This is a genomic window from Vibrio sp. NC2 (assembly GCF_025195005.1).
GTDB classification, from domain to species: Bacteria; Pseudomonadota; Gammaproteobacteria; order Enterobacterales; family Vibrionaceae; genus Vibrio; species Vibrio splendidus.
In genome coordinates, this window is the sequence record NZ_JANVFC010000007.1 from 115,344 (window position 1) to 173,014 (window position 57,671).

General features: G+C 44.4%; 49 protein-coding genes (2 of these 49 cut by a window edge). 29 read left to right on the forward strand and 20 right to left on the reverse strand.

What is annotated here, in order from left to right; genetic code table 11:
• From NX845_RS11755 to dbpA, 9 genes are all read left to right on the forward strand, one after another.
• A protein-coding gene (locus NX845_RS11755; protein WP_311319411.1) for an Ig-like domain-containing protein crosses the window boundary here: on the forward strand, positions 1–4,724 show its 3' end. It extends 8,095 nt beyond the left edge of the window; only the last 4,724 of its 12,819 coding nucleotides appear in the window; the start codon falls outside the window, past its left edge; the stop codon is at positions 4,722–4,724.
• Between the two features lie 33 nt (positions 4,725–4,757).
• The gene (locus NX845_RS11760) at positions 4,758–6,917 is read left to right on the forward strand and encodes a type I secretion system permease/ATPase (RefSeq protein WP_017096080.1); all 2,160 of its coding nucleotides are present in this window, start codon (positions 4,758–4,760) and stop codon (positions 6,915–6,917) included.
• On the forward strand, positions 6,910–8,235 hold the full coding sequence (locus NX845_RS11765; protein ID WP_017096081.1) for an HlyD family type I secretion periplasmic adaptor subunit: 1,326 nt from the start codon (positions 6,910–6,912) through the stop codon (positions 8,233–8,235). Before NX845_RS11760 ends, NX845_RS11765 begins: the two co-directional genes overlap by 8 nt.
• Positions 8,236–8,269: 34 nt before the next feature.
• Positions 8,270–9,583: a TolC family outer membrane protein gene (locus tag NX845_RS11770; protein WP_017096082.1), complete on the forward strand. Its 1,314-nt coding sequence runs from the start codon at positions 8,270–8,272 to the stop codon at positions 9,581–9,583.
• Positions 9,583–10,221 carry an OmpA family protein gene (locus NX845_RS11775; RefSeq protein WP_017096083.1) on the forward strand — a complete coding sequence of 213 codons (639 nt, stop codon included), beginning with the start codon at positions 9,583–9,585 and terminating at the stop codon, positions 10,219–10,221. The genes NX845_RS11770 and NX845_RS11775 overlap by 1 nt, the downstream gene beginning before the upstream one ends.
• Entirely contained in the window at positions 10,221–11,165 is a 945-nt protein-coding gene (locus tag NX845_RS11780) for a PstS family phosphate ABC transporter substrate-binding protein (protein ID WP_102456102.1), read from the forward strand. The genes NX845_RS11775 and NX845_RS11780 overlap by 1 nt, the downstream gene beginning before the upstream one ends.
• A 167-nt stretch (positions 11,166–11,332) precedes the next feature.
• Positions 11,333–11,926: a hypothetical protein gene (locus NX845_RS11785; protein WP_215514701.1), complete on the forward strand. Its 594-nt coding sequence runs from the start codon at positions 11,333–11,335 to the stop codon at positions 11,924–11,926.
• A gap of 218 nt (positions 11,927–12,144) precedes the next feature.
• Positions 12,145–13,053 (forward strand): aldo/keto reductase family oxidoreductase, encoded by a 909-nt coding sequence (locus tag NX845_RS11790; RefSeq protein ID WP_017096086.1) that lies wholly within the window; start codon positions 12,145–12,147, stop codon positions 13,051–13,053.
• 149 nt (positions 13,054–13,202) lie between these two features.
• Complete coding sequence (dbpA, locus tag NX845_RS11795) at positions 13,203–14,582, forward strand: ATP-dependent RNA helicase DbpA (RefSeq protein ID WP_004731781.1); 1,380 nt, start codon at positions 13,203–13,205, stop codon at positions 14,580–14,582.
• Positions 14,583–14,666: 84 nt separating this feature from the next.
• Here the strand turns inward: dbpA and NX845_RS11800 are convergent, their stop codons facing one another.
• Complete coding sequence (locus NX845_RS11800; RefSeq protein WP_017077429.1) at positions 14,667–14,840, reverse strand: hypothetical protein; 174 nt, start codon at positions 14,838–14,840, stop codon at positions 14,667–14,669.
• A gap of 302 nt (positions 14,841–15,142) precedes the next feature.
• Between NX845_RS11800 and NX845_RS11805 the strand changes: the two genes are divergently transcribed.
• Complete coding sequence (locus NX845_RS11805; RefSeq protein WP_017081936.1) at positions 15,143–15,979, forward strand: DUF6279 family lipoprotein; 837 nt, start codon at positions 15,143–15,145, stop codon at positions 15,977–15,979.
• 70 nt (positions 15,980–16,049) lie between these two features.
• Here NX845_RS11805 and NX845_RS11810 read toward each other — a convergent pair whose 3' ends face one another.
• The 3 genes from NX845_RS11810 to NX845_RS11820 all read right to left on the reverse strand — a co-directional run bounded on the left by NX845_RS11810 (position 16,050) and on the right by NX845_RS11820 (position 18,472).
• Complete coding sequence (locus NX845_RS11810; protein WP_004731776.1) at positions 16,050–16,673, reverse strand: PolC-type DNA polymerase III; 624 nt, start codon at positions 16,671–16,673, stop codon at positions 16,050–16,052.
• Between the two features lie 84 nt (positions 16,674–16,757).
• On the reverse strand, positions 16,758–17,162 hold the full coding sequence (locus NX845_RS11815; protein ID WP_102456103.1) for a PPC domain-containing DNA-binding protein: 405 nt from the start codon (positions 17,160–17,162) through the stop codon (positions 16,758–16,760).
• A 110-nt stretch (positions 17,163–17,272) separates the two neighbouring features.
• Positions 17,273–18,472 (reverse strand): DEAD/DEAH box helicase, encoded by a 1,200-nt coding sequence (locus NX845_RS11820; protein ID WP_004731773.1) that lies wholly within the window; start codon positions 18,470–18,472, stop codon positions 17,273–17,275.
• 433 nt (positions 18,473–18,905) lie between these two features.
• On the opposite strand from NX845_RS11820, the gene bluB reads away from it, so the two are divergent.
• On the forward strand, positions 18,906–19,574 hold the full coding sequence (bluB, locus tag NX845_RS11825; protein ID WP_017096089.1) for a 5,6-dimethylbenzimidazole synthase: 669 nt from the start codon (positions 18,906–18,908) through the stop codon (positions 19,572–19,574).
• A 92-nt stretch (positions 19,575–19,666) separates the two neighbouring features.
• Here bluB and NX845_RS11830 read toward each other — a convergent pair whose 3' ends face one another.
• Positions 19,667–21,298, reverse strand: coding sequence for an NAD(P)/FAD-dependent oxidoreductase (locus NX845_RS11830; RefSeq protein WP_017077435.1), 1,632 nt, complete (start codon positions 21,296–21,298; stop codon positions 19,667–19,669).
• A gap of 254 nt (positions 21,299–21,552) precedes the next feature.
• Here NX845_RS11830 and fdxA point away from each other — a divergent pair, with 254 nt between their 5' ends.
• Positions 21,553–21,876, forward strand: coding sequence for a ferredoxin FdxA (gene fdxA, locus NX845_RS11835; RefSeq protein WP_004731764.1), 324 nt, complete (start codon positions 21,553–21,555; stop codon positions 21,874–21,876).
• 271 nt (positions 21,877–22,147) lie between these two features.
• Here fdxA and NX845_RS11840 read toward each other — a convergent pair whose 3' ends face one another.
• The 3 genes from NX845_RS11840 to NX845_RS11850 form a co-directional block, all read right to left on the reverse strand.
• Positions 22,148–22,882 carry an RNA methyltransferase gene (locus NX845_RS11840; protein WP_004731761.1) on the reverse strand — a complete coding sequence of 245 codons (735 nt, stop codon included), beginning with the start codon at positions 22,880–22,882 and terminating at the stop codon, positions 22,148–22,150.
• Positions 22,883–23,090: 208 nt separating this feature from the next.
• Positions 23,091–24,143, reverse strand: a complete 1,053-nt coding sequence (locus NX845_RS11845) for an aldo/keto reductase (RefSeq protein WP_017081940.1) — start codon at positions 24,141–24,143, stop codon at positions 23,091–23,093.
• A gap of 349 nt (positions 24,144–24,492) precedes the next feature.
• A complete protein-coding gene (locus NX845_RS11850; protein WP_004731758.1) occupies positions 24,493–24,639 on the reverse strand; it encodes a hypothetical protein in 147 nt (48 codons plus the stop codon).
• 349 nt (positions 24,640–24,988) lie between these two features.
• Here NX845_RS11850 and pepT point away from each other — a divergent pair, with 349 nt between their 5' ends.
• From pepT to NX845_RS11865, 3 genes are all read left to right on the forward strand, one after another.
• Positions 24,989–26,221: a peptidase T gene (gene pepT, locus NX845_RS11855; protein ID WP_065681674.1), complete on the forward strand. Its 1,233-nt coding sequence runs from the start codon at positions 24,989–24,991 to the stop codon at positions 26,219–26,221.
• Between the two features lie 76 nt (positions 26,222–26,297).
• On the forward strand, positions 26,298–26,765 hold the full coding sequence (locus NX845_RS11860) for a DM13 domain-containing protein (protein ID WP_260256845.1): 468 nt from the start codon (positions 26,298–26,300) through the stop codon (positions 26,763–26,765).
• A gap of 141 nt (positions 26,766–26,906) precedes the next feature.
• Positions 26,907–27,749: a mechanosensitive ion channel family protein gene (locus tag NX845_RS11865; RefSeq protein WP_004731751.1), complete on the forward strand. Its 843-nt coding sequence runs from the start codon at positions 26,907–26,909 to the stop codon at positions 27,747–27,749.
• 143 nt (positions 27,750–27,892) lie between these two features.
• Here the strand turns inward: NX845_RS11865 and NX845_RS11870 are convergent, their stop codons facing one another.
• On the reverse strand, positions 27,893–28,336 hold the full coding sequence (locus NX845_RS11870) for a dCMP deaminase family protein (RefSeq protein WP_017081944.1): 444 nt from the start codon (positions 28,334–28,336) through the stop codon (positions 27,893–27,895).
• 259 nt (positions 28,337–28,595) lie between these two features.
• Between NX845_RS11870 and NX845_RS11875 the strand changes: the two genes are divergently transcribed.
• From NX845_RS11875 to NX845_RS11885, 3 genes are all read left to right on the forward strand, one after another.
• On the forward strand, positions 28,596–29,732 hold the full coding sequence (locus NX845_RS11875; protein ID WP_029405039.1) for an efflux RND transporter periplasmic adaptor subunit: 1,137 nt from the start codon (positions 28,596–28,598) through the stop codon (positions 29,730–29,732).
• A gap of 11 nt (positions 29,733–29,743) precedes the next feature.
• Positions 29,744–32,896, forward strand: coding sequence for an efflux RND transporter permease subunit (locus tag NX845_RS11880; RefSeq protein ID WP_004731746.1), 3,153 nt, complete (start codon positions 29,744–29,746; stop codon positions 32,894–32,896).
• Between the two features lie 333 nt (positions 32,897–33,229).
• Positions 33,230–33,916: a MaoC family dehydratase gene (locus NX845_RS11885; RefSeq protein WP_004731744.1), complete on the forward strand. Its 687-nt coding sequence runs from the start codon at positions 33,230–33,232 to the stop codon at positions 33,914–33,916.
• Between the two features lie 237 nt (positions 33,917–34,153).
• Here the strand turns inward: NX845_RS11885 and NX845_RS11890 are convergent, their stop codons facing one another.
• A complete protein-coding gene (locus NX845_RS11890; protein ID WP_017087313.1) occupies positions 34,154–34,969 on the reverse strand; it encodes a phosphate ABC transporter substrate-binding protein in 816 nt (271 codons plus the stop codon).
• Positions 34,970–35,278: 309 nt separating this feature from the next.
• Between NX845_RS11890 and NX845_RS11895 the strand changes: the two genes are divergently transcribed.
• The gene (locus NX845_RS11895) at positions 35,279–35,641 is read left to right on the forward strand and encodes a DUF3024 domain-containing protein (protein ID WP_017077443.1); all 363 of its coding nucleotides are present in this window, start codon (positions 35,279–35,281) and stop codon (positions 35,639–35,641) included.
• A gap of 155 nt (positions 35,642–35,796) precedes the next feature.
• Here NX845_RS11895 and NX845_RS11900 read toward each other — a convergent pair whose 3' ends face one another.
• Together NX845_RS11900 and rnb are read right to left on the reverse strand one after the other, a co-directional pair.
• Positions 35,797–36,603, reverse strand: coding sequence for an AraC family transcriptional regulator (locus NX845_RS11900; RefSeq protein WP_102575072.1), 807 nt, complete (start codon positions 36,601–36,603; stop codon positions 35,797–35,799).
• A 217-nt stretch (positions 36,604–36,820) separates the two neighbouring features.
• Entirely contained in the window at positions 36,821–38,827 is a 2,007-nt protein-coding gene (gene rnb, locus NX845_RS11905; RefSeq protein ID WP_102575073.1) for an exoribonuclease II, read from the reverse strand.
• A 309-nt stretch (positions 38,828–39,136) separates the two neighbouring features.
• On the opposite strand from rnb, the gene NX845_RS11910 reads away from it, so the two are divergent.
• Together NX845_RS11910 and NX845_RS11915 are read left to right on the forward strand one after the other, a co-directional pair.
• Entirely contained in the window at positions 39,137–41,242 is a 2,106-nt protein-coding gene (locus NX845_RS11910) for a DEAD/DEAH box helicase (protein WP_017077446.1), read from the forward strand.
• 765 nt (positions 41,243–42,007) lie between these two features.
• Positions 42,008–43,201, forward strand: a complete 1,194-nt coding sequence (locus NX845_RS11915; RefSeq protein ID WP_017081950.1) for an acetate/propionate family kinase — start codon at positions 42,008–42,010, stop codon at positions 43,199–43,201.
• Between the two features lie 199 nt (positions 43,202–43,400).
• On the opposite strand, the gene NX845_RS11920 is transcribed toward NX845_RS11915, so the two are convergent.
• Positions 43,401–43,616: a hypothetical protein gene (locus NX845_RS11920; RefSeq protein ID WP_004731730.1), complete on the reverse strand. Its 216-nt coding sequence runs from the start codon at positions 43,614–43,616 to the stop codon at positions 43,401–43,403.
• A 170-nt stretch (positions 43,617–43,786) separates the two neighbouring features.
• Between NX845_RS11920 and NX845_RS11925 the strand changes: the two genes are divergently transcribed.
• A complete protein-coding gene (locus NX845_RS11925) occupies positions 43,787–44,836 on the forward strand; it encodes a cysteine synthase A (RefSeq protein WP_065681749.1) in 1,050 nt (349 codons plus the stop codon).
• A gap of 105 nt (positions 44,837–44,941) precedes the next feature.
• Here NX845_RS11925 and NX845_RS11930 read toward each other — a convergent pair whose 3' ends face one another.
• On the reverse strand, positions 44,942–45,508 hold the full coding sequence (locus tag NX845_RS11930; protein ID WP_065681677.1) for a helix-turn-helix domain-containing protein: 567 nt from the start codon (positions 45,506–45,508) through the stop codon (positions 44,942–44,944).
• Positions 45,509–45,606: 98 nt separating this feature from the next.
• Between NX845_RS11930 and NX845_RS11935 the strand changes: the two genes are divergently transcribed.
• Together NX845_RS11935 and NX845_RS11940 are read left to right on the forward strand one after the other, a co-directional pair.
• A complete protein-coding gene (locus NX845_RS11935; RefSeq protein ID WP_065681678.1) occupies positions 45,607–46,800 on the forward strand; it encodes a benzoate/H(+) symporter BenE family transporter in 1,194 nt (397 codons plus the stop codon).
• A gap of 170 nt (positions 46,801–46,970) precedes the next feature.
• Positions 46,971–47,360 carry a hypothetical protein gene (locus NX845_RS11940; RefSeq protein ID WP_004731720.1) on the forward strand — a complete coding sequence of 130 codons (390 nt, stop codon included), beginning with the start codon at positions 46,971–46,973 and terminating at the stop codon, positions 47,358–47,360.
• Positions 47,361–47,516: 156 nt separating this feature from the next.
• Here the strand turns inward: NX845_RS11940 and NX845_RS11945 are convergent, their stop codons facing one another.
• A complete protein-coding gene (locus NX845_RS11945; RefSeq protein WP_065681679.1) occupies positions 47,517–48,449 on the reverse strand; it encodes a LysR family transcriptional regulator in 933 nt (310 codons plus the stop codon).
• Positions 48,450–48,716: 267 nt separating this feature from the next.
• Between NX845_RS11945 and NX845_RS11950 the strand changes: the two genes are divergently transcribed.
• Positions 48,717–49,484 carry a glycine betaine ABC transporter substrate-binding protein gene (locus NX845_RS11950; RefSeq protein ID WP_065681680.1) on the forward strand — a complete coding sequence of 256 codons (768 nt, stop codon included), beginning with the start codon at positions 48,717–48,719 and terminating at the stop codon, positions 49,482–49,484.
• A 156-nt stretch (positions 49,485–49,640) separates the two neighbouring features.
• Entirely contained in the window at positions 49,641–50,666 is a 1,026-nt protein-coding gene (locus NX845_RS11955) for a zinc-binding alcohol dehydrogenase family protein (protein WP_065681681.1), read from the forward strand.
• Positions 50,667–50,779: 113 nt separating this feature from the next.
• On the opposite strand, the gene NX845_RS11960 is transcribed toward NX845_RS11955, so the two are convergent.
• Together NX845_RS11960 and NX845_RS11965 are read right to left on the reverse strand one after the other, a co-directional pair.
• Entirely contained in the window at positions 50,780–51,415 is a 636-nt protein-coding gene (locus NX845_RS11960) for a CIA30 family protein (RefSeq protein WP_065681682.1), read from the reverse strand.
• A 45-nt stretch (positions 51,416–51,460) separates the two neighbouring features.
• The gene (locus tag NX845_RS11965; protein ID WP_061022003.1) at positions 51,461–51,727 is read right to left on the reverse strand and encodes a DUF3081 domain-containing protein; all 267 of its coding nucleotides are present in this window, start codon (positions 51,725–51,727) and stop codon (positions 51,461–51,463) included.
• 315 nt (positions 51,728–52,042) lie between these two features.
• On the opposite strand from NX845_RS11965, the gene NX845_RS11970 reads away from it, so the two are divergent.
• Positions 52,043–52,462 carry a VOC family protein gene (locus NX845_RS11970; RefSeq protein WP_029224260.1) on the forward strand — a complete coding sequence of 140 codons (420 nt, stop codon included), beginning with the start codon at positions 52,043–52,045 and terminating at the stop codon, positions 52,460–52,462.
• Between the two features lie 154 nt (positions 52,463–52,616).
• Here the strand turns inward: NX845_RS11970 and NX845_RS11975 are convergent, their stop codons facing one another.
• Positions 52,617–53,516 carry a DMT family transporter gene (locus NX845_RS11975; RefSeq protein WP_083994900.1) on the reverse strand — a complete coding sequence of 300 codons (900 nt, stop codon included), beginning with the start codon at positions 53,514–53,516 and terminating at the stop codon, positions 52,617–52,619.
• Positions 53,517–53,785: 269 nt separating this feature from the next.
• Between NX845_RS11975 and NX845_RS11980 the strand changes: the two genes are divergently transcribed.
• Positions 53,786–55,186, forward strand: a complete 1,401-nt coding sequence (locus tag NX845_RS11980; RefSeq protein WP_065681684.1) for an alpha-amylase family protein — start codon at positions 53,786–53,788, stop codon at positions 55,184–55,186.
• Positions 55,187–55,303: 117 nt separating this feature from the next.
• Here NX845_RS11980 and NX845_RS11985 read toward each other — a convergent pair whose 3' ends face one another.
• Positions 55,304–56,431, reverse strand: coding sequence for an NAD(P)/FAD-dependent oxidoreductase (locus tag NX845_RS11985; protein WP_065681685.1), 1,128 nt, complete (start codon positions 56,429–56,431; stop codon positions 55,304–55,306).
• A 133-nt stretch (positions 56,432–56,564) separates the two neighbouring features.
• A complete protein-coding gene (locus tag NX845_RS11990) occupies positions 56,565–57,554 on the reverse strand; it encodes a LysR family transcriptional regulator (protein WP_065681686.1) in 990 nt (329 codons plus the stop codon).
• 100 nt (positions 57,555–57,654) lie between these two features.
• Here NX845_RS11990 and NX845_RS11995 point away from each other — a divergent pair, with 100 nt between their 5' ends.
• A protein-coding gene (locus NX845_RS11995; protein WP_065681687.1) for an MATE family efflux transporter crosses the window boundary here: on the forward strand, positions 57,655–57,671 show its 5' portion. It continues 1,336 nt past the right edge of the window; only the first 17 of its 1,353 coding nucleotides appear in the window; it begins with the start codon at positions 57,655–57,657; the stop codon falls past the right edge of the window.

Here is a 57,671-nt window from a genome sequence, read left to right on the forward strand (position 1 = left end):
ACGCTGAGCTTGTGTTAGATGATAACGAAGGTTTTATTCGTTATGAAGATTCTGAAACCACAGAAGACAACGATGCGATTATCGTCGTGAGTGTGGCAACCGGAGATGTGGACCAAAGCGAAACCGTTACTGCTATTGAGTTCTCTGAAGCTTCTTTGCAAGGCGGTAGCTTGTACTTAGATGGCGTATTGCTTCAAGTGGTTGATGGCAAGGTGACGCTTTCAGGTAATCAGTTAACGGCGATTGACAGTCAGTTTACCAGCCCGAATGGTCAGTTAACTTATCGACCTGCACTTCATGAATCGAATACGACCTCAACGGTTATTTTAGCGATCAACGCCATTATTAGCACTGATACGGTTCCAAAAGAACTCACGGCCGACATTGCTGTTTCTGTTTTACCCGTGGCAGATGCGCCTGATTGGTCGGATTCTGTATTTACTTATCAATCAGTGGAAGATGACGCAGACCCAATTAAGTTGGATATCACCGCTCAGTTGGTCGACCAAGACACATCTGAAGAATTGTCTTACACCATTAGTGGCATTCCAGATGGGCTGAATATCACCTTGAACGGAAATGCCGTTAAAGAGGGTAAGGAGTACACTCAGAATCAAATCGATAAGATGGAAATTAGAGCCGATGAAAACCTTGCGGGTCGATTCGAGTTTGAGATTACTGCGATTGCAACCGAAGCGGGAAACACCTTCGCTAACCCTGATGATAGAACTGCCGATATTGTTAATACTGTAGTCGTTGAGATCTCACCGGATGCGGACACTCCCATTTTATCTGTTAAAGATTACAAAGGTCTTGAAGATGAAAACATCTTCTTAAAGAACGTAATCAATGGTGCGTTGACTGATACCGATGGTTCTGAATCGTTAAGTTACCAAATTGAAGTACAAGACGGGTGGGCAATTCAAGGTGGGTTGTTTGACTTAATTGGCCCTAATACTTATCTCGTGTCTGCTGAAGCGATAGAGAACGGTACTGCTTATTTAATACCAAAAGAAGACATCAGTTCGTTTACGGAAGAGCTGTTTATTAAGGTGACTGCCGTTTCTTATGAATCGACAGTTGACTCGTTAGATCCCGTTAATGTGACTGCACTTAGCGACACCAAAACCATCAATATTTTCCTTAAAGGTGTCGTCGATGAGCCGATTGTTGTCGATGGAGGTAATGCTCATTGGGAATATGATAGTGATGCCAAAGTCATCAGCAACCAATCTGTTCTAAATGAAGATGGTTTGATTCGACTTGATTTTGTCGTCCAAACAACCGATGACGATGTTTCGGAAGAGATTAATATACTGCTTACCAACATTCCTGAAGGCACTTTGCTGGTGGATGCGATGGGCAAGCCAGTGTCGCTGACGATCGCGTATGTTGATGATGTGACAGGGCCTGTATTACAAGTCTCTAACGCTCAACTGAATGACCTATACCTCAAGCCTGTTACTGATTTCAGTGGCGCGTTAGAGCTAACTGTTATTGCTATTTCAACAGAGCCAGATGGTGATTCGGGCGAGTTTCCGATGACGTTGAAAGTAGAGTTAGCACCGATTGTTGATCAAGAAGATGGTCAAACAGTTAGCACTCAAGGTATTGAAGACAGCCAAATTGGATTGAATCTAGAGCCATCAGTGAATCAAGATGTTGATGGTAGTGAGTCTTTAACGGGTTATGTGATTGATAGCCTTCCTGCTGACCTGACTCTCTATTTCGATGGCAGTGTTATTGATGTGCCGGTTTCAGGGTTAGATTTAGAAAGTTTATTAGACTCTACGACGCCAACACTGTCCGAGCTTTTAAGTAGCGGAAGACTATCCGTCACCGCTACTGAAGATTTGAGCGGTACATTTTCGATCCCAATTACCTACGAAGTTACCGACACTTCGCCGACAGGCTCGACTGATGTAAAAGATATCTCGGGATCAATCAGTGTCACCGTCGATGCGAGGGTTGAGTCAGATACTCGTTTGGAAAGTTCTGGTCAGCTATACCTCAGTGAGGACGGTTCTCCAGTCAACGTGTCTGATGCGGTTACTTTTGTTGACGCAGATATGGATGGCTCAGAGTACTTAGACTATATCTTGATCGATGTGCCTGATGGCTATTCGCTGATTATCGATCACCCCAACGGAGCCGCTCAAGATGTTTCAGGAAACTGGATTATCTCTGCGAACGGTCTTACGAGTGACTCTATCCAAGAGTTGGCGCAAGAAATCTTGAGCGGTATGACGATCTCCAGCCCAAGCGATACTCCCGTTTTAGATATTGTGGTTCGTGCTCGTGTGATTGATGGCGAAGATTCGAAGTATATTGATACTTCATTCCAAATTCAGATCACTGGCCATGACGGCGGTGGCGGTACTTGTGACCCTGTTGGCCCACCAAGTCCCATTCAACCGGGTGGTGATATTAAGACTAATGAAGGCGAAGATATCGATTTAACGGGCTTGCTCAATACCAATGTAGCGAGTGACCCAGACAATACGATCTCTTTCTATATTCCTGCCGATTCTCTTCCTGAAGGCGTCGAGATTTCGGGTGATGGTGTTATTGCGGAATATGACGCGGCTGGCGAAGTAGTCGGTTACTCGATCACTGCCGATGGTCTCTCGAAATTGACGTTAACTGGATTGGACGAAGACTTCGCTGGGTGTATTGATTTCACCATAGAGACGATTGAAACCTCCCCTTGTAATGGTGAGACTGTAACGACAGCTCAAACTATTAGTATTCAAGTATTGCCTGTTGTGGATGACATTACCGTTGCCGCGGATTCGACAACAATCCAGGAAGACATAGCAACAGATCTTAATCTAGAGCTCGTTCTGGGAGATAGCGTTGAAGATGGTCAGCTAATCGAGGGTGAAGGCAATAGTGCTACTGGTAAGGAGACCGTTAACTCTCTGACCATCACAGTATCAAATGGTGTAACACTATCGGAGAGTCCTGCTGATACTGGCTTGTTGGTTGATAACGGCAATGGTACTTGGACGGTAACGGATCCTAGCCGATTGAGTGATGTGTTGGTAACACCACCTGAACATTACAGCGGCGATATCACCTTAACGGTAACTGCAAATATTACCGATGAAGCGGATTGTGTCGTTGAAACGGATACGCAAGATAAAACAACCGTAGTGACGATCACAGTTGAACCTGTTGCAGATGCGGCGAACTTGGTGACAGAGGATATTGTCGGCGACGAAGATCACTACATTTCATTGTCATCACTCAGCGCGGAGCTGATTGACCAAGATGGCTCTGAAAATATGTCCTTGGCATTGAAAGGCGTGCCTGAAGGTGCGGTTGTTGCGATAAAGGTCGGCGACAGCTACGAATTAGTTCCTAACAATGGCGTCGATGGCGGTACCTTTGATGGTAACCCTAGTTACGAGTGGCAGCTTGATCCTAGTCAGCTTGCTAATCTCGTTATTATGCCGCCACGCGATTTCAGTGGTGACATGAATCTTGTTCTTGAGGCGATTACTCAAGAAATCGGCACCACAGAAATCCGCTATACCGAATCTGAATTTACCGTTGGTGTAAATCCTATTGGTGACAAGGTTGAGTTCTTCGATTTACCAGAACAGCTCACTGGAAGTGAAGATGATGGCATCGTGATTCCTCTTGATGCCAATAGCTTTGAAACTAACAGTGATGAGTTTTTAGCGATTACGGTAACAGTGAATGGAACTTCGGATCCATCAGGTTTAGTTGGACTAGATCGAATTCGAATTGGATCAGAAACCAGTTCTTTCACCAGTGTTGGTGGCATCATACAGGCGACTATCCTCGTTAAAGCAAGTTCTGTTGATGAACTCGAATTCTTTGCAGGCGATGCGTTTGGTAACCTCGATATTACGATTACCGGCCGAACGGTTGATCAAAATACGGTACTCGGTGAGTTAGTGGTCGACACGGGTGACCCGAGCTCGCAAGACATGACGCTTATTATCACACCAGAGCCTGATGCACCGTTATTGAGCGTTGAATACTCTTCGATCGTGGCAGAAGCAAGTGGCACGATTCCTCTTGGTTTAGACCTTTCTCTTGTAAACCCTGCTGATTCAGAAGTGGGCTTCATTACAATTTATGATATTCCCGCAGGTTTGACGTTCTCACATGGCTCGATGGTCGATAGTCAATATGTGGTGGACTTGGCAGATGTACCGAATCTAGCGATTACGGGTGGCTATGATGGCGTTGACCCATTTGAAATCACCATCGAACCTTCAGCTGAAATAGGCAACAACCAAGCGGTAGGATTACCCCAAACGGTATCGGTTGAATTTGTTGCTGAAGGGGATTCTACGATTACCGCGACAGATGATAACGACCTGCTGATTGGCGGGACGGGCTCAGATAATTTTGTGTTCGCATCTTCAGGCTTAGGGAGTGCAGAAGCACCAAGCTACGATGTGATTCAAGATTTTGATGCGTCTCCAGATACTGATGCAATTGACCTCTCGGGTATTTTGGGAAGCCTAGGGCTTAATACAGGGCTAGGGGCAACACAATATCTAGATTTAGAGGAATCTGGTGAGGGCGTGACCATTTCTATTAAGCCAAATGGAGATGATGACGTTCAACAAAACATCTTATTAACCGATGTTACGTACGACGATCTGTATCAAGGCGACAGTAGCAGTGCATTAGAAGCACAAATTTTACAAAAAATGATAGATGACAACAACTTAACGCTGTAAGTTAGATGTACGGTCTATAAAAGGAAGTTTAGATTGGTAGAACAAAAAGACAGCTGGCTAGGTTGTGTTGAGTGGTTATGTGAGCATTTTAATGTTCGAAGCCATCCTTCCAAAATAGTGTCTGGCCTACCTTTAGTCGAAGGAAGGCTCAATGAGTCCCTTTTCCCAAGAGCGATTGAGAAATCGGGCTTAACTCTGAGCCACGTAAAAAAAGAATTACTGACTCAATGTCAGTTCCCCGTTGTTGCTGTTAATTCCGCGACAGGGAGTCCCCTTGTCGTTACTCAAGGTCCCGGTGACGATTTTCAAGTATTGGATTGCGGAACCAACTCAAACCAACAAACTTCATTAAAAGAATTGGTTGCTCAAGTCGAATCGTATGTTTGGCAAGTGGGTGCTCAAGCTCTCGATGATGCTCGCGTTCAATCCCATGAACGCAGCGAGAATAAGTCCAACACCCGTTGGTTGTGGCGTGTCGTCAAAGAAGTAAAACCTTGGTACAGAGACCTGTTTATCGCTTCATTCTTGATCAACTTGCTCGCGCTAGTCGTGCCTCTTTTTACTATGAACGTGTATGACCGCGTGGTTCCGAACCAAGCGTTTAACACGCTTTGGGTTCTGGCGGCAGGTGTTGGTATTGTTGTTATTTTTGATTGGGTATTGAGAAGCTCACGAAGCTCTGTGACTGACATGGCTGGGCGCTATATTGATAACAAGTTGTCTTCTCAACTGTTCTCCAAAGTCCTTGGTATGAAGTTGGAAAATCGACCTCAATCGGTAGGCGCATTTGCCAGACAGCTTCAAGATTTCGATAGCGTTAAAGATTTCTTCACTTCTATTTCTTTGGTTACTTTAGTTGACCTGCCGTTCACCTTGTTATTCCTATTCCTTATCGGCTGGCTCGGTGGTGCGATGATGTTTATTCCTGTCGCGATCATGTTGGTCTTGATTGTGCTGAGCATTGCGATGAAAGGTAAAGTCGAGAAAACATTCGATGAAACCGCACGTTTGTCGACCCAAAGACAAGCCCAGCTGTTTGACTGCTTAACAACCCTTCCGGACATCAAGCAAAACAACGCAGAAGGAATCACTCAGAAACGTTGGGAACAGACTATTTCATCGCTCTCTCAATGGCAGACTCAATCTCGTCACTACTCTAATATTGTGACTCATTCTATTCAGTCGAGTCAGCAGATCGTCACCATCACTCTGATCATATTCGGCGTGTATCAGATCTCTGAAGGCTTATTGAGTATGGGTGGCTTGATAGCGGTGGTGATGTTGAGTGGACGTGCTGCGAGCTCAGTAAACCAACTTTCTCTTTTAATGCTGAGATTCCAACAAACACGCTCTGCCGTTGAAGGTCTCAACCAGATCATGGACTTACCGCAAGAAGAATCTAAGCACCAAGTGATCGACAAGGGTGATTTTGCTGGTGGAGTCAGATTAGATGAGGTCACGTTTACCTATCCTGATACTCAAAGCCCTGCGTTGAAAGAGATTTCTCTTGATATTAAGCCGGGCGAGCGAGTTGGTCTTGTCGGTGCGGCGGGTGCTGGAAAAACCACACTTTTATCGATTGTTGCTCGTCAGTATTTACCAACAACAGGGCAAGCTTTTTACCAAGAGATTGACGGGCAATTATGGCCAACCAGTGTCTTACGTAGCGGAATGGGTTGGGTAGGGCAAACCACTAATTTGATCTTTGGCAGCGTTTACGACAACGTTACTTTGGGTGCGACCAACGTTGATGAAGAAAAGCTAAGACAAGCGCTGCAACAGTCGGGTTTGAATGGTTACATGGGGCGCCTAAGCAATGGCCTTGAAACACCTGTCGGTGAGGGTGGTCGGTTACTTTCTGGTGGTCAGCGCCAAGCCGTTGCCATCGCGAGAGCTCTGTATCGTTGTCCAAAGTTATTGATTATGGATGAGCCAACCAGTGCGCTAGATAATCAGGCCGAGATTCAGTTCTTCAATGCACTTCAAAGTATGCCGAGAGAAACCTCAATGCTGATCAGCTCCCATAAATCTTCATTCTTGATGATGTGTGATCGAGTGATTGTATTGGATAAAGGTCAAATCGTGGCAGAAGGTGAGCCTAAAGAAATTCTCTCTTTACAGAAGAAAAGTGTACCTAAAGGTACGAGCCGCTTTAAGACGGTATCTGTGGTGAAGGGAGGTCGTCATGAGTAATGATATTCAATGGACCAACAATCATTTGGCATTTCGTTCTCGCAAGCTGATCTGGCTCAGCGCGTTATTGATTGTATCGATTATCGGTTGGGCGACATGGGCAACATTAGAAGAAGTCGTGATCGGTGAAGGTAAAGTCGTTCCAAGCCTTTCGGTGCAAACCATTCAGAGCTTAGAAGGTGGACTGGTTCAAGAGATCATGGTGCGACAAGGCCAATCTGTAGTGAAGGGGCAACCTCTAGCTAAGTTAGAAGACACACGTTTTAAGGCGGCGTTTCTAGAGTCGGCTCAACAAGCGGATACCTTACTAGCTCAGCAATTGAGATTAAAGGCTGAGCTGTCGACGGTCGTTTTAAATAACGACGCAAAACAGTGGTTTGAACGAGTGGTCTTGGTGCCTCAAGACATTGCGGTTGATGTATCAAGCCACCCTGCGTTAATGAATGCCAAGGCGAACTACCGAGAGCGTTTAGGACAGTTGAAATCTGAACTGGAAGAGGCGGCACTTCGTATCGAGCAACAAGACCAAGCACGTGTCGATACGCTAAATAATATCCAGACTCTTGAAAGCAGCCTCGAGATTGTGATTCGTGAGCGCAACATGCTGAAAGACGTAGTGGCGAGTGGTGCTGTAGCAGAAGTCGAGTTGCTGAAACTGAACCGTGATGTGGTTAAACTGAAAGGTGATATTGCCAGCTCGAAAGTGGCGGCTCAGAAACAGATAGCTGCTTACTCAGAATCGATAGCTGACCAACGCAGCATCGCGTTAGATTTTCGTGCCAAAGTACAAGGCCAACTGAACGAAGTTGCCAGCAAAATAGCGCAATTGAATGAAAGCCAACAGGCGATAGCCGACCAACTGAAACGAACACAAATCTTAGCGCCAGTTGACGGAACAGTTAAAGAGGTCTTTGTGCGTACCATTGGTGGTGTAGTTCGTCCCGGCGAACCAATCATTGAGATCATTCCATCAAACAGTGATTTGATTGTTGAAGCGAGAATCTCTCCGCAAGATATCGCATTTGTTCATACGGGATTGGGTGCAACAGTCAAATTCACGGCCTATGATTTTGTCATTTATGGCGGACTTAAAGGCGAGGTGATTTATGTCAGTGCCGACGCCTTACAAACGGAAGACGGCAACGCCTATTATCGCGCCCATATTCAGTTAAACGAAGACCAACAACAAAATTCTGCTTTTAGCATTATCCCAGGGATGCAAGTCGCGGTTGATATATTGACCGGAGAAAAAACAGTATTGAGTTATTGGTTAAAACCTATTTTACGAGCTAAGGAAAACTCACTTCGCGAACGATGAAGTGGGTTAAAGCATAAATATAAAAGGAAGTGTAATGCATTCAAAATTCTTACTCTCTTCTTGCTTACTAATGAGTGGACTGTCTCAAGCAGCTTCATTAGAAGAGTCCGTGGCCTTTGCCATCGACTATAGCCCAGAGATATTGGCGCAGTACTCCCGATACCAATCGGTGGTAAGAGACGGAGACGCGGCGAGTGGTTTGTATATGCCACAAGTGAACTTGTACGCAGCGGCAGGCTATGAAGAGACTCGCTATAACAGCGGAAGCAAACTCGACACTGACGACCGCGGGCTAACGCGAACCGAGATTGGCGTTAAGGTATCTCAGTTACTATTCGACGGTTTTAAAACGACGTCGAATGTCGACCGACTAACGTTCGAAGCTGAAGCCGAACGATTAACCCTGATTTCACGCGCTGAAAATGTCTCGTTAGATGTGGTGAGAAACTATCTCGATATTCTTAAGGCAGAGACGCTACTTGAACTGTCTAAGCGTAATGTAAAAGAGCACCAAGAGATCTATCAAGATATCCAAGATAAAAAGAGCAAAGGCTTGAGTAGCAACTCGGATCTGGCTCAAATCTCTGCCCGTGTTGCGACGGCGCAATCTTCATTAATCGCTGCTCAGAATAACCTGTTTGATTTACAAACTCAGTACCTACGTTTAGTCGGCAAGCCTGCTGTGAACTTGGTTTATCCACGTTTTGATTATGCTCTATTACCAAGCTCAGCACAGGTCGCGCTTGAACAGGCTGTCGAGAACCATCCTGAAATCCAAGCCTCTTTGCTTGATATCGATGCCGCTCGTAAAGAAATGCGCCGCGAGAAAGGGGATTACTACCCAGAGCTAAAGCTCGAGCTTCATGCCAACAAGAATGACAATGTGTCTAACCCTCCGGGTGGTGTTGATGAAGATGCTCGACTGATGTTGACGATGGATTATGACTTGTTTAATGGTTTCTCTACTGACTCTAGAGTTGAATCGTCAGCTTGGCGAGTTGAAGAGGCAAGAGCGATCCGATTACGAACAGAGCGTGAGGTTAGAGAAGGTACACAACTGGCTTGGAATGCTTACAAGATGCTAGAGCAGCAGAAATCCCTACTTCAACAGAACGTGGATGCAGCAAAAATTGCAGAGCTTGGCTATATCCAACAATTCAATGTTGGCAGACGAAGCCTGTTGGATGTGCTTGACGCAAAAGTTGAAGTGTTCTTGGCTCGAAGAAACTTTATCAGCACTGAATACGATCAAACGTTAGCGGCATACCGCGTATTGAACGCGATGGGAATGTTGACGTATGCGTTAAGGATTGAACATCCAGAAGAGTGGCAAGGGGAGAACAAGTAATGAGACATTTTAAACTAGCGCTACTGAGTTCTATCTTGCTGATGGGGTGTGCAGAAACGCCAGATACGACGATGACTCGTCATCAAATTGATGACCTTGCGGATGATGACCGTGACGGTGTGATTAACCAGCGAGATCTATGTGCTGATACGCCAGAAGGTGTGACGGTAGACATTAAAGGCTGTGCCAATTGGAAGATTGTTGAAGATGTTGAAGTCTTAAGTGTGGCATTTGATTTCGATAAATATGTACTTAAACCAGAACACACAGCCGTTCTCAACGAATTAGTACGTTTACTTGGTGAGCAACCAGACGCCTCAGTTACCTTAGTCGGTGATACGAGTTCAGAAGGCACCAACGTTTATAACAAAGCATTGGCGAAGAAAAGAACGGGCGTGATTCGAGACGCATTGATTGATAGAGGCATCAATGGTGAGCGTATCTTCGAACAAGAGTTTACTCAGATCACCAGCTTAACTCAGCACCTTCACAAGCGTAAACGTAGAACCATTGCGGTGTTAAAAACAGAGAGTATGGAAGTAAATCCATCTTGGAATATCTTCACCTCAGAGATGCAGCTCGACAGCAATAGTGATGTTGAATCTAAGACATCGATTGATCCAGTAGGAGGCCAGTAATGAAACGTCTATCTAATAAATCGGGCTTACTGCTTGCTGCTGTACCTGCGTTTTTTTCTGTATCAACGTTAGCGAATGACGTGAGTGATATTGGTTTAGTCGCAATTGAACCGAACATGGAAGGTCTTGTTAAAGATTTGCTTGAGAGCCAAGAGATCGACTTAGAAATTTTGTTGAGTGACAGTGTCCCAGAGCAGATGATCATGCAACGTTCACGAGTTGGTATTACTTCCAAAAAGTGGACTGACAAAGAGATGGCTAGGTTCGACATGCGCTACGGCTACAGACCGACCGAGCTGATGTTTACCGCAGACGTAATAGCGATCCTGGCGAACGAGAATAACCCAGCCACATCCATCAGCGTTGCTGAACTTATCGATGTGTTTGGTTGTTCTAGCGACCCTAAGCATCCTAAATGGACACCAAGCAGTGACACTCGTGACGGAGAAAGCTTAGACACACACATGTTGCCTTTTGCTATCGACCACAATCTGCAAGGCCATACCACCTTTTCAAGTTGGGTTGAATGTGGAGCTGACGGGGAGTATGCGAATACTCAATTCTTAGCGGATTTGCCGGATCTGATTAACAAGATAGAAGACGAAGATGCCGCCATTGGTTACACCGTTTACTCAGATCAGATCTCTGATGTGAAATGGCTGAGTGTGGTTGATAATCTAGGGGTGAACTACGACTTAAACAAAGAAACGATTCTCTCTGGTCGTTATCCATTGGCAACGGTTTACTATATGTACCTGAATATTCCCGCGCATCGCAAAGGCTTTACGGAACAAGAGAAGTTCTTTGTTGGGCTGACTTTGTCGGAAGAACATCAAGGTGTGTTGAACCAATACGGTTTCATCAGTTTGCCGCCAGAAGCTATTCAACGAAATAAAGTAAGGCTATCCCTTGAAGAACCAGCTATTGAAGGTGGGTATAAGTGATTCAAATATCGTGATGTAATCGTGAAGGGTTACGTTATTCGGCGATAGAATTTATCTAGCGGGCATGTATGCCCGTTTTTTTTCGCCTAAAGTTTGCGACTCGAGCAGTTGTTTGTTGATTGGTCACGTATAATGGGCGCTTCATACCGCGCGAATAAGCACAATTAATGAGAACTCTTCCTGTCTTAATCCTACCTTTGTTATTGGTTCTGAATACCCTTTCATTCTCTGCGCAAGCGAGTGAAAGCTGGTGGTTGCGAACGGTATTCAATAGCAGCCCAATTCAACCGAGTTCTCAAAACTATATTAACGATATCGATCTCATGGATTGTGGCGAAGTTGAAGGCACTCTGTTGTGCAGTGGCCTCACTCAATATTACGATTTGGATGTTTATGTTGAACTGGAGTTGGGTGACTCAAGCGTAGAGGTGGTTCGCCTTAACCTGCCATATTCGAACTTAAGTTACACAAAGCTTCAGGCATACCTTCGTCAAGATGGCTTTGCGCTCAGCTCTATTCGGATTGGCGAGGATGAGTTCGATGTGGTCGCTCAACTTGAACAAGCGAAACATGAGGGCGTTGGTTTTGATGAGGTAGATAAACAACTCGTCGAATTCATCAATGCACCACATCATTCCTCTGAGCAAATGAGTTTATGGAATGTGCCTAGTTCTTCCTCATCTTCTTCTGGTTCTTCAGTTCCTTGGATTCAGCTGCATAGTGATGGTGACAATTTAACGGTTGAACTAAATCGTCTTTAATTGCTCAAATTTATAGATAGTTTCGTCATTCATTAGAGTAAAAAAGCCTTTTGGGAGAGCGGCTGAGGGGCAGACAGCAAGCTATTATTGATTTTAGTGTTCGTTTTTCTGCGGCTCTCACATTTTTTAGTAAGCGTTTACCTTTGCCATTTGTTATACGTTGAGCCTTCGGTAAAACGCGCTTAGGATACGTTCAGTATTGATAAAGGAGACAACCCATGGTTGCAAGAGTAACGACAGCGCCACAAGGCCCAGAACTCTCTGAGTTGGTGCAAGGATACTGGCGTACAGCAGAATGGGGTATGACCCCGCAACAACGCCTGACTTTCCTGAAGCAGCACATTGATCTTGGCATCACAACTGTTGATCACGCGGATATTTACGGTAACTACCAATGTGAAAAGTTGTTTGGTGAAGCATTAGCGCTTGAGCCAAGCCTTCGTGATGATATTCAAATCGTCACCAAGTGCGATATCAACTTGTGTGGAGACCACACTCCAGATCGTAAGATCAATCACTATGACACCAGCGCGCATCATATTTACCAGTCGGTAAATAACTCTCTAGAGCGTCTGGGTGTAACCGAACTTGATGTATTACTTATTCACCGCCCAGATGTACTGATGGATGCGGATGAAGTAGCAGAAGCGTTCGCTGAACTACATAAGGTCGGCAAAGTTAAGCACTTCGGTGTCTCTAACTTTTCACCGCGCCAGTTCGACTTATTGCAATCTCGACTAGGTAAGCCACTGGTGACAAACCAAGTTGAAATCAACCCATTGAACTTCGAAGTGGCTCATGATGGCACGCTAGATCAACTGCAGATGAACCGTATTCGTCCAATGGCGTGGTCTTGTCTAGGCGGCGGTAGCATCTTCAGTGGTGATTCAGCACAAGCGATTCGCGTTCGTGATGAGCTAGAGGCGATTCGTCTAGAAGTGGGTGCAGACAGCATTGACCAAGTGATTTACGCTTGGGTTCGTCGTTTACCATCTAACCCAATTGCAATTATTGGCTCAGGTAAGATTGAACGCGTGAAGACGGCTGTTGATGCACTGAAAATAGAGCTGACTCGCGAGCAATGGTATCGCGTATGGGTTGCTTCTAAAGGTCACGGTGTGCCATAGGCAGCGATTCAAAATAGAATCAAAAGCCAGCTAACAAAGCTGGCTTTTTTGTGTTCGCCTAACATGTTTCTTCAAAACTGTGATTAAGGTGGAATAATTTTCAAAAACACTCATAATGCACTCTGTTTTTCACCAGTTGGATATTTCCATTGAGCACTTCAAAATTCTCTTCAATCGCCCTTAAACCTGAGCTTCTTAATACGTTAGATTCTCTTGGTTATACTGAAATGACGCCTATTCAAGCGTTAAGTCTTCCTACTATTCTGGATGGCAAGGATGTTATCGGTCAGGGTAAAACGGGTTCAGGTAAAACAGCTGCCTTTGGTTTAGGCGTGCTGCAAAACCTACGCGTTAAGCGTTTTCGTGTTCAATCTTTAGTGTTATGTCCGACTCGTGAGCTTGCAGACCAAGTAGCAAAAGAGATCCGTACTCTTGCTCGTGGCATTCACAATATTAAAGTGCTGACACTATGTGGTGGTATGCCAATGGGCCCACAAATTGGTTCATTAGAGCATGGCGCACACATTCTTGTGGGCACTCCTGGTCGTATCCTGGACCACCTAGAGAGAGAGCGTATTGACCTGTCTGAGTTGAACACACTTGTGTTAGATGAAGCCGATCGCATGCTGGAAATGGGTTTCCAAGATGCACTAGATGCTGTTATTGAAGCAGCACCAAAAGATCGTCAAACGTTATTGTTCAGTGCAACTTTCCCTAAACAGATCAAATCTGTTGCAGACCGCATCATGAATAACCCTGAAATGGTGAAGGTTGAATCAACGCACGATCACTCAAGCATCCAACAGCACTTTTACAAGGTTGAAGGTACTGAAGCTCGTGATGACGCACTAGAGCTAATGCTTCTTCATCATCAACCAGAGTCAGCGGTTGTGTTTTGTAATACTAAGAAAGAAGTGCAGAACGTAAATGATGAGCTAAGCCACCGTGGTTTCAGTGTTATCGAGCTTCATGGCGACATGGAACAGCGTGAACGTGACCAAGCTTTGGTTCAGTTCTCAAACAAAACCATCTCTATCTTGGTTGCAACAGATGTTGCCGCTCGTGGTCTTGATGTTGATAACCTTGATGCAGTGTTCAACTTTGAGTTGTCTCGCGATCCTGAAGTACACGTGCACCGCATCGGTCGTACTGGTCGTGCAGGAAGCAAAGGTGTCGCAATTAGCTTCTTTAGCGAAAAAGAGATGCACCGTGTTGCTCAAATTGATGAGTACATGGATATGCCAATCGAACCGTCTCAGTTGCCAGCTAAACCAATCGCTAAGCCGTACTACTCAAACATGGTAACCATCCAGATTGATGGTGGTAAGAAAGCGAAACTTCGCGCAGGCGATATCCTTGGTGCGTTGACAGGCCAAGGCGGTATTGATGGTAAGTCAGTAGGTAAGATCAACTTGTTCGCGATGCGTGCTTACGTTGCTGTAGAAAGATCAATGGCTAAGAAAGCATTAGGTAAAATCGAATCAGGTAAAATGAAGGGTCGTCAATTCCGCGCCCGAATTCTGAAGTAATTCGAGATTGTCTCCCTTTACTGCTAAGTCATGCTAGTGATAATGCAGTAAAGGGTGTTCCACAGCCAGTAACGCATCAAACGTTTATTCATCAGGTCTGATCGAATAGAAATCGTTGATATGTCTTCCTTCGCTAAGATACCAAGTCATCGCTTCCTGTCGATTATTAGCGGATATCGTAATTGTGGTTAGTCTTCCATCGTCAAAATAACAAAGCTCGTACTCTAACTCGCTTGTATAATGAGGAGTAGCGGCCATAGCTTACCTCCCAAATATTAATCATTTGAAAATAAATAAACCATTCGTTTATAGGTTTCGTTTACATCAAATGAGCAATAAAAATCAAGTTACATCACTGCCATTAATTATTTTTAGTTTAATCATTTGCCGAAATAGCTAGATTAGCAAGTCTGAGTCTCAATTTATCTCAAAGTTTTTACAGCCACTGCTTATTAAGGCTACTTTTATAAGAGCTAGAACGAGCGTTATAAGAACTAGAGCTAACCTTAAAAGGGTGAGTTAATGGATTGTGGATTTGCTGAATATCGTGAGAGGGTTAAATGAGAAAGTGTCGATGGTTAGTCTTATTAGTCTGTTTTGTATTCGCTGGTTGCGGGACTAAATTTGCCTACAACAATATAAGCTGGTTTGCGGTTAGCTATATTGAAGATTTTGTTTCTCTATCCAACAGTCAAGAAGCAGAGCTCGAAGAGCGCCTCGACTTATTACAGCAATGGCACAAAGAAACCCAACTTCCGCTGTATATGTCGCAACTGCAAGCGATTCAAAATCTAGACCGTTCTGATATGAATTCTGCTTTTATCATTGATCAAAGTGAACAAACTAAAAATCATATTCGCTCGATCGTTAATAAGTTCGCTCCAGATATTTACGCGTTAAGTATGCAGCTTACCCCAGAGCAAGATAACGAATTCTTAAAGAACTTTAGGGAAAAGCAGCAAGAATATTACGAAGAAAGATTATCATTGAATGATGAAGATTCGAGAGAACGTTATCGAAGTCGAATTGAAGATCGGTTAGAGCGATGGCTTGGGTCGGTATCGAAAGAGCAAAAAACGATTATTTTGACGTGGTCTCAAGAGTGGGTAAATACTAACGACAGCTGGCGACAATATCAAAATAATACGTATCGAGACCTAACGACACTTATGCAGAAGAAGACCGATTTACATATTGCACAGCCAATTATTATGAAGCTACTTTTGAACAATGAAGATTATTATCCGCAAGAGCTGGAGTCTAAGCTTGATAAGAATATGCAGACATCAGCGAAATTCTTGGTGGATATCGCCGCAGCGAGTAGTGATAAGCAATGGTCTTATTTCATGAATGAGTTAGAGAGCCTCAAGTCAACGCTGGTGACACTGCAGGAGTAGAGTAGCTATATTAAGGCTAGTGACTGTTTGCTACTAGCCTTCTGACAAACCCCAAACCGAATGCAGAGAGTTAGCCTCTATTACTCATCAGCAGCTTTGGAATCGAGCCTTTAGCGGTCTTAGATATTTTCTGCATCAGTTGAAAGCTCGGTTGTTGAATACCGTGATCACTTTGCAGTTCATCAATCATCAATAACCATAACCGTGCTGTCATTTCTGAATCGGCTAACGCTCTGTGGAAAGTACCGTCGTTGTCGATATTTTTAAAACGCACAAGGTCGCCTAACTTATGAGTCGGTGCGTCTTGGATTAGACGACGAGCAATCAACATTGAGCAAGCGAACTTGCCTGTGTAATCTCGGCCAATAAAGTCTAATTCCGCATCGAGAAAGCGCTTATCAAACGACGCATTGTGAGCAACAAGTTGGCTGCCTTGGATAAAGTCTGCAAACTCATCCATCACTTCACTGCAACTGGCCGCAGTGCTTAACATACGGTTACTGATTCCGGTATAGCTTTCAATGAACCCACTAACACGAAACCCTGGATTCATGAGCTGCTGGAAGGTGTCGACGACTTCGCCGTTAACTAATTTAACCGCACCGATTTCAATCGCTCGGTCACCCATGTTTGGCGATAAGCCTGTGGTTTCGAAATCGAGAACGATAACGGAGTCTGCGGAGTTTGGAGCCATCGTGTTTCCTAATACTATTTGGTTGTATCGCTTTATATGGGGCGCTTAGTGTTGCTACGGGGCGATCTATTGCGTGTTGTTGTTCTATTGCGTGTTGCTACTGACAGTGAGCTCAGTGTAACCCGTTGAATCGTCATGCTCTCTGTTGAAGGTCAAAGTATCGTAACGGTGAACAATCAATTCAGCGGTGGTTGCGATAATCGTCCCTTCAAGCAAATGCCCACCAATCACATCGCCATTTTTATCAGCAACCGATATATGAACATGCTGGTGGTTTGGGGTTAGCGTTGCCATAAGCGACACAATTTCGAACGGAGCTGTGATTAGCTTGGTGTTGTTTGCATTAGCCAGACGAATATTGAGTTGAGAAACACACCCGACACAAGACGCGATAGAGCCCGCTGAGATATTGTGCGCTGTCACTAGCTTTTGGAGCTCAAGCTTTAGGTCTTGGCCTCGGGTTAATCTCGTTGCGATAGGAGTGATCATCTTATTGCCTCAGTTTTATTTGTATTTCAAAGAACAAAACGAAGCCACATTGGGCTTCGTCTTATTTTTGTTTTGGCTAATGCGGACTTTCGCATTTTCTAAATCTGAAATTACTCAGGTTGCTGCAGATCTCTTTTCTTTTTAGGCACGAAGTTCAATACAGAGATTGGCACTTCTTTGCGTGGTTCGAAACCTTCAACAACGCGACGCTCAATCAAGTGACCAAGACGTTTTTCGATAATGCACAGGTTCTTGAAGTTGTCTTTCGATAGGAAAGAGATCGCTTCACCAGACGCATCAGCACGGCCTGTACGACCAATACGGTGAACATAGTCGTCCGCTGGGAATGGGATGTCGTAGTTGACTACGCGGCTTAGGTTATCGATATCGATACCACGAGCAGCAACACCCGTTGCAACTAGATATTTTAGACGACCTTTCTTAAAGTCAGCCAGAATCTTTTCACGAATCGCTTGGCTACGTCCACTGTGGAAAGCTTCAGCTTGGATGCCACGTTTTTCAAGTTGGGCAACTAGCTTAGCCGCGCCGTGTTTGGTCTCGATAAAGATAAGCGCTTGGTCCCATTCACCATCAGTGATCATGTGGCTTAATAGCGCAGATTTGCGGTCTTTATCGACGGTTACCAACCATTGCTCAATGTTCGCTTTAGAAGCGTCAGTTTTGGCAATTGAAATCTCTTCCGCTTCACTGATTGCGCTTTTCGCTAGCGCACGTACTGGCGTTGATAGCGTTGCTGAGAACAACAGGTTTTGAATGTTTTGTGGCAAACGTGCGATGATCTTGTTGATGTCTTCGATGAAACCCATGTCTAGCATGCGGTCGGCCTCATCAAGAACCAGAACTTCAACTTCATCAAAGTGAACGGCACGTTGTCCGTACATATCGATCAAACGACCTGGTGTTGCCACAAGAATATCGACGCCTTCAATAAGACGATCTTTCTGGTGCTGGTAAGATACGCCACCGTACATCGCTAATGATGTCAGGTTTAGGAATTTCGCGTACTTAGTAATGTTCTGTTCAACCTGAATCGCAAGCTCACGAGTTGGTGTCAGAATAACAGCGCGAATACGTTTTTTACGTTGTGTTTCACCTTTACTTAGCATTTCTAAGATAGGGAGAACAAAGCTCGCAGTTTTACCTGTACCTGTTTGTGCAGCAGCAATAAGGTTCTTACCAGAAAGCACAATCGGAATTGCTTTTTCTTGAATAGAGGTTGGCTTTTCATAGCCTTGTTTTGCAACGGCTTTAACAATAGGTGAGCTTAATCCAAGCTTGGAAAATGGCATAAGTTTCTCGGTATGATTTGGCTAAATAGCGATGGAAAGGTTCAACAATCTTATACAAGGATAAGATTAATGGCGGCATTCTACCATGTTGCTTGTGTACTACTAGGGCATGTTGATCTTTCGAGCTAATTTTTGCAGCGAGTTGCTGGGTATTTATACAAGGCAGAGGCTTTGATGTGTAGCTAGCCTACATGAGAAGCCGATAACGTAGTAGAAATGACCAGCAAACGCTGCCCGAAGGGTTCGGCTAAAAGCGTTTTACTCTTTGTTGAGGGAGATTTGCTTAGAATGACTAGGCTACTTCTCCCTCGCCGCGATTAAAACGCTTTTATCTCGAACAAAATTTAACCACGAAAGGTCAACACGCCCTAGCAACATACACACTTTAGTTGGATAATACTGACTCAATAAGACGACAATAAGACAGGGATGTATGGAAATTACGCCGAATGAACGCGATGCAGTATATAAAACGATTTTTTCTCGCCGAGATGTTCGTGGTCAGTTTCTTCCTGATGAGATCCCGGAAGACGTTTTGATGCGTGTGCTAACCGCAGCGCACCATGCTCCTAGCGTTGGTTTTATGCAGCCTTGGGATTTTGTCGTTGTCCGTGATATCGAAACCAAGCAACAAATCAAAACCGGTTTTAATCAGGCTCATGCGGAATCCGCGGAAATGTTCACCGATGAAAAGCAGGCGATGTATAAGCGATTAAAGCTTGAAGGTATTGTTGAATCACCGATCGGTATCTGTGTGACTTGCGACCGTAATCGAACCGGAAAGGTCGTGCTAGGTAGAACCATCAAACAAGAGATGGATTTGTACAGCACTGTGTGTGCGGTGCAAAACTTGTGGCTCGCGGCAAGAGCTGAAAACCTTGGGTTAGGTTGGGTGAGCATTCTTCACGACTCAACACTGCGAGACGCTTTAGATATCCCAGAAAACATCGATATCGTGGCGTATTTATGTATCGGCTACGTTGACCACTTCAAAGATAAACCCGAACTAGAAACCATGGGCTGGTTACCAAGAAGGGACGTCAATTCTGCGATTCATCAAGGAAAGTGGAACTCAGACCAAATCAAGTCAAACGAAGAGTAATTGCATCTACCAGCATTAATCTCGATGGCTAGTATCAAGATCTAAAAAAGGGCTCATTGAGCCCTTTTTGATATTTGCTTTAAACCGAGATATTAAGCGATCTCAATTTTCTCAGCTTGGTTCTGTTCTGCCATTGATATCGCTAGTGCTTCTGCAGCCTTAATACCATCGATACCAGCAGACAAGATGCCGCCAGCATAGCCTGCGCCTTCACCTGCAGGGAAGAAACCCTTAAGGTTGATACTTTGGAAGTCTTTGCCACGTTTGATGCATACAGGAGAAGACGTACGCGTCTCAACGCCTGTTAATAGACCGTCTGGCGTAGAGAAGCCTTTGATCTTCTTCTCGAACGCTGGGATTGCTTCACGAATTGCTTCGATAGCAAAATCAGGCAGCGCTTTTGAAATGTCCGTTAGGTGGATACCCGGTGTGAATGATGGTTTTACTTCACCGATCTCACTTGGATCGCGACCTTTTAGGAAGTCACCGATTTTCTGTGCAGGGGCATCGTAATTCTCGCCACCTAGAACATAAGCCGCACTTTCTAATTCTCGCTGTAAACGGATACCTGCTAGTGCATCACCTGGGTAATCGCGTTCAGGGTCGATCCCCACAACGATGGCACTGTTTGCGTTACGTTCTGCACGAGAGTATTGGCTCATACCATTGGTTACTACGCGGCCTTCTTCAGAAGTCGCTGCAACCACAGTACCACCCGGGCACATACAGAAGCTGTAGACAGTGCGGCCATTCTTACAGTGGTGTACGAGTTTGTAGTCCGCAGCACCTAGGATAGGGTTGCCTGCGTTCTTACCGAAGCGAGCTTCATCGATCATCGCTTGTTTGTGTTCGATACGAAAACCAACAGAGAAAGGCTTAGCTTCCATGTAAACGCCACGTTCGTGCAGCATTTCAAACGTATCACGAGCACTGTGGCCAACAGCCAGTACTACGTGACGAGTTTTAATCTCTTCACCGTTAGAAAGCGTTAGGCCAGTGATTTGACCGTCTTCCATATGAACGTCGTCTACGCGAGTGCTGAAACGGATTTCGCCACCTAGCTCAATGATAGAAGCACGCATCTTCTCGATCATGGTAACCAGTTTAAAGGTACCGATGTGTGGCTTACTTACGTATAGAATTTCTTCTGGTGCGCCAGCAGCTACGAATTCTTCGATTACTTTACGGCCGTAGTGCTTTGGATCTTTAACTTGGCTGTATAGCTTACCGTCAGAGAATGTACCTGCGCCACCTTCACCAAACTGTACGTTTGATTCAGTGTTCAGTGTACGCTTACGCCAGAAACCAAAGGTATCTTTCGTACGTTCACGAACTTCTTTACCGCGCTCAACAATGATCGGGTTGAAACCCATTTGAGCAAGCACTAGACCAGCGAACAGACCACAAGGGCCAAAGCCGATAACGACAGGGCGCTCAGTTTGGTTCTCAACCGCTTTAGCCACGAATTTGTACTCCATGTCAGGAGTCACTTTTACGTGTGGGTCGCTGATGAATTGTTCTAACAACTCAGCTTCGTTTTCAACGAGAACATCAAGCGTGTAGATAAGTAAGATTTTTGATTTCTTACGAGCATCGTAGCCACGTTTAAAGATATTAAAAGAAAGTACCTGATCAGCGTTAATGCCAAGCTTTGCTTCAATAGCGTCTTGAATGGCTGACTCTTCATGGTCTAGTGGGAGTTTAATTTCGGTTAAACGTATCATTTTGATGTCTCGTTTTTATAGGTGTCTTAGCTAGATCGTTTCTTAATACAGAGTTTGATGACAACGCTGATGTTGAAAGAAGCGATAAGCTCACAATGGCGCGCATTTTACGAGAAATTGATTTATCTGTCATACTAATTTGGAAACATGGAGCAAATAGACACGATATTAGAGTCGTATGATGTTGAATTTTGCCTTGGGATGAGTATTATCCCCCATTCTTCAATTTTGACTAACTTATAGAGCAGAGCATCATGGCGTTTGTCGTAGGCGATAACTGTATTCAATGTAAATACACAGACTGTGTGGCGGTATGCCCCGCAGATGCGTTCCATGAAGGACCAAATTTCATGGTAATCAACCCAATCGAATGTATTGATTGTGGTTTATGTGTACCTGAATGTGATGCTCAAGCGATCTTTCAAGAAGATGAACTGCCAGAAGATCAAAAGATCTTTATTGAAGTGAATGCCGAGCTTGCCGAGATCTGGCCAGTGCAAACGGAAGTAAAAGCACCGATGGATGAAGCTGAAAAGTGGAATGGTGTATCTGATAAGTTGGCAATGCTAGAAAAGTAATTCTGCTACTTGAAATAAACCTTCCCCAAAAAAGATCCCCAACTCAGTCGTCCCTCCTTCTTGAGGATGACGGCTGATGATTCAGTTAATTATTGACCTACTTGCCACGTTATATTTCAAAATCTACTTGATGCTTTGTGCCGTGAGAGGTGGTGGTTGGTTTTGTCTCTATCTCTAAGTTACGTCATTCCCTACAGCGAGGGACGAGCAAGATAGGGAATCTTGCTCTTCACATCCGCGAGTTCTATTTAGTAGTTTACTCTTGAGTCGATTAACTATGCTGACGACGCATATTGTCGAGAATAATACCTGTCGCCATTGCTACGTTCAAAGACTCCGCGCCACCGAATGCAGGAATCGTAATCTTATCCGTTACGTATTTAGCCGCATGTTCACGAATGCCGTGAGACTCGCTGCCCATTAGCAAAATGCCATTGGCAGTAAATTCTGTCTTATGAACACTTTCGCCTTCTAAGAACGCGCCGTAAACCGGTAGGTTCGCTTGTTCTAAATAAGCCGGTAAGTCTGTTTGGCTTACGTGTACTCGGCCAAAGCTACCCATAGTTGCACTGATGGTCTTAGGGTTGTATGGGTCTGCACAATCGCTGCTCGCAACGATATGCTTAATGCCATACCAGTCTGCTACACGAATAATCGTACCTAGGTTGCCCGGGTCTGAAACGCCATCTAGTGCAATCATCAGCCCAGTTGCTTCTGGCAGTTCAAATGTTGGGATCTCAACGACAGCAATCGCCGCATTGTTACTCACCAAAGTACTCGCTTTGGTTAGGTCATCCAGTGAAGCTTCAACACAATCAAACTCAAACAGTGAAGCGTGATTTTCAGATAAGAAATCAGCGGTAGCAAAGACGTTCTTCACGACTAAGTCACTATTGAACAGCTCAAGAACGTTCTTTTCACCTTGAACTAGAAACAAACCGTGGGCTTTACGTTGTTTCTTTTGGCCCAAAGCACGAAGGAGTTTTAATTGGTTTTTTGAAATCATGTTTTTATCCTAGATATAAGCCCGCGCATTATAGAGCAAAGGTTGGAGAACCAAAAGCGTGATAGCTCAATGCGATCCACATAAAAAGCAAAAGCGACCCGCTTACAAAAAGAAAAGCGTACTAAATAGCACGCTCTTATCTGATTTACTTACCAAAGACTAAGCTGAACAAGTTAGGCGAACTGAGAAGGCTGGGAGAACTGACCGCTTAATATGGGACAGGGTAGCGCTTAAACACTGTGTTGATATCGGTAAGAATCTCTTCTGATAATGGCTTACTGAAAGCAGCCACGTTCTCTTTTAGCTGCTCCATCGTGGTCGCCCCAATGATGGATGAGGTAACACCATCGACTTGATTACACCATGCTAATGCAAGCTGGCTCGGCGTAAATCCATGAGTGTTCGCGACTTCTGCATATCCTTTTACCGCTTCATTGGCAGATTCGGTGTCGCGGAAAATGCCCTTACGCTGCATGTATGTCCAGCGGCTGCCTTCCGGTCTTGCGCCATCGATGTATTTTCCACTGAGCATTCCTCCAGATAACGGTGACCAAGGCAGGTAAGCGACATCTTCATGCACACAGTTCTCAATCAGATACGGCCAGTCTTTTGCGTGAAGTAGGCTGAATTCATTCTGAATCGAGACCATGCGTGGCAAATCGTGCTTTTCGCTCAGCTTGAGATAGGTGTTGATGCCCCAAGTGGTGTCATCAGACAAACCAACATGACGGATTTTTCCTGCTTTAACACAGCTTGCTAGGGCTTGAAGGATCTCCAACATTTCCCCTTCATGCTGCTTCCGGTCGATATCACTGAAGCGAATTTGATTTGGGAACTGTTTTCCAAAGTGAGGTGTATTTCGATTTGGCCAATGCAGTTGATATAGGTCGATATAATCAGTCTGTAGACGTTTTAATGACGCATCAACCGCTTCGATTACGGCTTCACCTGTTATCGGACCACCATCTCGAACCCAAGGAAGACCTGGGCCTGCAATCTTACTCGCTATGATCAGTTCTTGGCGGCGCTGCGGGTGGCGCGATAGCCAGTTACCAATGATCGCTTCTGTTTTGCCGTAGGTCTCTGGAGAAGGCGGAACCGCGTACATTTCTGCAGTATCGATGAAGTTAATACCTTGGCTTAGTGCGTATTCGATCTGTTGGTCGGCTTGTTGCTGCGTATTTTGCAGTCCCCAAGTCATGCTACCAAGACAGATTCGGGAAACGGGAATTTGACTACTTCCTAGTTTTGAGTATTCCATTAAATTCGGGATTCCTGTGGTTAAGTTCTCTGGTACTCGCATTAGAGTTTTTGAAAAGAGAGCGAGTGAGGAATGAAAACGAATATAAATTATTAGCACAAAATGACACGACAAGGTATGGCTGAGGTAAGTTTAATGAGTCATTTCTCAACGTAGCGAATGAGCTAGCCGCATAGTTGTGGAGCTATAGATATAAAGCAGGGGAGTCACAAAACGTGAATGGGTTCGACGCTTGAATAGGCATCATAGAAAGAGAGAAGAAGAGTCAAAGACAAAAGAGCTCTACATCATAGAGAAGTAGAGCTCTTTTATTAGGGGTTCTATAAATATGTTCTGAGTATTGATTAAGTTACGAGGTCGCGTTGGTGTCAAACCCACCTTGAGATTGCGCCTGTCTTAGAGCTTCCTGCCTTTGAACTTCTTTCTCAGTTAATGCTGGCTGAAGCGTTTCCTCAGAGGCTTGAGGAGATAAAATGAAATATTTATTAATCGTCATAACTGTGTCTCCGTGTAACGTATGACAGATTCTGCATCAAGGATAAAGGGTGATCATCATCCACTTTGTACTTTTTATAGGCTGAGAGTGGAGGGCGTAGAATGCGTACAAAGCAATCGCTTATCATCCGTATGCAATATTGAACTGACGAAACCCTCTGATTTCAAGTATAGGAAGCTCGTCTAATTTCGCACAATAATGATGTAGAGCAATTACATAGATGGTCAGGGGCGTAAGATGAAAAACCTCGCGACTGACTCTGCGTACGTATTTATTTAACAATGCCTCGCTTATCTATATGAATAATAAAGTCAGTAAATCAATTACTTAATCCATGGTGAGATGAATTATGGAAAAGCTTGTAGAACGTTTTCTGAATTACGTTACTTTTGATACTAAATCCGATCCTTCTAGTCAGCAGTGCCCAAGTTCACCGGGTCAAATAACATTTGCTGAAGCCTTAAAGTTAGAATTGGTGGCATTAGACTTAGTTGATGTCTCTTTAGATAACAATGGATACTTGATGGCGAAACTGCCGTCGAATGTCGATTATCCAGTGCCTGCTATTGGCTTTGTGGCGCATATGGATACCGCTCCTGATGCTTCCGGTGCAAACGTGAAACCACAGCTGATTAAAGATTATCAAGGTGGAACGATAGAATTAGGTACAAGCGGTGAATGCCTGAATCCAAGCCAATACCCAGATCTTGATGCCTTGCATGGCCATGACCTCATCACTACTGATGGCACGACTCTGCTTGGGGCTGATAATAAGGCGGGCATCGCTGAAATCATCAGTGCAATTGCTTACCTCAAAGCGAATCCAGAGATCAAACACGGCGATATTTGTATTGGCTTCACGCCAGACGAAGAGATCGGCCGTGGTGCTAACTTGTTTGATGTTAAGAAGTTTGGTGCCGAATGGGCGTATACCATTGATGGTGGCCCGGTAGGGGAGTTGGAATTTGAGAACTTTAATGCCACGAGCGCCGATGTTATCTGTCATGGCGTGAATGTTCACCCAGGTACCGCAAAAGGTAAAATGGTCAACGCGATGAACATCGCGGCGCAATTCCAATTGATGATGCCAACGCAAGAAACACCAGAGTGCACAGAAGGTTATGAAGGTTTTTACCACCTGAAATCGGCTGAAATGGGTGTAGCTCGCTCTGAACTGGGTTATATCATCCGTGATTTTGAACGTGAGGGTGTAGAAGCGCGTAAGGCATTCATGCAACAGAAAGTGGATGAGCTGAATGAGCGTCTTGAGAAAGGCCGTGTTGAGCTGGTGCTAACCGATAGCTACTTCAACATGAAAGAGATGGTTGAACCGCATCAACATATTATTGAATTAGCGAAGCAAGCGATGATTGAGTGCGATGTTGAGCCAATGATCAAACCGATCCGAGGCGGTACAGACGGCGCTCGCTTATCTTTCATGGGCCTACCATGTCCGAATATCTTCACTGGCGGCTATAACTTCCACGGTATTCATGAGTTCATTACCATTCAAGGCATGGAGCAAGCGGTAAAAGTGATTGTCGAATTGTCTCAGCGTACGGCGACTCATTACCAAAAATAGGATATCAAAGCGTTATATCTCTTTGTATTTTTAAGAGTATTCAATAATACTCTCTTTAAGCATAAGGGAGTACGCGATGAAAAAGTTAGTTTTACTTTGCACCCACTTAGCCGTGGGTGCTTTTGGTTTTGGGCTTGGTATCTATGCACTACCTATCTTGATTGAGCCTGATTCTCCTTCCTCAAGTTCTGTTGAAGCGATCAGTCAGCAGGCTATCTACACAGGCGAGTTCACAAAAGACCGACAAGACAGTGACTTTTTGCATTGGGGAGAAGGCATCGTCTCGGTTTCTGAAAATGCGATAGCTTCTGAAGGTGAATTGGCACCGGGGCCTGATTACAAAGTTTACCTATCACCTAAGTTTATTGAAACCGAACAAGCTTTCAATGACAGTAAGAGCGAGCTACTGAGAGTCGGAGATGTGAAAACATTCGACCGATTTATGGTTAACCTCCCAGAAGGTACTGATCTTAATCGATTTAATACGGTTGTGATTTGGTGTGAAACTTTTGGTCAATTTATTACTTCTGCCAAGATAAAATGATAGCCTTACCTAAGCTGAATTAATCATGAAAAGGAGCGCTCTATTTTGAGCGCTTTTTTATAATGCGTTTTTTGGGTTGAGTCAGTCGCTGTAAAGCTCGTCGTTATAAAGCTTAATTGTTGTAATACAAAGGAATACGTAATGGAAAAGTTGTGGCAAGTGATCGATTTCTTACTCGCTAATAAGTTTATTTTTAGTGTGCTGATCATCTGCATTATATTAATTATCCGACGAATCACTCTGTCTCGAATCCGTGGTGATGTCGCTTTTCTCAGTGAAGATCAACGTAACTGGATGTCACGTACCAAGAACGGTACGTTTGCCATTATTATGGTCACTTTATTTGTGCTGTGGAAATCTGAAATCAGCGAGTTTGCGCTGTCAGTAACGGCCATTGCTGTTGCTATAGTCGTCGCATCTAAAGAGATCATTTTGTGTTTCACCGGTTCTATTCAGCGTGCGAGTTCTCGTTCATTTAGAATCGGTGACTGGATCGAAGTGGGTAAAATCAGCGGTGAGGTGATTGAGCACAACTTGATGGCGACTGTGATTCAGGAAATCGACCTATATCACGGGCAATACCATTTCACAGGTAAGACCGCTACGCTGCCCAATAGCATGTTCTTCACTTACCCGGTCAAGAACCTTAATTTCATGAAGCGCTACGTTTATCATAACTTTTTTGTGACGGTAAAAGACTTTGTAAACCTATACCCTATGGTGCCGGGTCTTATTGTGAAAATTGAAGAGCACTGTGAAGAGTTTATCGATGTCGCGCGCCGTTATAACGGTGTGATCGAAAAACACGCTGGCGTTGACCTTCCGGGATCTGAGCCTCATATCCATATCACGAGCAGTTCGACGGGTGAGCAAGAAGTGCACTTTATGATCTTCTGTCCGACCGAAAAAGCGATTCATCTTGAGCAAGATATTCGTAAAGACTTTATGGAAGCGTACGCAGAGGCATTTCCAACTAGCGTTTGACCCCAATTAACGCTTAATCCTAACTAACGCTTTATGTTGTTTACGCATTTCATGTTCGAAACGTAAGGCTCTGAAAGTAAAAGAAAGCCGAGAGCGATAAGATCGACTCTCGGCTTTTCTATATCTGAAATTCAGCTTCGATATCAGTTTAGGTCAGCGAGTGGTAACCAGTCTACTTCCACACCTGCTTGCTCAAACATATCTTGGCTTATCTTGATCTTATCTCCCCAACGAGAAAGGAAGTCTTCACTTTGCTCTGGGCAATGTACCGCTGAAATCCCTGTTTGGATGATTTTTGCTGCACAGTTCGGACAAGGGAAGTGAGTCACCCAAACTTCACAACTGTCTAAATCACGTTTAGCAAACAAGATTGCATTTTCTTCAGCGTGAAGCGTCTTGAGGTACTTCATTTCTCTGTCATCAGTATCCGCACTATCAGACACGCCATGTGGGTAGCCATTAAAACCAACGGAAACAATACGGTTGTGCTTAGTGATTACGGCGCCGACTTGAGTTGAAGGATCTTTACTCCAAGAACCGACCAATTCCGCCATTTGATAGAAACGTTTAGCCCATTTTGAAATCATGAGAATTCCTTAACAATTAAATGTGAATGCTTATCTGTCTGACCATACATTATGTTAGACAATATCCATAGAGAACAAAAGCTGAGAGGTTGATTTACTTAGGAATTGTAACGCGTTTGTAATCACTTTATAAGCACTTGGTTTCAATTAACATATTGATACACTTTGGCTAGTTATAATTGATATTCCTCGGACAATGGTGACGAGTGTGTTACGTAAATTTTATGCTGTTCAAATACTAATAAGTGACGGTATAACCATGCGTAAAAAGTTGATCCTTACGGCTCTTGCAAGCTCTCTTATTCTTGCTGGGTGTGGGCAAGATGCTCAAAATGCCAAGCAAGCGCCTCTACCTCTCGTAGCTGTACAGGATGTTAGCGTTGTTTCTCACCAGCAAAGTAAGTCGTACATCGGTCGTATTGAAGCCGTTGAAGACACGGCTATCACCGCGCAGGTTTCAGGCTATCTACAAAGCCGTCATTTCAATGAAGGTCAAATGGTCGAAAAGGGCCAATTGCTTTACTCAATCGAGCCATCTTCGTTTGAAGCTGAAGTCGCAAGTGCAAAAGCCTCTGTTGCTCAAGCGAATGCGAACCTTAAAAAAGCCGAACTTGATTTTAACCGTGGTAAGAATCTACTTCCTAAAGGCAGTATTTCTCAATCGGAATTCGATGCATTGACGGCAAACTTATTAGGTTCACAAGCGCAACTTGAAGCTAGCCATGCTCAGTTAAACGCAGCCAATGTTCAGCTTTCTCATACCCAAATTACCGCGCCTTTTTCTGGAAGAATCAGCGACACCAAAGTGAGTACTGGTGATCTGGTTTCGCCGTCTTCAGGTGTATTAACTACCTTGGTTAGCCTAGACCCAATTCATGCGTCGTTCAGCATCAGTGAGCGTGAGCGTATTGAGTTAGGGATGGATCGCATTGAAGGCGACGGCAGCAGCGACTCTGCGGGTGTTGAAGTTCAGATCATACTTGAGAATGGTGAAGCGTTTGAACACCTAGGTCAGCTTGATTTCTTGGGCAATCGTATCAACCTCAATACAGGCACAATCGCGATGCGTGCGATTGCCGATAACCCGAATCAGCAACTACTTCCGGGTCAACATGTGCGCGTTGATCTGCGTGAAAAACAATCTATTGATGTTGTGACTATTCCGCGACGTGCAGTGCAGACCGACCTAGAAGGTGACTTTGTAATGGTACTGGTTGAAGGCGAAGCTGCACCAGTCGCTGAGCGTAGAAATATTGAGATGGGTCGACAAGTTGAAGGTGGGGTGATTGTTCAATCTGGATTAGAGAAAGACGATGCGGTGATCACTCAAGGCCTACAGCGTGTACGTAATGGTATGTCCGTTCGTATTCAAGCTTCTGCTGAACAAGCTGAGTAAGGGGACTATTTATGTTAAGTCGTTTCTTTATTCAAAGGCCTAAGTTTGCCCTTGTCATATCCATAATATTAACGCTGGCGGGTGCGATCTCTCTCGCTATCTTACCAGTGGCTGAATATCCCAAAATTAGCCCACCATCGGTCAGTGTATCGGCATTCTACACGGGTGCCAGTGCTGAAGTGGTGGAACAGGCGATAGCCGACCCTATAGAGACGTCGGTGAATGGCGTAGAAGATATGATCTATATGTCTTCTAAAAGTGCTAACGACGGTTCATACAATCTTAATGTGACCTTTGATGTCGGTACTGATGCTGATATGGCTCAGGTCAACGTTCAGAACCGAGTAGCCCAAATCGAATCGAAGCTTCCACAAGAAGTTAGAATGGTTGGCGTAACGGTTAAGAAACGTTCACCTGACCTTTTGATGGTATTGAACTTCTACTCTCCAAACGGTGAGTATGATGACCAGTTCCTGATCAACTACGTAAACTTAAACATTAAAGACCAACTGGCACGTGTGTCGGGTATTAGTGAAGTAAACGTGTTGGGCGGCGGTGAGTACTCGATGCGTGTTTGGTTAGACCCTGAGAAAATGGCTAACCTGAACTTAACAACATCCGATGTGTATGGCGCATTGGCTGAACAAAATGTTCAAGTCGCTGCCGGTCGTATTGGTGCCGCACCATACGCCAATCCACAAGAAGTACAGTTCAACTTGGTGACAAAAGGCCGCTTAGAAACGGCTGATGAGTTTGAAAATGTTGTGCTTCGCGCAAATCAAGATGGTTCAACCGTTTACTTAAAAGACATTGCACGCGTTGAGTTAGGTAAAAAATTCTACGATGGCAATGGTAAATACCGAGGACAAGACGCTTCAATCGTAACGCTGTCACTTCAGTCAGACGCAAACGCGTTGGAAAGTGGCAAAGCGGTCATGGCGATGCTCGACAATCTAAGCACTAACTTCCCTGAAGGTGTGGCTTACGAAGCGAGTTATGACACCACAGTCTTTGTTGCAGAGTCGATTAAGGGCGTAGTGAAAACGCTGATCGAAGCTATCTTGCTGGTTATCGCGGTGACGTACCTGTTCTTGGGTAGTGCGCGTGCAACCTTGATTCCTGTGGTTGCGATTCCGGTGTCGTTGATTGGTACATTTGCCGTCATGCAGATGACAGGATTTACCATCAACACGGTAACCCTGTTTGGTTTGATATTGGCGATTGGTATTGTGGTAGATGATGCGATCTTGGTTATCGAAAACGTCGATACCACGATGGCCAAAGACCCAACGATTTCTCCACGTAAAGCAACGCTTATCGCGATGAAAGAAGTAACGGGTCCTATCGTTACATCAACGCTGGTACTTCTCGCCGTGTTTATCCCTGTAGCGATGCTGCCGGGTATTACTGGCATCATGTATCGTCAGTTTGCTCTGACTATTTGTATCGCGGTTGTTATCTCTTCTATTAATGCTCTAACGCTGTCACCAGCATTGTGTTCACTGGTTCTAAAGCAGGGCGGTGGCAACACAGCACGTTGGTACCAAGCGTTTAACCGTGGTCTTGAATCCGTAACCAACAAATACGGTCAAATTGCAGGCTTCCTTGTGAAAAAGGGTGTACTACTGTTTACCTTCTTTGTTGTGGCACTAGCGGCGGTAACTTACTTCGCGAAAACAACGTCAACCGCGTTTGTACCTCAAGAAGATAAAGGTATTTTGCTGGTTAACGTGCAGCTTCCTGACGCGGCATCACTGTCTCGTACTGAAGATGTGACTGAGCAGTTGCTAGAGATGGTTGAGCAAGAGCCGGGTGTTGATGGTGTGACACTGGTAAACGGCTACGCATTCATGACAGGCGCTTCTGCTTCGAATGGCGCGTCGCTATTTATCAAACTGCATGATTGGGATATGCGTAACGCACTGGATGGTCAACATTCCGCACAAGCTATCTCACAACGTATTAATGGTCGAGCGGCCACTGAACTGCCTCAAGCTATTGTGTTTGCAATGGGACCTCCAGCAGTTCCGGGTATGGGTGCTGCTTCTGGTTTCGAATTTGTTCTAGAAGATACATTAGGTCGTAGTCGTACTGATCTGGCGATGGTAATGAATGACGTGATTGCTGAGGCGAACAAACAGCCTGAGATTTCACATACGTTCAGTACTTTCCGTGCCAACGTTCCTCACTACTATGTCGATATCGACCGTGAGAAAGCGCAGCAACTTGGTATTCCGTTGTCGGAAATCTTCCAAACACTACAAGGTAACCTAGGTTCTCTGTACGTGAACGATTTCACCATGTTTGGTAAGAACTTCCGCGTGACCATGCAAGCTGATAGTGAACACCGTAGCAGCATGGATGATCTCCAACGATTCCACGTGCGCTCGTCTAATGGCGAGATGATCCCGCTCAGTACATTGGTGACTTACGACCAGATATTCGAACCAGATGTCGCATGGCGTTACAACATGTACCGCAGTGCCGTGATTCAAGGCCAACCAGCGCCGGGTTACTCAAGTGGTGATGCGATTGCTGCAATGGAACGTGTAGCCGCTGAAGTTTTACCTCAGGGTTATCAGTACGAATGGACAGGCATGGCTTACCAAGAAGTCTTGGCAGGCAACCAAGCGATCTTTGCTTTTGCACTGGCTCTGATCTTCATCTACCTGTTTATGGTGGCTCAATACGAGAGTTGGACAATACCGATAGCGATTATCTTAGTGGTACCGGTTGCAACCTTAGGCTCCTTCTTAGCGTTGAATCTAACAGGCACACCGTTGAACCTCTATGCGCAAATTGGTTTGGTTCTCTTGATAGCCTTGGCCGCGAAGAACGCAATCTTGATTGTAGAGTTCGCAAAAGTGGAGCGTGAAGAGAAAGACGCATCAATTGAAGATGCGGCAGTGAAGGGCGGTACGCTGCGTTTCCGTGCTGTGAACATGACCTCTTGGTCGTTCATCTTAGGTATTTTCCCGCTTATATTCGCAGCGGGCGCAGGTCACGTGAGCCAGAACTCGTTGGGTATTTCACTGATCGGCGGTCTGCTATGTGTGTTGTTAGCGGGTACGTTCCTAATCCCAGGCTTCTATGCATTCGTGCAACGTAAGCGTGAGAAGGCACACGGTGGCACGACTAAGTTGATTCCACTTGATGACGAATAGGAGACTTAACTCCGGTCAGATTAACGCTTTGCAAGGCTAATCCCTTGCAAGATTAAATCCTTGTAAAAACTAAGGCTTAGCATTACGCTAAGCCTTTTTTATTCCGCTTGTGAATAAAAACGCTATTTATATAATCAAATGTTCGTTTTGTGATGGAGCTAACACTCTAATTTAGGTTTTGTAATAAAATGATGTTTTATTATTAAGTGTTTGTTTAATATAGAAATAACAGTGTTCAGCTAACGAGTGTATGCTCGAAAACATTTGCACAATAGTGTGAAGTGTTTCAAAATTACCTAGTTATATTGAAATTTTTTGTGCATTGAGGTTCTTATGAAAGTCATTGATTTATTTAAACACCGAGGCGATAGCGTGTCTTCGCAACACTCAGAGTTTATGCAATGGATGTCTCCAGCTCTTAGAGATTACTGGGGTGACTTTCTGAATCGTACGCAAAATAGCCATTTCTTTGCTTGGGTTCGTGATCACCACAAACCTGCTGTAAATGAAGATGCACCAGAGATGCCAATAGAACAGCCGCTCGTATTAACGCGAGAAGCACAGCTTGTGTTTGATGAGCTTAATCAGCAGATCGGTGAAGTTATTCATACTGGCGACTGGATCAATGTTAGTCAAGACCGTATTAACCAGTTCGGCCTTGTTACTGAAGATATGCAATGGATCCATACTGAACCTTCTAAGGCTGAAACAGATTCTCCGTTCAAAACAACCATCGCACATGGTTTTTTGACTTTGTCTCTGCTTCCTAGACTGACTGACAGTGTTGATCCTGATAAGTCTCAATTCCCAACAGCGAAGATGGTTGTAAACATTGGTCTTAACCAAGTTCGTTTCCCATATCCTGTAAAATCGGGCAGTAACGTTCGTGCTAAAAGTACGCTAACAAAAGTAACGCCAATTAAGAAAGGCCTAGAGATTGAACGCGAAATTCGCGTAGAAATCGAAGGTATTCGTCGTCCTGGCGCTGTGATCGTTTCAGTGATCCAGCTTCACTTCTAGAGCTTTTTTATAAGTGGAACTGCTTTTAAGCGAAGATTATAGATTCAAAAAAAGAGAGAGCTTAAGGCTCTCTCTTTTTTTGTTTGTGTCGTATCAAATCGACATCTCTAGCGTTGGTAACAACATCACGAAAAGCCTTTGCTGACTTAATGTGTATGTCGCTATTTAGTACGTGTGTAACTACTTAATGCGTGTTTTGCTAATTAATACGCGGTTAGTTAGTTTAGACGCAGTAAGCTACTTAATACGCGTGTAGCCGTACTCTTCGATAAGATCTTGCCCTTGCTTTGACTTCACGAACTTGATGAAATCTTTGCTCTCGTCAGAAACTGATTCAGTTTTGTGTAGCAACAAGAATGGGCGAGCCAATTCATAGCTGTGGTTAGCAATGTTCTTAGATGTTGGCTCTACGCCTTCAAATGTAATGGCTTTAATCGAACGGTCGATCGAACCTACAGAGATAAATCCAATCGCGTGTGGGTTATGGTTAACAATCGTTTTAACCATGCTGTTGCTGTTTACAACCAAGTTATTTGGGTTGATGTCAGAAACCAGACGGTCATTAATGATTTTCGTTAAACCAAGCAAGCTTTCGAAGCTATAGCGTGAACCAGAAGACGCTTCGCGAGTTACAACTGCGATAGGCTGATCCGCACCACCCACGGCTTTCCAGTTCGTAATTTTGCCTTTGTAGATATCGAATAGCTGCTCACGTGTAACGTTGCTTACAGCGTTTGAGCGGTTAGTTACGACAGCTAGGCCGTCAAAGGCAATTGGAAACACCTTCAATTTTTCGTCCTGTTCGCGGTCGGTTAAATAACGCGAGCTCATACCGATATCAGAGACACCTTTGTTAACCATGGTAATACCCGCTGTAGAACCGATGCCCTGAACCGCAATATAGTTATCAGGGTGAGTCTTGTTGTACTCCTCAGCTAATACATCCATCACTCGTGATACTGAAGTGGAGCCCGAAATAGTGGTTTCTTGTGCTAAAGCAGCTTGAGAAGACAGGGCTAAGGATAAAAGAGAGGCAAGCGCGACTCGTAACATAAACAACTCCTAGTTAATAACATTTGTTGGCTATGATAGGTCGGTTATATGACACTTTTGTGAAATTCTATACGGATACGTTATAGCAGTTAATCTGGTGAGTGAAAGACAGTCTGGCTGCCAAAATGGCACTGGTTAATGAAATTTAGACGGCTTTACCCTTTTAGAATGTGTTTACTGAAGAAGGATTCGTTTCTGGGAGCAGGGCGGGTATTTTGTTTGCACTTGTTCGCTAAAATGATCGTTGAGTCCTAAGCTAAGTAGAGGAATTCACTACTTAGAAGTTTCTATGAAGTTACAAGGGGTGTTATGTCCGTTATTCATATAGAACTGAATCGTCTTTTAATTGGAGCTGAGAGGCTCTGTACTTCACGAAATCGTAGTTTACCTGTAGAGCTAGGCAAATCCCTTTATGAAGAGTGTGAGGGTGGTGTGCTGTTTTCTCAGGCGCATTATCTACTCGACTCATCTCATAGTGATTATACCAACGAGATCGCCTGCGTTACCTTTGATGAGTCGTTATCTTGCTGGGTGGTGATGGTGCCACTTGAAGATAATGCGGAAACCGACTCTGTCAATTGGGGACCTTACCCTTACCTTCCTCAATCCAAGGATCTTGATGCTATTTTGGCTGAAATAGAAAAAGACCCTAAATCTTACTTCTGGTCGTGACAATTTTACTTAGGCGTTCGCTGGTGGTTTGATACCAAAAACGAACGACCTTCGTAAATTCCAATCAACACATTTCAGATTTATACTTTTACCTGTCCCTGCACTTTCTAAGACTGTTCAACCAATAAGACAGTACAGCCAATAAGATTATGCAGCTAATAAGACTGTGCAACCAAAGAGCGGAAGTCTTTTGGAGTCTTGCCATGATAGGTTTTAAAGGCTGTACTGAAGTGTGCCGCGCTTTTAAATCCAGATTCATAAGCGATTTGAGTAATAGATTTATTCGATGTTCTGAGCTGTGTCGCTGCGTGGGCGATTCGCTTTATCTTTAATAGATTTGAAAATGAAAGGTCTTCAGCCGATAAACGGCGCTTAAGTGTGGCTGGTGACATCCCCATATAGCTGGCTAGGGTATCGAGTGAGATATTATTTTCAATGTTCTGTTCAATGTAATGAATGACCTTTTGCGTCACGGTTAACCTTGACGCTCGGGCAATAATAACTAACAGAGCAGGGTGCTGCTCGACCATTAGAGAGAGCAAACCTAAACCTAATTGAGTGAGTGCGTAGTCATTCTGAGTCGATGAATGAACGAGCGACATGATGAGTTCTTTCAATTGGCAGATTTCGGTATCAGTTTGATTAAACTTAATGTATTTATCTGGGACTCGAGTGGGTTCTAGGTCGCTAAACTGATTAATGAATTTCTGAAAAATAGCTAAATCAAAATCTATACAGGTTGCGCTGAATTCGCCATTCTCAGTGTCAACGGTGATGTCTTTAATCTGACCAGAATTGTAAAGAGTAAAATCTCCGGTTTGCAATGAGGCTTCAGTCCCATCAGGTAGCACGAAAGAAATACTGCCTTTAGAAACGATGAAAATACCGTTTTTAGAGGCGGGGTAACGTTCCCGTTTCCTGGGAATGAAATTTCTGAATTGAGTAACTGTGATTGATGACATAGTGCGCTTCTTTGACGTTGTAAACTGATTGCTTATTGATTATTTTTTTAAGTATTGTTTAAGCATGAGACATTTACAAAAAAGGCGCTAATAATTAGCGCCTTTAGAAGTGAACCTTTGAAGCTTTTGACCTTGAAAGCTCTAACCTTGCAAGCTTTGACCTTGAAAGCCGTAACCTTGAAAGCCGTAACCTTGAAAGCCGTAACCGTTAAAGTTCTTAAGCTTCGGTTTCGTTTGTCGTTTCAGGCTCGCTAGGCAAGTCCGCAAATACTTGAGTAGGTTTTGCTACTAAGTTACGGTTTTCCTGATTAACTTCGAAGAGAACTACTTCTAAAACGTCTCCCAGTTTGTATACCATTTCTTTATCGATAGATACAGTACCCATATCACCGTTGCACTCTATTCTCTCTTTATTATCAATAATGAGAGAGCCAGGGATAAATGCAGCTGCACCATTCTCAAGCAGACGCACACGCATACCAGCACGGTTAATGTCGAAGATCTCTGCTTGGAAGCGAGTCTCTTCTACAGGAGCGTTTGCTAGAGTACGAGCGTACAACCAATCGCCAACATTGCGCTCAGCCATACCGTGGTGACGGCGGTGCAGGGCAAGTTCATCACCAATAGTTTCGTCTGGTGTTTGAATTGGCGCTTTACCTAAGATGTGTGCTTTAAGCATACGGTGGTTAATCATGTCACCGTATTTACGAATTGGAGAAGTCCACGTCGCGTAAATGTCTAAACCCATCGCGTAATGTGGCGCAGGTTCATTGCTAATCTCGCTGTACGCTTGGAATTTACGAATACGGTTGTCGTAGTAGCTGTTGTCTAGAGAGCCTAACCAACGGCGCAGAGTTGCGAAGCCTTCTAGAGATACGATCTGCTCTTCTGTAAACGGTGTTTCTGCTTCTGGGTTAACCAGCTCCAGAACGTCTGTTAATTTCTCAGCTTTAAAACCAGAGTGACAGTTAAAGACACCTTGGTTAAAGCTTTCTTTTAGTACTCGGCCTGCACAGATGTTCGCGCTGATCATAGACTCTTCAACCAACTTGTTTGCAGTGCGACGCATGTCTGCGTGGATAGCGACAACATCGTTATCTTCGCTAAGCTCAAAGCGGTAGTCAGGGCGGTCTGGGAATACAACAGCGTTTGTTGAGCGCCATGCTGAACGTGCTTGTGCAAATTGGTGAAGGTCAGAAACAATCGCAGCGATCTCTTCTGATGGTTGCCATTTGTTTGATACACCGGTTTCTAGCCAGTCTGATACGTGGTCGTAAGCAAGACGAGCGTGAGATTTGATGTTCGCAGCGAAGAAGTTAATGTCATCACCGATAACACCCTCTTTAGATACTGTTACTGTGCAACAAAGTGCCGGGCGAACTTCGTTCTCTATTAGTGAACATAAGTTGTCAGCCAGATCACGAGGTAACATAGGAATGTTACGACCTGGAAGGTAAATAGTGAAACCGCGCTCACGAGCCACTTTATCCATCGCATCATCTGGAGAGATGTAAGCGGTAGGATCAGCAATCGCAATAGTTAGCTCAAAATCACCGTTCTCTTTCTTCTTAGCGTAAAGCGCATCGTCCATATCTTTTGTGCTTTCGCCATCGATAGTCACAAAAGGAACGTGAGTCATGTCGATACGTTCAAGATCAGCGTCGTCTTTGATCTGCCAGTCGTCAATGCCTTCAGGTTCGCTGTTTGGTAGGTCGTTTTGTGCAAGCGTTACCCACCAAGGTGCGATCTTGTCGTCAGCATCTGTGATTTTTTCAGAGATTTGAGCCAAGAATCCGTTGTCACCTTTTAACGGGTGTTGAATGATATGGGCAACAACCCAGTCGCCTTCTTTTAGCGTTTCAGGGTTTAGCCCCTTTTTTGCTTTCGCTTTAAGTTGCAGCTTTTTCAGTTGTGGGTGATCTGGAACAACGTTCAAACGACCTTTAAACAACTTCACTCGTGCAATAAAACGAGTAAGGCCTTGTTCAATCAATTCCTCAGGCTCTGCTACTTCGCGATCTTTCTCGGTGCGAATGATGGCAATTACCTTGTCACCGTGTACACATTTCTTCATGTATGGAGGTGGAATGAAGAAGCTGGTCTTGTTATCGACTTCGAGAAAACCAAACCCTTTTTCAGTGGCTTTGATTGTACCTTCCTTTTTAGGGAGGGTTTCTTGGATTTGCTGTTTGAGTTGAGCGAGTAGAGGATTATCTTGAAACATTTTGACTTTTATCTATCGAGGACAATTGAGCACACTATAATCATTGCGAGGCTTGATTACTACTTAAAGGCGAAGTGAGCGTTAATTAATTGCCCTCTTATTTAACTAGGTCAATTTGCTAGAAGATGGGTGCTGTGACGAGATATTCATCAAGTTTTGACGATATGATAACCAGTATTGATGTAAAAGCGAAAAATATGTGATGTATTTCAATTTTTTCTGGATTTTTTTATGCATTTAGGGAATAATCCGCCTCCCTTAGACGTCCCTAATGGCTTGAAGTGTTTTATTACTGCTTCGTAACTCTGAATGGAATCAGTATCTGATTGGATCAGTATTGGAATTGATAGAGCTCCCGGGACCTTTTGTTTACTTATATATAGTGGGATCCCAATGTCCGAATCTGTAATTCAATTTAATGAATTAGCCCTTAACGATAACATTCTTTCAGCTCTTGATAGCATGGGTTTCGTTTCTCCGACTCCAATCCAAGCAGCAGCTATTCCTCTTCTTCTTGAAGGCCGTGACGCACTAGGTAAAGCACAGACTGGTACTGGTAAAACAGCAGCATTCTCTCTGCCTTTACTTAACAAAATCAACCTGAACCAACACAAACCACAAGCAATCATCATGGCTCCTACTCGTGAGCTAGCGATTCAAGTTGCTGCGGAAATCAAAAACTTAGGTCGTGACATCAACGGTCTTAAAGTTCTTGAAATCTACGGTGGTGCTTCAATTGTTGACCAAATGCGTGCTCTAAGCCGCGGTGCTCACATTGTTGTTGGTACTCCAGGTCGTGTTAAAGACTTACTAACTCGTGACCGTCTACACCTAGATGAAGCACATACATTTGTTCTTGATGAAGCAGATGAAATGCTAAAAATGGGTTTCGTAGATGACGTTACTTGGATCCTTGAGCAAGCTCCAGAATCTGCACAACGTGTACTTTTCTCTGCAACTATGCCTCCAATGGTTAAGACTATTGTTGACCGTTACCTACGTAACCCTGCACGAGTTGACGTTGCTGGTACTAACCACACGGTTGATAAAGTAGCGCAGAATTACTGGGTTGTTAAAGGCGTAGAGAAAGACGAAGCAATGTCTCGTCTTCTTGAAACTGAAGAAACTGACGCGTCAATCGTATTCGTACGTACTCGTCAAGACACTGAGCGTCTAGCTGATTGGCTATCTGCACGTGGCTTCAAAGCTGCTGCATTGCACGGTGATATTCCTCAGTCTCTACGTGAGCGCACTGTTGATCACATCAAACAAGGTGTTATCGATATCCTAGTTGCAACTGACGTTGTAGCACGTGGTCTTGATGTTCCACGTATCACTCACGTATTTAACTACGACATCCCATTCGATGTTGAATCTTACATCCACCGTATTGGTCGTACAGGCCGTGCTGGACGTAAAGGTAAAGCGATCCTACTAGTTCGTACTAACCAAATCCGTATGCTTCGCACAATCGAGCGTGTAACTAAGTCTCAAATGGAAGAAATCCAACTTCCACAACGTGACGAAGTTGCTGCTGCACGTGTTGCTAAGCTTGGTGCTGAGCTTGAAACTGAGAAAGAGAGCAAAGCTCTAGAAAACTTCGCAGGTTTAATCTCGACACTACAAGAATCTCTAGAAGTTGATGCTGCTACTCTAGCTGCAATGCTTCTTAAGCGTCAGCAAGGTAAGAGCCCACTATTCTACGTTGGCGAAGACCCAATGATCGCTGCTATTGAGCGTGATAAGAACCGTCGTAAAGATCGTCGTGAAGATCGTGACAATGGCCGTGACGGTGGTGGTCGTAACTTCAATACGCAAGACTGGGATACTTACCAACTACAAGTTGGCCGTGAGCAAGGTGTTCAGGTTAAAGATATCGTTGGCGCACTAGCAAACGAACTTGGCCTAACTAAAGGTTCTATCGGTGCTATCAAGCTAGACCAAGGTTCTACTTACGTTCAGCTTCCAAAAGCAATGAACTCTGAAACTACTGGTAAGTTAAGCAAACTTCGCATTCGTCAAAAAGAAGCTGGCGCTGTAGTTGTTGATTTCAACGACTTCCGTGAGCCTCGTCGTGGCGGCGGCGGTCGTGATGGCAACCGTGGCGGTCGTGATGGCGGTCGTGGCGGTCGTGATGGCGGCGGCTATCGTGGTAACCGTGAAGGCGGTAATCGCGAAGGTGGTAACCGTGAAGGTGGCAATGGCGGTCGTGGTGGCTACCGTGGCAACCGTGATGGTAGCCCAGCTGGCGGTCGTGATGGTAACTCTGCTGGTGGTCGTGATGGCGAACGTCGCTTTGACCGTAACCGTGGTGGTGATCACCGTGGTAACCACCGTGGCGAACGTGGCCATGGCAGCGCAGCAGCAGGCAATGGCGGCAACCGCGGTCGTCGTCCAGAGCGCAGCGAAGGTTAATCAACCTTTAGCTTAAGCTGAAGCTTACAAGCCAAGTGCTTAAAGACGAATAGCTTAAACAGTGAATTTAAAAGCCGAGCATAATGCTCGGCTTTTTTGTGCCTGCTATTTTATTCTTCACGCCTGTAGCACGTTCTAAGCCCCGTTTAAGATAGTGCCTCGTATCACATGGCACTCACACTCACATGTGCTTAAAGCGTTGTTTAGGGTATTTAGTCAGGGGATATGGGAGTCGTTCGCTGTCTAGCAAAAGAAATGCACAGCTATAATGAAAAATGAAAATGGATTTTGAGGTAAGAGCTGTTCAACCTTTCGAACCAAATAAGTGATCTATTTATAGTGCTGAGGCGAAGTTAAACGCCTTAAAGTCTATTAGCGGGTATTGGCAACCAACAGCTCTATATTTAAGTGTCGTGCTGTATTTTTTAAGTCGCAGCGTAGAACGCTAGCTTGTTTTTTGGCTTTATGGGCTCAATTTATGAATTGGTCTCTTGGATCAGATTTCAATCCGAGATGACTTTGCTCTGAATGTGGTTTGTATGAACCTATCAGTTTCATAAGTGCATTTACTTTATCTAATTCAACTATTTTTTAATTTTCGTTCTCGAAAGAAATGAATTGATGACTAAGATCAACTTATTTGTGTTCATTTGGTGGTTTTTGCAAAACAAAAGTTGAAAGATTCAAAAATTATTGAATAATAGACTTAACTAAAATTGAAGCGCAAACTTCACTAAATTCGTACTGAAACAGGATCCATATCCAATGTCTAATTCGTTTGTTCTGGTTATTAACTCGGGTAGTTCTTCCCTTAAATTTGCTGTCATCGATTCTGTTTCTGGTGACGCAGTATTAAGTGGCTTAGGGGAGTGTTTTGGTCTTGAAGATGCTCGCATGAGCTGGAAGCATCAAGGTCAGAAAACAGAAATTGCTATTCAAGGCGAGGGTAACCACCACAAAATTGCCATTGGCAAATTGGTTGGTCTGATGGAAGACTTAGGCTTCACGGCGGATATCGTGGCAATCGGTCACCGTATCGTTCACGGCGGTGAGAAGTTCACTCAAACCGTTCGTATTACTGAAGAAGTAACGAGTGAGATTGAAAGCCTATCTGACTTAGCTCCACTTCATAACCCAGCAGGTGCTATCGGTATCCGTGCTGCGATTGAAGCTTTCCCTTCTCTACCTCAGTTCGCTGTGTTTGATACTGCTTTCCACCAAACAATGCCACAACGTGCATTTACAGGTGCAATCGCAAAAGAGCTATACACAGACTTTGGCGTTCGTCGTTACGGTTTCCACGGTACGAGCCACTACTTCGTTAGCCGTGAAGCTGCGAAAATGGTCAACAAGCCAGTAGAAGAATCGAGCTTCATCTCTGTTCACTTAGGTAACGGTGCTTCTGTATGTGCTATCAAAGACGGTAACAGTGTTGATACTTCAATGGGCTTTACACCGCTTTCTGGTCTTATGATGGGCACACGTTGTGGTGACTTAGACCCAGGTATCATCGAATACCTACTTAAGAAAGGTTGGTCACAAGAGCAAGTATTTAACTCTCTAAACAAGGAGTCTGGCTTCCTTGGCGTGTCTGGTCTTACGAGCGATGCTCGTGGCATCTTAGAAGCAATGGAAGAGGGCCATGAAGGCGCTAAGCTTGCGTTTGAGGTGTTTACTTACCGCGTAGCCAAATACGTTGCTTCTTACCTTGCAACGCTAGATTCTTTAGACGGCATCATCTTCACAGGTGGTATCGGTGAGAACTCTCTACCAATTCGTCGTGAGATCTTAAACAACCTTAAGATTCTTGGTTTTGTTGAAGATGTAGCAGGCAATGAAGCCGCTCGTTTTGGCGCTGAAGGCATCATCGCTAAATCAGAAATGCTAGACGCTGTAGCAATGGTTATCCCAACTAACGAAGAGTTCGTTATTGCTCAACAGTCGGTAGAACTTCTGTAATCGAAGCTAAAGTCTAAGCAAGACAAATATTGAAAAGCGAGCCCAAGTGGCTCGCTTTTTTGTGTCTAGTAAAGATGCGTCTGAACGCTTTAACAGGGGGCCAAATTAACTATGCCATTATAGTCCACATGGCCATCGTCAAACGCTTTTAGAACAGAATTTCAATTACAACTCACTTGGTACTCAGGAAGAGTTAAGGTTATTTAACCTCTGAGCGGTAGTTTGGATCTGTCCAGCATCGAGGTAACTCTTCACCTGACATAAAAACCAGTTCGGACTTTTTAAACATCTCAGGGTCTTGCTGTTCTTCGCCAGCTTGAAACCGACCTTCGATACTGTCCTGAAATAAGTTGGTTAATTTGGTCATTTCAGTTACATCTACGAGGTCACCGCTCTTTTTCTCTTTTAGAAACATTTTTTTACCCTCAGTCTATTCGATCACCCCTAATTATAATTGTTATTTGGAAAATGAGAGTCTTTTCAATTCCGCCACTCCTTGACTAAGCAGACCTCAGAGCTACGCTTATGATCATCGACAGCTCAATCGATCAACAAACTCATCCTCAACAAATAAATGGAGTCGCGATGTCATCTGCCCACATTGCAAACAATCTCAGTGAACTCATCGGCGATACCGATCTTGTTAGAATCAACAGCCTTTCAGAGATATCAGGTTGTGAGATTCTTATTAAGTGCGAACACCAGAACCCCGGTGGCTCGATTAAAGATAGAGCGGCACTTCAGTTGGTTATGGATGCAGTAGAAGCCGGTAAGCTTAAGCCGGGAATGACAATCGTTGAAGGTACCGCAGGAAATACGGGGATCGGCCTTGCTCTGGTGGCTAAATCCTTTGGTTACAAAATGTTGGTGGTGATGCCAAAAGGGCAGGCACAAGAGAAAGAGCGCATGATCTCGCTTTATAACGCTGAACTGTTATTGGTCGACCCTTGTCCTTTTGCAAACCCTGAACATTTTTACCACACGGCTAAGCGGATTGGTGTCGAAAATGAGAATTATTGGTGGGCAGATCAGTTTGAAAATCTCAGTAATTATCGAGCGCACTATTTAAATACTGGACCTGAGATCTGGCAGCAAACACAGGGGAATATTGATGCTCTGGTTTCAGTGGTGGGGACTGGTGGAACCATTGCCGGAAACTCACACTATCTATCTGAGCAGCAACCCAATCTCGAAACTTGGTTGGTTGACCCAAATGGGTCTGGCATTTATTCGTTTCTCCGTAATGGACAGTATCAATCCACAGGAAGCTCGTTCACGGAGGGCATAGGGATCATGCGAACGGTTGAAAACTTCAGGCAGGCAAAAATCAATCGTGCAATCACGTTGCCCGATCAGGATTTGGTGACGATATCCCGCCTTGTTGCGGAACATGACGGTATTCTTCTAGGAAGCAGTTCGTCGTTGAACGTAGCAGGTGCGCTATACGCTGCGGCTAGAATGGGGAAAGGGAAAACCATCGTTACATTTAGCTGTGACCTTGCTGAGCGTTCGTATTCGAAGCTGCACAACGAAGCGTTTCTGAAAGAAAAAGAGATACAGCTTAATAAAGAAAACCTTTCTCAACTATGGGCTCGTTATCAAGCAGAAGATGGCAGCATGGTCGTCAACGTATAGTCGTTCTCAGTGAATACTAGCCAGTGGGATGCCTGCTCTTTCGTTAGCGATGGACATCCGTTAGCGCTAAACATCCGGTTATAGCCGTTATCACCAAATCCGGCACTATTGCTTATTATTAGGGTAGTGAATCACATTATGAAATACGGCATTGTCTACACCGATATTTTTGTAGCCATGGTTTTGGTTAGCATTGAAGCGAACGGCTTGCCCTGCTCGTAACGTATGCCACTCACCATCAAACATCACTTCCATCTCTCCCGAAATGCATAAGATGTGCTCAGTGACACCTGCGTTATGTGGGGCAGATTCATGCTGGTAATCGGGTGCTAGGGTGAGTTCGAATATTTCAAATCCTAGTGCTTCCTCAAAAGGAAACAACAAACTGACGAAAAAGCCAATGTTGTATTCCTCGTGTCTTAGTTCGTTTGCGTCTCTGAATAAACTCGTCAGTTCACTGTTTGGGCTAGCCGCGATAAAGCTCGAAAGTGACACCTCGAACCCAGAAGCTATCTGCCAGAGCTTAGCGACTGTCGGGCTGGATTCTCCACGTTCAATTTGTCCTAGCATTGCTTTACTCACGCCAGTTTCTTTCGCTGTTTTGTCTAAGCTCCAGCCTTTTTCTTGGCGAAGGCGTTTCAAGTTAACGCCAACTTTAATTTCTGGTTGCATATTTTCTCTACAATTTTTTTATAAATAAGTTGTGCGTTATAGCGCACAGTGCTAGGTTTGGTCTATGGACGTTATAACGCACACAGAAAGAGATTAACATGACTAAGCTAAAATTTTCTCACGTCAGTACCGGCTTTATCGCGGTTTTCATTGGTTATGCGAGCGCCGCGGCGATTATTTTCCAAGCGGCAATGAGTGCTGGAGCAACTGAAGAACAAGTGGCGTCATGGTTTTGGGCGTTGGGAATTGGCATGGGGATGACCACAATACTGCTCTCGTTTCATTACAAGAAGCCTGTGGTTACAGCGTGGTCGACGCCTGGAGCAGCGTTGTTAATCACATCTCTTGAAGGGCTGACAATGAATCAGGCAGTAGCCGTGTTTTTGTTCAGTTCGATGTTGATCACGTTAGTTGGATTGGCGGGGATATTTGAGAAAGTCCTAAAACAGATCCCAACATCGATTGCCTCAGCGATGCTCGCGGGGATTCTATTGCAATTCGGTTTGGGTTTGTTCACGTCGCTAATGGAAGAGGCACAAGTCGTAACGGTCATGCTCGCCGTATTTATTCTGGCGAAAGCGCGGTTAGGAAATTTACTGATCCCAAGCATTTTCATCATCGCATTGGTCATGTGTGTGGGGTTTGGCAAACTCGATGTTAGTCAGGTGACTATGGGATTAACGACCCCAGTGTTCATCACGCCCGATTTTGAGTTCTTTTCGTTGTTCAGTGTGGGAATTCCATTATTTATAGTGACGATGGCTTCACAGAACTTACCGGGATTTGCGGTTCTAAAAGCGAACGGATACCAAGTCGATTCATCGAAGATCATTACCACCACCGGGGTGACAGGTTTGATCTTCGCACCGTTTGGTGGTTTTGCGTATAACCTTGCAGCGATTACGGGCGCTATTTGCATGGGCCCGAATGCGGATAGTAATCCAAAGACACGTTATATGGCGGGGATCTGTATGGGCGGGTTTTACTTGTTAGCTGGTGTGATGGGGATGTCATTTGTGTCGCTGTTTAGCGCCGTACCCTCTGAGATTGTCATTGCGGTTGCTGGCTTAGCGGTGATGCCGACATTGATGAATTGCCTTGCGGTATCAATGGCAGACAGTCATTACCGAGAACCCGCACTGCTTACTTTCTTATTCACTGCTTCTGGGACCAATTTACTGGGAATCGGTAGCGCATTTTGGGGTCTGTGCATCGGGTTGTTTTGTTGCTGGTTACACAATTACAAAGCTAAGTCGCGTGGAGCAAACAAGACTTCGCAAACTTCGTCGTAATGAGATGATGTCCCTAGTGAACGAGGCCTTAAATTTATCAGTAGTCATCATGGTGCTTTGTGCTTGGTAAAAATACTCAGCCCGAACCAGCCTTAGGTTGTGATTGAGATAGTATTTTGCTACAAAACGCGCATAATCTCGCTATACAACATTTAAAGAAGAAATTACTTATGACTACCTTTCAATACTATTTTCATCAACTGCCTTGCTTCGACTGTAAAAAAACGACGGTAAGTACTGATCTTGGTTGGTTAACGCCTGCGATGAAAGAGGATGCTATAGCTCAACTGACAGCGACGCTTGCGCAAGGTGAGATTACACCTGATCTTTCAGCAAACGTGGTATGTACTAAAGAGGAAGCTCGTGAGTACCTATTGCTTAACTTCTTCGGTTATTCAGAAGAAGAGCTAGCAAGCGAAATTGAAGCGGATGATGAGAAAGAAGTCGCGGATGAAATCGCAGAGCTACTGGAAGAAGGCGAAGACACCATCACCTTCGAACATGAAATTGCTCTTCAGTGCTGTGCAGGTTGTGACGTTGTTGAAGACGAGTCAAACTAAACTCTTGTATTAAGGTTATTAAACCAAGTACTTGTAATAAAGTCAGTAGGTTCATCATGCAGCTATGATGTTCTGATGATGAAAGGCGTTAGCGAATTGAAGTTCGCCAACGCCTTTTTTGTCTCTCTGTTTCTTATCTTTAAGCTGCATTAGATCCTATGATGTTTTGCTTTCTATAATGCCTTGTTCGCTCAGTTGCGAAAGGATCTCTGCGGTCTTCTCTCTGAATAAATCTCTCAGTAGACGCACAGTAGGGGTGATGGATTGACGACTTGGACACACTAACCACAACTCTGTAGGTGTTGGTTTAAATTCAGGCATGACTTTAACCACTTCGCCTGAAAGCAGATGAGGAGACATGTCTAGACAAGATTTTATTGCCACTCCTTTACCCGCGATACACCAACGTCTTACAAGGTCAGCGTCGTTCGAAGCGCGGTTCCCTTTTAGTTTCACTTTATGATCTTGAGTGCCATCGTTGAATATCCACTCGTCTTGCAATATGTCATGAAGTTGGTAGAGCAAACCATTGTGTTGAGTCAAGTCACTCGGGTGTTTTGGTGTCCCCATTTCAGCCAAGTATTCAGGGGCCGCACACAATATTCTGGGTACATCGCAGATTTTAAAGCCATACATGTTGGCATCAGTCGGGGAGCCATAACGCAACGCCATATCAACAGAATCACGGTAAAAATCGATATTGCTATCGCTGATGCTAGTACGTAGTGCGGCGTTAGGATATTCCAATAAAAACTCATCAAGCCAAGGTGTGATTAGGTTTCGCCCTAGATCAGAAGAAAGCGCGATGCGAATTTCACCGTCAACAATACCAAGCTCTTCTCTCATGTTGAGTTTCGCTTGCTCCAACATTTTTAAGGCTTGTTCACACTCAGGTAAATAGCGTTCGCCTGCTGAAGAGAGCCTTAGGTGGCGCGTGGTTCTTACAAATAATTCCGCCCCCAGTGCAGCTTCAACACGTTTGACGGCAGCACTTGCTGTGGCAGTACGCATATCGAGGTTGGTGGCTGCAGCGGTGATACTGCGAAACTCCGCCACTTTCAAAATGACCTGTAAGTCTTCAAGAAGCATATTATCTACCTGTATTGAATTATGTTCTAAACATGGCGTTGGGATATTTCCCCATCACAATCTGCAAATGGGTGATCTCTACTTACCGCTTCTAAGTTAGCTTCAAACATTTAATTGTCAAAATTAATTTGATAATAATTCAAATATGAGGCTGTTTTTCATTAGTGATTTTCTCACTATCATTTCCCCTATCGACAACGTAGCGCAGTACACACTGTATGAACGAAGCCTACGATCTAGGGGGACAAGATGACTAAGAAAATCATAATGGGTGTAACGGATTTGTCGTTCCACCGTACGACCGCATCATTGGTTGCCAATGTATTGAAAGCCATGGGCTTTGAGGTAGAGCGCATTTTCTCTCCACATCAGGAGAACTTTGAAAAGCTGAAAACAGGCCAAGTGGATTTGCTTTCTTCTGCGTGGTTGCCATCAAGTCACGGTATCTACAAAGCGGATGTTGAAGAAGTTGAGCCGCTTATCGAGCTTGGGCTTCATTATGAACCTTATGCCTTGTGGGGCGTACCAGACTATGTGCCTGAAGCGGCGGTTTCTGAAGTCTTTGATTTATTAAAAGCCGAAGTGGTCAAGAAAATGAACTCGACCATCCAAGGTATCAACCCCGGCGCTGGCATCACACGCTTCTCTATCCAGATGATGAAAGACTATGGCCTGAGCGATGCCGGCTACCAGTTCTTTCCTGGCAGTGAAGACGATTGTTTCAGTGCCTTTGAAAGTGCGGTCGCAAACAAAGAGTGGGTGGTAGTGCCACTGTGGAAACCTCAGTTTTTGCACTATCGTTACGATGTTCGTGAGCTCAAAGAGCCAAAAGGCTTACTCGGAATTGTTGATAGAGCAGTACTTCTTTTAAGAGATAACAAGAAGCACCTGTTCAGCGAACAACAGATTCAGAAGTTGGATTCCCTACGTTTCTCGAACGACATCATCGCAGAGCTGGATTACAAAGTTTGCCGTGAAGGTAAAACACAAGATCAAGTGACACATGATTGGTTGATTGAGAAAGGCCTGATTTAACCTCTAAGCCGTTGGCAATGCAGTTAGATGTCTGCATTACCCAGATAGCGGTAACACCACTATCAAAAATTATTTGAGAATCATTCAAATATTAGGCGGTTTATCTAGAATGAGAATTGACTAAGATTAACTCGTCTAATTCAAGGAGAAAGCACCATGTCAGTACCATCAAAAATGAAAGCTATCGGATTTACTCAATCACTTGCGATTACAGAGCAAGACAGTTTATTTGAGTTTGAAACGAGCCTGCCAGAACTAAAAAATAATGACTTGCTGGTAAAAGTGAGTGCGACTTCTATCAACCCTGCTGATGCAAAAATTCGTATTCGTAATGCCAAAGACAAAACTCTTGAGCAGCCAAAAGTGCTGGGCTATGACGCAGTCGGTGAAGTTGTTGGTAAAGGTGCTGACGTTGAAGGCTTCGAAGTCGGTGACCGTGTGTACTATGCGGGTGACGTAACACGTATGGGTGCTAACGCAGAATTCCAAGCTGTGGACTACCGTATTACCGCTAAAGCGCCGAAGAGCCTTTCTGATGAAGCTGCAGCCGTTATGCCACTAGCAACACTAACTGCATGGGAAGCGTTGTTTGACCGCCTGCGTGTTCGTCCTGAAGAGAAAAAGTCTATCCTGATCATTGGTGGAGCAGGCGGTGTAGGTTCAATTACGATTCAACTGGCTAAGCAGCTGACCAACTTAAATGTTATCGCAACAGCTTCAAGACCTGCAACGGAGCAGTGGGTAAGGGATATGGGGGCGGATCATGTGGTGAACCACCGTAACCTTGTCGAGTCTGTGCGAGAGCAAGGCATTCAACATGTCGACTACATTTTCAATGTTGCGGATACAAAAGGGCACTGGGATGCGATGGTTGAATTGATCGCACCGCAAGGCATGATCAGTTCGATTGTTGAATTTGACGGTGGCATTGACTTATCAGCGCTGCAAGGCAAATCAGCAGGCTTTGTTTGGGAGCTGATGTTCACGCGTTCATTGTTTAACACTGAAGATATCCAGAAGCAGCAAGACATCTTATTCCAAGCCGCGAATCTGATTGATGCGGGCCGTATTAAATCGACGCTGACCACGACCCTAAATGGCTTTAGTGTGGATACAATTAAAGATGCACACCAACGTATTGAAAGTAGTACCTCGATTGGTAAAACAGCTATCAAATACTAATTGCTGATGTTTTAATCCGCCGTTGTTTTGAATTGTTGACGGTTTAAATAGAAGAAGCCCCTGATATCTGATTGCTAGTCAAAAGGTATCAGGGGCTTTTGTTTGTTTTCAGTTTAGTCAGCTTCTGGTGATGTGATAGATTTCGATGTTTTGAAGTGAAGCTGTATTAGGTCTAGATCAAAAAACGAGGGCTGTTTGTCTGCAATCAAAAAGCCGATTTGTTTGATGTCCTGTGCCTTAAGTTCCGGCGCATCGCTCAGTAGCCGACCTCTGAACACCGCTTGAAAATCATCGAAGTGGAACGCCTTGTTAAACTGCTTTCCCTTAATGGTATCGAAATCGTGTTTGTATTGAACTCGATTGCCATCCTTCGATGTTGTGAACCTCAGTTGGTAGGTGCGACCATCACCAACGAATACTAGTTCTACGCTATCTATTTCATGGGTAGGTGATTCAATGGAGCGCTTTACAGAACTGAACCCCCCATTGTTTTCTAATGATAGCTCGCCCCTAAATCGACTCATATTATCAAGATAAATGAGCTCGCCTGTTGAGATGCCGCCCATTACATTGTCGTTGGTCACTGTCCAGTTTTGATGCTCACTAGCTTGTGTAAAGTCGATCATGTTTGTCCCTGTTGCATCTGCCTTAAGACTTAACGAATGTAGGCTGAGTAGAAGGAATAAAGGTGTGGTTAACCTAAGGGGTAACCGCGTTTTACATTTGGTTCCGTTCATCTTTTTCTCCACTGCTCCCCATAGGTTTTGCGTTGTTTACTGATAGCTATGGATAGTTTAAGGAGAGGGTTCAGTTTCAAGCATAGCTAAACAACGATTGATGAAGTCTTCATAGTTCGACGCCTTGTCGTATTCGATCTTCAATGAACCGTGGAACATCAGGGTCACCGTAACGTCTCGATAGCTCAACCAACAGGTGTAACCATCGTAATCGTGCCACGCTACCATCTCGCCCAATTGATATTTACTATCCAACTGCTTACCAGAGGAGCGAATGCTATCGAACACTCTGAGAAACTCTAAAATGGTGATTCTATTGTCCATGTACCACTCCCGCTGCGCAGTCGATGAAAAATGCTAAGTGCTTGTATTCGAATTAAATACGGTTTGGTTCTGCATTACGATCACAGTGGGGACCTAGATACACGAGAGCCATTTCATTGGGCCGCTTTGTAGGAGGCAAGGAAGCCACATTAGATTAAGTCGTCTAAACTTAAAGTTTGTATGTAGTCAAAGCAGAACAATTTGGGCTCTAAAAAACGTTCTCTAAAATAAACGTAAATTAACCCTTTACCTCAACTTAACTTGAGGTATTAGGATATGCAACGTTGCTTACGAGAATACTTTAAGGAGAGAAGAATGATCCAACTTGAACATGTGAATTTAGTGGTAAAAGACATCCCAGAAATGCTGGTTTTCTATAAAGCGGCGTTCCCTCATTGGTATGTCCGTGACGAGGGAAAAGGGGAGTGGTCAGGTAAGCCACGTAACTGGCTGCATTTTGGCGACGAGTACCAATACATAGCAATAAGTGATCACGGTGAAGGTGAAAATAGAGATTTGGCAGGGCATTCGGTTGGCCTCGCACACTTCGCTTATGTGACCAATAATATCGAAAGCGTAACCAAGCGGCTTGTTGATGCAGGCTTCCCAATTGCCAAACCCGGTGCCGAAGAACCTTATCGTAAAAACGTCTATTTTGTGGATCCGGCCGGTTTTGAAATCGAGTTCGTTGAGTATTTGAGTGACGATCCAAAACTACGTAACGCTACAAGCTAGCCGTAATACGCCGCTTTATTAAAGTTGGTTAGCTGAATGAAAACGCGCTAGAGCATTTATAGAAAAGGGCATTGTGGAATAATCCGCAATGCCCTTTTTAGATCTATTTAATCGCTGATTAGCTAAATGGTATTCAGCTCTGTTATTTGGCTATCTACTTAGCTCTAAACGGCACCAACAGTTGTTTGCCAAACACATTGATAAGAGCACCCGTCACAATAAGGCCACCACCTAGGTAGGTCCAAACTGATGGAATCTCATTGAACACCCAAACACCTAATAGTGCTGAGAATACGATCTGAACGTATGAGTAAGCTGAAGCTTTACCTGCTGCTTGGGTTTGCATTGCTTTGGTCAAACCATATTGGCCGATCTGAGTGAAAATACCGACCAGAACCAGCATCATGGTTAAGAAAAGGCTAGGCCATACAAAGTCGTTCCAGATCAGGGCGGTCGATATTGGCAGAGCGACCAGTGGGAAGTAGAAGATGATCACCGAGCTGTCTTCCGTTTGGCTAAGCTTTCTTACAATCACATAAGCAATTGAGCTACCAAACGCGCCACACAACGCTAGCATAATACTGAATAGCGGCAACTCGCTGCTCGCGCCGCTGTTCATGCTTGGCTGTACCATTACCGATAATCCCGCTAGGCAGAATACAATGCATATCATGGTCGACTTTTGGACGCGTTCTTTCAGGAACAGTACGCCAAGTAACGCAGTAAATACGGGATGCACGTATTGCAGAATGGTTGCTTCTGCTAACGGAAGAGTGGTTACAGCGTAGTAAACACACATCAAGGCTGCGGTACCAATAGCGCCACGAACAAACAACAGAGGTTTGTTGTTGCCCCAAATAGAAATACGTTTGCGCTTCACATCGATATAACTGATGATCAACGACACCAAAGCCCTTGCTGCAACAATTTCAAATACAGGTATGCCGTAATTGCTAACGTATTTCACACAAGCTGACATCAGTGCGAATCCAAAAGCAGAAAGGATCATGAACCGAACCCCTACAGGGATCAGTGAAAAAGAGAAAGAAGGCATAAAAATATCAATTGGTTGAGGGGAAAAGGAATCATAACGTAGTTTAGAAGAGCCGACCAAAGTCTTTGTCCTGTTCTGGTCAACTTGATTCAATTAATTCTCATTTCAGTTCTGTTCAAAACTCATCCCGCATAACATCGGCGATAGCTCAGTTTTATAAAATCAGCATCAACAGAAGGTGACGCTAATTCAACTCTGATTTATCCGTCGTTTTAATTGTCGTTCTTATTCATATCATTCTTGTGAATTTATAATGAGAGATATGTTCTATGAAACCAATCAATACCCTACTCATATCCGCACTTGCCGTTTGTTCTTTTAGCTCAGCCACTTATGCTGACACTATTTTGCATGCTTTCAATTGGAAGTATTCGGACGTAACGGCCAACGCCGATCAAATTGCACAAGCTGGCTATAAGAAGGTGCTTGTTGCACCTGCGATGAAGTCTAGCGGCAGCCAATGGTGGGCGCGTTACCAACCTCAAGATCTGCGTACCATTGATTCACCTTTAGGCAACAAACAAGATTTAGCCGCAATGATTGCCGCACTCAAAGGTGTGGGTGTTGATGTGTATGCCGATGTGGTGTTGAACCATATGGCGAATGAAAGCTGGAAGCGAAGTGACTTGGATTACCCAGGCACTGAAGTGCTAAACGATTATGCGAGCCGTTCAAATTACTATGCTGATCAGACTCTGTTTGGCAGCTTAGCGCAAGGTTTTGTCTCGGCTAACGATTTCCATGCCGCAGGCTGTATTTCAGATTGGAACGATCCTGGTCACGTTCAGTACTGGCGTTTGTGTGGTGCCGATGGCGATGTAGGCTTGCCTGATCTCGATCCGAATAACTGGGTGGTTTCACAGCAACGTTTATATCTGAAAGCGCTAAAAGATATGGGGATCAAAGGTTTCCGTATTGATGCGGTAAAACACATGAGCCAGTACCAAATCGATCAGGTATTCACGTCTGAAATTACTGCGAACATGCATGTGTTCGGTGAAGTTATTACCAGCGGTGGATCAGGAAACAGCGGCTATGAGTCATTCTTAGCGCCGTACCTGAATAATACTAATCACTCCGCGTACGATTTCCCGCTGTTTACGTCGATTCGCTCGGCATTCTCAATGGGCGGTGGTTTGAATCAACTGCATGATCCTAAAGCGTACGGCCAAGCATTGGATGACAATCGCTCAATTACTTTTGCGATCACACATGATATTCCAACCAATAACGGTTTCCGTTACCAAATTATGGATCCACAAGACGAACAGCTTGCTTACGCTTACATCCTTGGCAAAGATGGCGGTACGCCGTTGATCTACAGCGATGACCTACCGGATTCTGAAGACAAGGATAACGGTCGTTGGGGCAATGTTTGGAATAGCTCGAATATGAAGAATATGCTGAGCTTCCATAACGCGATGCAAGGTAAATCAATGACGATGATCTCGAGCGACCAATGTACTTTGTTGTTTAAGCGTGGCAAAGAAGGCGTTGTTGGTATTAACAAGTGTGGCGAAACCCGTGGCGTGACGGTTGATACCTACCAACATGAATTCAATTGGAATGTTCAATACAAAGACGTATTAAGCAGCGCGACAGAAACCGTGACTTCTCGTTACCACACCTTCAACTTACCGCCACGCAGTGCGCGTATGTTTAAGCTTTAATGTTTGCTCAATAAAGTGAAACATCACGGGTAGATAGAATAAGCCGCAGTATTTGCTGCGGCTTATTGTTTTGTAAACGAGTCGTTTGCAACTGGCGCGTTTTTACGAGCCAAATGTTTAGAAAGGCGAACGACTATTGGCAATGGCGAACTGTTGGTAAAGCTCCGCTACTTCGATTGGGTTGAACTCGTCTTTGTAAGTCAACTCACTCAGTCGGTGTGTGATGTTTTGTAGTTCATGCGAACGTTGCTGAGCACGCTGCTGATAGCGTTTGAATGCTTGCTCTGTACCTTCAAAATTAGAGGCAATGCTTTGTGCCAATACGTAAGCGTTCTCGATGCCCAAGCTGAAACCGATACCCATGGTCGGCAGCACAGCGCAACAAGAATCTCCCAGTAGAACAGCATTGCCGCGATACCAATTATCAAATGGGGCGACATCGGTGAGTGGAGAAGGCAAGATCTTCGATTCAGGTGTATCTCGAATCATATCCAGTAAATAGCTCGGGTAGTGAGAGAATTGCTCTAACACGGTTTGTTTAGACAGCGTTTCACCTTCTTGAACGGCACACGCGGCAAACCAGTATTTACCTTGGGTTTCTCGGTCGTAGGTGTAGGTTACGATACGAGATTTATCACCCGCAAAAACATAACACTCATCATCGCTGATTTCAGGTGCTTTGAAATCAATCTCACCACGGCAACAATAGACGTTCGGTTGTCTTAACGACACATCAGGCGCGACAAACTTTCTCACTTGAGAGAACACGCCGTCGGCACCCACAATAATATCCGCATCAATGGGTTCGTCATTGATCAGAATCTGCGGCTCATCGTCGTTTTGAACAACAGTGCAGGTTTGGTTAGTGTCGATGCAGTCATCTCCTAGCTCATTTAATAGCAGTTGGTATAAACGGCTGCGGTGAAATAAACCAATTGGCGCGTTAGCTTTACTCGGAGAGTCACTCATATTAAGTGTGTTGATGGGCAACCCTGTCGCCGTTAATGTCGAGATGGTATCGACTTGGTTGCACGCAGCTTTGACTTTATCGACACCAACCAGTGCCGCAAGTACTTGCATGCCTTCTGGCCACATAATGATGCCAGTACCGTCAGCACGTGGTTGTGCTGCTTTTTCGTATGTTCGAGCTTTAATACCAAATTTACGCAATGATAATGCAAGTGCCAAGCCATTCAGCCCCGCACCAATAATTGCGACTTTTAGACGTTGTTGTTGTTGTTCCATGACTTTCTCCTAAGAATAAGATGCCAATATCTGTGTACTGGTTCATAGGGCGTAAGATAGGTCATTCGAATCGATAAATAAACGTTATAAATTATAAGGTTAATGCAGTTTTAAAAAATGAGGCATCGATCCCCTAATAATCTTGAATAACACCAAACCAATGGTTCTGATGGGATAGTGATTTAAGCAACTCGATCTCTTTTGCTGTCTCTTCCCTAAGCCATTCAATAAGGTCATTGATGATAGGCGTGTGAGTACGCTGGTGCATGAAGTAAGTCCACGCACTGTGTTGGATCTTTGCATTCTTAGGGCAGTACAAGAAGCCTCGTTGGAGATCTTGTTGTACTAACAATAAATCCGTGACCGTAACCCCTTCACCGGATAAACAGGCACTGAGTGCCATATCTAAAGACAAGAAACTGGTATTTCTGACGGGTTTCTTTGGTGGGAATTCAACATCGGCCAACCACACTTTCCAGTCGTGATGATCTAAGGTCGGGTGCAACCGTGGCATGGTTAAGATCGAATCGAGGTCGGTGTCTTTACTCGTTAAGTTGGTCGAATTAGTTAAATTGGCAGAATTCGTTAAGCTAGTCGAGCAGACCGGCGCCATGAACTCTTCACGCAAGAAGGTGATGTCAGGTGCCTTGTCATAGCGCTTTTTGAAGCGCGTGTGGAAGATCAGTAGATCATACTCACTACTATTAATCGATTCGTCTTCTTCAATTACAGGAACAATGACGATCTCATGATCTTGATAACGCTCGTTTAATTCCCTGACTTTAGAGATTAATACTCGCGTCGCGAAACTCAAGGTCGCTTTGATCACAATACGTTTCTGCTTGGGCTCACTCCAAGAGGCGATGACAGCTTCGATATTGCCGTAGCTTTCTCGCAAAGCTACATACAAATCATGACCTTGTACCGTTAATTCAATCGCTCGATGCTTACGAATAACCAGTGATGCGTTTAACTCATCTTCAAGCTGTTTGATCTGTCGGCTGATTGCACTTTGTGTCACATGCAGCTCTTCGGCAGCCAGAGTAAAGCTCATCAGCCTTGCAGCAGCTTCAAACGCTTTTAAGCCATTATGTGAGGATGGCAAGCTAGGATATGGGGTCATAATTCGTTCGCATGAGTTTATGGAATGTTAGAGTCGCAAATTTATCAATTGAACGCCAGCCTCATCGATCGTATTTTGGGCGAAATTACCTGAGGCGCTCATGAAAAAAATACTTAC

Excerpts from the sequence above, each read along its gene's own strand:
- NX845_RS11765 (WP_017096081.1), top strand. The coding sequence starts at position 6,910 with ATGAGTAATGATATTCAATGGACCAACAATCATTTGGCATTTCGTTCT.
- NX845_RS11770 (WP_017096082.1), top strand. The coding sequence starts at position 8,270 with ATGCATTCAAAATTCTTACTCTCTTCTTGCTTACTAATGAGTGGACTG.
- NX845_RS11775 (WP_017096083.1), top strand. The coding sequence starts at position 9,583 with ATGAGACATTTTAAACTAGCGCTACTGAGTTCTATCTTGCTGATGGGG.
- NX845_RS11780 (WP_102456102.1), top strand. The coding sequence starts at position 10,221 with ATGAAACGTCTATCTAATAAATCGGGCTTACTGCTTGCTGCTGTACCT.
- NX845_RS11785 (WP_215514701.1), top strand. The coding sequence starts at position 11,333 with ATGAGAACTCTTCCTGTCTTAATCCTACCTTTGTTATTGGTTCTGAAT.
- NX845_RS11790 (WP_017096086.1), top strand. The coding sequence starts at position 12,145 with ATGGTTGCAAGAGTAACGACAGCGCCACAAGGCCCAGAACTCTCTGAG.
- NX845_RS11800 (WP_017077429.1), bottom strand. The coding sequence starts at position 14,840 with ATGGCCGCTACTCCTCATTATACAAGCGAGTTAGAGTACGAGCTTTGT.
- NX845_RS11805 (WP_017081936.1), top strand. The coding sequence starts at position 15,143 with ATGAGAAAGTGTCGATGGTTAGTCTTATTAGTCTGTTTTGTATTCGCT.
- NX845_RS11810 (WP_004731776.1), bottom strand. The coding sequence starts at position 16,673 with ATGGCTCCAAACTCCGCAGACTCCGTTATCGTTCTCGATTTCGAAACC.
- NX845_RS11815 (WP_102456103.1), bottom strand. The coding sequence starts at position 17,162 with ATGATCACTCCTATCGCAACGAGATTAACCCGAGGCCAAGACCTAAAG.
- NX845_RS11820 (WP_004731773.1), bottom strand. The coding sequence starts at position 18,472 with ATGCCATTTTCCAAGCTTGGATTAAGCTCACCTATTGTTAAAGCCGTT.
- bluB (WP_017096089.1), top strand. The coding sequence starts at position 18,906 with ATGGAAATTACGCCGAATGAACGCGATGCAGTATATAAAACGATTTTT.
- NX845_RS11830 (WP_017077435.1), bottom strand. The coding sequence starts at position 21,298 with ATGATACGTTTAACCGAAATTAAACTCCCACTAGACCATGAAGAGTCA.
- fdxA (WP_004731764.1), top strand. The coding sequence starts at position 21,553 with ATGGCGTTTGTCGTAGGCGATAACTGTATTCAATGTAAATACACAGAC.
- NX845_RS11840 (WP_004731761.1), bottom strand. The coding sequence starts at position 22,882 with ATGATTTCAAAAAACCAATTAAAACTCCTTCGTGCTTTGGGCCAAAAG.
- NX845_RS11845 (WP_017081940.1), bottom strand. The coding sequence starts at position 24,143 with ATGGAATACTCAAAACTAGGAAGTAGTCAAATTCCCGTTTCCCGAATC.
- NX845_RS11850 (WP_004731758.1), bottom strand. The coding sequence starts at position 24,639 with ATGACGATTAATAAATATTTCATTTTATCTCCTCAAGCCTCTGAGGAA.
- pepT (WP_065681674.1), top strand. The coding sequence starts at position 24,989 with ATGGAAAAGCTTGTAGAACGTTTTCTGAATTACGTTACTTTTGATACT.
- NX845_RS11860 (WP_260256845.1), top strand. The coding sequence starts at position 26,298 with ATGAAAAAGTTAGTTTTACTTTGCACCCACTTAGCCGTGGGTGCTTTT.
- NX845_RS11865 (WP_004731751.1), top strand. The coding sequence starts at position 26,907 with ATGGAAAAGTTGTGGCAAGTGATCGATTTCTTACTCGCTAATAAGTTT.
- NX845_RS11870 (WP_017081944.1), bottom strand. The coding sequence starts at position 28,336 with ATGATTTCAAAATGGGCTAAACGTTTCTATCAAATGGCGGAATTGGTC.
- NX845_RS11875 (WP_029405039.1), top strand. The coding sequence starts at position 28,596 with ATGCGTAAAAAGTTGATCCTTACGGCTCTTGCAAGCTCTCTTATTCTT.
- NX845_RS11880 (WP_004731746.1), top strand. The coding sequence starts at position 29,744 with ATGTTAAGTCGTTTCTTTATTCAAAGGCCTAAGTTTGCCCTTGTCATA.
- NX845_RS11885 (WP_004731744.1), top strand. The coding sequence starts at position 33,230 with ATGAAAGTCATTGATTTATTTAAACACCGAGGCGATAGCGTGTCTTCG.
- NX845_RS11890 (WP_017087313.1), bottom strand. The coding sequence starts at position 34,969 with ATGTTACGAGTCGCGCTTGCCTCTCTTTTATCCTTAGCCCTGTCTTCT.
- NX845_RS11895 (WP_017077443.1), top strand. The coding sequence starts at position 35,279 with ATGTCCGTTATTCATATAGAACTGAATCGTCTTTTAATTGGAGCTGAG.
- NX845_RS11900 (WP_102575072.1), bottom strand. The coding sequence starts at position 36,603 with ATGTCATCAATCACAGTTACTCAATTCAGAAATTTCATTCCCAGGAAA.
- rnb (WP_102575073.1), bottom strand. The coding sequence starts at position 38,827 with ATGTTTCAAGATAATCCTCTACTCGCTCAACTCAAACAGCAAATCCAA.
- NX845_RS11910 (WP_017077446.1), top strand. The coding sequence starts at position 39,137 with ATGGAATCAGTATCTGATTGGATCAGTATTGGAATTGATAGAGCTCCC.
- NX845_RS11915 (WP_017081950.1), top strand. The coding sequence starts at position 42,008 with ATGTCTAATTCGTTTGTTCTGGTTATTAACTCGGGTAGTTCTTCCCTT.
- NX845_RS11920 (WP_004731730.1), bottom strand. The coding sequence starts at position 43,616 with ATGTTTCTAAAAGAGAAAAAGAGCGGTGACCTCGTAGATGTAACTGAA.
- NX845_RS11925 (WP_065681749.1), top strand. The coding sequence starts at position 43,787 with ATGTCATCTGCCCACATTGCAAACAATCTCAGTGAACTCATCGGCGAT.
- NX845_RS11930 (WP_065681677.1), bottom strand. The coding sequence starts at position 45,508 with ATGCAACCAGAAATTAAAGTTGGCGTTAACTTGAAACGCCTTCGCCAA.
- NX845_RS11935 (WP_065681678.1), top strand. The coding sequence starts at position 45,607 with ATGACTAAGCTAAAATTTTCTCACGTCAGTACCGGCTTTATCGCGGTT.
- NX845_RS11940 (WP_004731720.1), top strand. The coding sequence starts at position 46,971 with ATGACTACCTTTCAATACTATTTTCATCAACTGCCTTGCTTCGACTGT.
- NX845_RS11945 (WP_065681679.1), bottom strand. The coding sequence starts at position 48,449 with ATGCTTCTTGAAGACTTACAGGTCATTTTGAAAGTGGCGGAGTTTCGC.
- NX845_RS11950 (WP_065681680.1), top strand. The coding sequence starts at position 48,717 with ATGGGTGTAACGGATTTGTCGTTCCACCGTACGACCGCATCATTGGTT.
- NX845_RS11955 (WP_065681681.1), top strand. The coding sequence starts at position 49,641 with ATGTCAGTACCATCAAAAATGAAAGCTATCGGATTTACTCAATCACTT.
- NX845_RS11965 (WP_061022003.1), bottom strand. The coding sequence starts at position 51,727 with ATGGACAATAGAATCACCATTTTAGAGTTTCTCAGAGTGTTCGATAGC.
- NX845_RS11970 (WP_029224260.1), top strand. The coding sequence starts at position 52,043 with ATGATCCAACTTGAACATGTGAATTTAGTGGTAAAAGACATCCCAGAA.
- NX845_RS11975 (WP_083994900.1), bottom strand. The coding sequence starts at position 53,516 with ATGCCTTCTTTCTCTTTTTCACTGATCCCTGTAGGGGTTCGGTTCATG.
- NX845_RS11980 (WP_065681684.1), top strand. The coding sequence starts at position 53,786 with ATGAAACCAATCAATACCCTACTCATATCCGCACTTGCCGTTTGTTCT.
- NX845_RS11985 (WP_065681685.1), bottom strand. The coding sequence starts at position 56,431 with ATGGAACAACAACAACAACGTCTAAAAGTCGCAATTATTGGTGCGGGG.
- NX845_RS11990 (WP_065681686.1), bottom strand. The coding sequence starts at position 57,554 with ATGACCCCATATCCTAGCTTGCCATCCTCACATAATGGCTTAAAAGCG.